The 55,537-nt window shown below is 43.1% G+C and carries 57 protein-coding genes and 2 tRNA genes; 58 read left to right on the forward strand and 1 reads right to left on the reverse strand.

Annotated elements, in window-relative coordinates; all coding sequences use genetic code 11:
• The first annotated feature begins 1,174 nt into the window (after positions 1-1,174).
• The 11 genes from GJU40_RS12480 (at position 1,175) to rsmI (ending at position 8,605) form a co-directional block, all read left to right on the forward strand.
• Complete coding sequence (locus GJU40_RS12480) at positions 1,175-1,375, forward strand: sigma factor G inhibitor Gin (RefSeq protein WP_425481224.1); 201 nt, start codon at positions 1,175-1,177, stop codon at positions 1,373-1,375.
• A gap of 91 nt (positions 1,376-1,466) precedes the next feature.
• A complete protein-coding gene (locus tag GJU40_RS12485) occupies positions 1,467-2,897 on the forward strand; it encodes an aminotransferase class I/II-fold pyridoxal phosphate-dependent enzyme (protein WP_154308103.1) in 1,431 nt (476 codons plus the stop codon).
• Between the two features lie 4 nt (positions 2,898-2,901).
• Positions 2,902-3,522 (forward strand): dTMP kinase, encoded by a 621-nt coding sequence (tmk, locus tag GJU40_RS12490; RefSeq protein ID WP_154308105.1) that lies wholly within the window; start codon positions 2,902-2,904, stop codon positions 3,520-3,522.
• A 99-nt stretch (positions 3,523-3,621) separates the two neighbouring features.
• Complete coding sequence (locus GJU40_RS12495; RefSeq protein ID WP_154308107.1) at positions 3,622-3,951, forward strand: cyclic-di-AMP receptor; 330 nt, start codon at positions 3,622-3,624, stop codon at positions 3,949-3,951.
• A gap of 15 nt (positions 3,952-3,966) precedes the next feature.
• Positions 3,967-4,407 (forward strand): YaaR family protein, encoded by a 441-nt coding sequence (locus tag GJU40_RS12500; protein ID WP_154308109.1) that lies wholly within the window; start codon positions 3,967-3,969, stop codon positions 4,405-4,407.
• Between the two features lie 13 nt (positions 4,408-4,420).
• On the forward strand, positions 4,421-5,422 hold the full coding sequence (holB, locus tag GJU40_RS12505) for a DNA polymerase III subunit delta' (RefSeq protein WP_154308111.1): 1,002 nt from the start codon (positions 4,421-4,423) through the stop codon (positions 5,420-5,422).
• Positions 5,423-5,424: 2 nt separating this feature from the next.
• Positions 5,425-6,252, forward strand: a complete 828-nt coding sequence (gene ricT / locus GJU40_RS12510; protein WP_154308113.1) for a competence/sporulation regulator complex protein RicT — start codon at positions 5,425-5,427, stop codon at positions 6,250-6,252.
• Between the two features lie 10 nt (positions 6,253-6,262).
• On the forward strand, positions 6,263-6,628 hold the full coding sequence (gene yabA / locus GJU40_RS12515) for a DNA replication initiation control protein YabA (RefSeq protein WP_154308115.1): 366 nt from the start codon (positions 6,263-6,265) through the stop codon (positions 6,626-6,628).
• Between the two features lie 106 nt (positions 6,629-6,734).
• Positions 6,735-7,475 carry a tRNA1(Val) (adenine(37)-N6)-methyltransferase gene (locus GJU40_RS12520; protein ID WP_154308200.1) on the forward strand — a complete coding sequence of 247 codons (741 nt, stop codon included), beginning with the start codon at positions 6,735-6,737 and terminating at the stop codon, positions 7,473-7,475.
• A complete protein-coding gene (locus GJU40_RS12525) occupies positions 7,465-7,737 on the forward strand; it encodes a GIY-YIG nuclease family protein (RefSeq protein WP_154308116.1) in 273 nt (90 codons plus the stop codon). Before GJU40_RS12520 ends, GJU40_RS12525 begins: the two co-directional genes overlap by 11 nt.
• Positions 7,730-8,605 (forward strand): 16S rRNA (cytidine(1402)-2'-O)-methyltransferase, encoded by an 876-nt coding sequence (gene rsmI, locus GJU40_RS12530; protein ID WP_154308118.1) that lies wholly within the window; start codon positions 7,730-7,732, stop codon positions 8,603-8,605. The genes GJU40_RS12525 and rsmI overlap by 8 nt, the downstream gene beginning before the upstream one ends.
• A gap of 66 nt (positions 8,606-8,671) precedes the next feature.
• Here rsmI and abrB read toward each other — a convergent pair whose 3' ends face one another.
• Positions 8,672-8,953, reverse strand: coding sequence for a transition state genes transcriptional regulator AbrB (abrB, locus tag GJU40_RS12535; RefSeq protein WP_154308120.1), 282 nt, complete (start codon positions 8,951-8,953; stop codon positions 8,672-8,674).
• A gap of 519 nt (positions 8,954-9,472) precedes the next feature.
• On the opposite strand from abrB, the gene metG reads away from it, so the two are divergent.
• From metG to lysS, 47 genes are all read left to right on the forward strand, one after another.
• Positions 9,473-11,455 (forward strand): methionine--tRNA ligase, encoded by a 1,983-nt coding sequence (metG, locus tag GJU40_RS12540; protein WP_154308122.1) that lies wholly within the window; start codon positions 9,473-9,475, stop codon positions 11,453-11,455.
• Positions 11,456-11,603: 148 nt separating this feature from the next.
• Positions 11,604-12,374: a TatD family hydrolase gene (locus GJU40_RS12545; RefSeq protein ID WP_154308123.1), complete on the forward strand. Its 771-nt coding sequence runs from the start codon at positions 11,604-11,606 to the stop codon at positions 12,372-12,374.
• 238 nt (positions 12,375-12,612) lie between these two features.
• A complete protein-coding gene (locus GJU40_RS12550) occupies positions 12,613-13,827 on the forward strand; it encodes a G5 and 3D domain-containing protein (RefSeq protein WP_154308202.1) in 1,215 nt (404 codons plus the stop codon).
• A 110-nt stretch (positions 13,828-13,937) separates the two neighbouring features.
• Positions 13,938-14,504, forward strand: coding sequence for a ribonuclease M5 (gene rnmV, locus GJU40_RS12555; RefSeq protein WP_154308125.1), 567 nt, complete (start codon positions 13,938-13,940; stop codon positions 14,502-14,504).
• The gene (gene rsmA / locus GJU40_RS12560; RefSeq protein WP_154308204.1) at positions 14,497-15,381 is read left to right on the forward strand and encodes a 16S rRNA (adenine(1518)-N(6)/adenine(1519)-N(6))-dimethyltransferase RsmA; all 885 of its coding nucleotides are present in this window, start codon (positions 14,497-14,499) and stop codon (positions 15,379-15,381) included. Before rnmV ends, rsmA begins: the two co-directional genes overlap by 8 nt.
• A gap of 161 nt (positions 15,382-15,542) precedes the next feature.
• Positions 15,543-16,418 carry a sporulation peptidase YabG gene (gene yabG, locus GJU40_RS12565; protein WP_154308127.1) on the forward strand — a complete coding sequence of 292 codons (876 nt, stop codon included), beginning with the start codon at positions 15,543-15,545 and terminating at the stop codon, positions 16,416-16,418.
• 426 nt (positions 16,419-16,844) lie between these two features.
• On the forward strand, positions 16,845-17,105 hold the full coding sequence (gene veg / locus GJU40_RS12570) for a biofilm formation stimulator Veg (protein WP_154308128.1): 261 nt from the start codon (positions 16,845-16,847) through the stop codon (positions 17,103-17,105).
• Positions 17,106-17,307: 202 nt separating this feature from the next.
• Positions 17,308-17,499: a small, acid-soluble spore protein, alpha/beta type gene (locus GJU40_RS12575; protein WP_154308130.1), complete on the forward strand. Its 192-nt coding sequence runs from the start codon at positions 17,308-17,310 to the stop codon at positions 17,497-17,499.
• A 373-nt stretch (positions 17,500-17,872) separates the two neighbouring features.
• Entirely contained in the window at positions 17,873-18,742 is an 870-nt protein-coding gene (gene ispE / locus GJU40_RS12580) for a 4-(cytidine 5'-diphospho)-2-C-methyl-D-erythritol kinase (RefSeq protein ID WP_154308132.1), read from the forward strand.
• A gap of 55 nt (positions 18,743-18,797) precedes the next feature.
• A complete protein-coding gene (gene purR / locus GJU40_RS12585; protein WP_154308134.1) occupies positions 18,798-19,637 on the forward strand; it encodes a pur operon repressor in 840 nt (279 codons plus the stop codon).
• Positions 19,634-20,014: a RidA family protein gene (locus tag GJU40_RS12590; protein ID WP_154308136.1), complete on the forward strand. Its 381-nt coding sequence runs from the start codon at positions 19,634-19,636 to the stop codon at positions 20,012-20,014. The genes purR and GJU40_RS12590 overlap by 4 nt, the downstream gene beginning before the upstream one ends.
• Before the next feature lie 113 nt (positions 20,015-20,127).
• Complete coding sequence (gene spoVG / locus GJU40_RS12595) at positions 20,128-20,424, forward strand: septation regulator SpoVG (RefSeq protein ID WP_154308139.1); 297 nt, start codon at positions 20,128-20,130, stop codon at positions 20,422-20,424.
• 264 nt (positions 20,425-20,688) lie between these two features.
• Positions 20,689-22,065 (forward strand): bifunctional UDP-N-acetylglucosamine diphosphorylase/glucosamine-1-phosphate N-acetyltransferase GlmU, encoded by a 1,377-nt coding sequence (gene glmU, locus GJU40_RS12600; protein ID WP_154308140.1) that lies wholly within the window; start codon positions 20,689-20,691, stop codon positions 22,063-22,065.
• A 22-nt stretch (positions 22,066-22,087) separates the two neighbouring features.
• Entirely contained in the window at positions 22,088-23,041 is a 954-nt protein-coding gene (locus GJU40_RS12605; RefSeq protein WP_154308142.1) for a ribose-phosphate diphosphokinase, read from the forward strand.
• 103 nt (positions 23,042-23,144) lie between these two features.
• On the forward strand, positions 23,145-23,768 hold the full coding sequence (locus GJU40_RS12610; RefSeq protein WP_154308143.1) for a 50S ribosomal protein L25/general stress protein Ctc: 624 nt from the start codon (positions 23,145-23,147) through the stop codon (positions 23,766-23,768).
• A gap of 109 nt (positions 23,769-23,877) precedes the next feature.
• The gene (gene pth, locus GJU40_RS12615; RefSeq protein WP_154308145.1) at positions 23,878-24,435 is read left to right on the forward strand and encodes an aminoacyl-tRNA hydrolase; all 558 of its coding nucleotides are present in this window, start codon (positions 23,878-23,880) and stop codon (positions 24,433-24,435) included.
• A gap of 66 nt (positions 24,436-24,501) precedes the next feature.
• On the forward strand, positions 24,502-24,732 hold the full coding sequence (gene fin / locus GJU40_RS12620; protein WP_154308147.1) for an anti-sigma-F factor Fin: 231 nt from the start codon (positions 24,502-24,504) through the stop codon (positions 24,730-24,732).
• Positions 24,733-24,832: 100 nt separating this feature from the next.
• Complete coding sequence (gene mfd / locus GJU40_RS12625) at positions 24,833-28,360, forward strand: transcription-repair coupling factor (protein ID WP_154308149.1); 3,528 nt, start codon at positions 24,833-24,835, stop codon at positions 28,358-28,360.
• 195 nt (positions 28,361-28,555) lie between these two features.
• Positions 28,556-29,092, forward strand: coding sequence for a stage V sporulation protein T (spoVT, locus tag GJU40_RS12630; protein ID WP_154308151.1), 537 nt, complete (start codon positions 28,556-28,558; stop codon positions 29,090-29,092).
• A gap of 131 nt (positions 29,093-29,223) precedes the next feature.
• Positions 29,224-30,816 (forward strand): putative polysaccharide biosynthesis protein, encoded by a 1,593-nt coding sequence (locus GJU40_RS12635; RefSeq protein WP_154308153.1) that lies wholly within the window; start codon positions 29,224-29,226, stop codon positions 30,814-30,816.
• Positions 30,817-30,822: 6 nt separating this feature from the next.
• The gene (gene yabN, locus GJU40_RS12640) at positions 30,823-32,289 is read left to right on the forward strand and encodes a bifunctional methyltransferase/pyrophosphohydrolase YabN (RefSeq protein ID WP_154308155.1); all 1,467 of its coding nucleotides are present in this window, start codon (positions 30,823-30,825) and stop codon (positions 32,287-32,289) included.
• 11 nt (positions 32,290-32,300) lie between these two features.
• On the forward strand, positions 32,301-32,564 hold the full coding sequence (locus tag GJU40_RS12645; RefSeq protein WP_154308157.1) for an RNA-binding S4 domain-containing protein: 264 nt from the start codon (positions 32,301-32,303) through the stop codon (positions 32,562-32,564).
• 74 nt (positions 32,565-32,638) lie between these two features.
• A complete protein-coding gene (gene yabP / locus GJU40_RS12650) occupies positions 32,639-32,944 on the forward strand; it encodes a sporulation protein YabP (protein ID WP_154308206.1) in 306 nt (101 codons plus the stop codon).
• Positions 32,941-33,576 (forward strand): spore cortex biosynthesis protein YabQ, encoded by a 636-nt coding sequence (gene yabQ, locus GJU40_RS12655; protein WP_154308159.1) that lies wholly within the window; start codon positions 32,941-32,943, stop codon positions 33,574-33,576. The genes yabP and yabQ overlap by 4 nt, the downstream gene beginning before the upstream one ends.
• A 16-nt stretch (positions 33,577-33,592) precedes the next feature.
• Positions 33,593-33,964 carry an FtsB family cell division protein gene (locus tag GJU40_RS12660; RefSeq protein ID WP_154308161.1) on the forward strand — a complete coding sequence of 124 codons (372 nt, stop codon included), beginning with the start codon at positions 33,593-33,595 and terminating at the stop codon, positions 33,962-33,964.
• An 88-nt stretch (positions 33,965-34,052) separates the two neighbouring features.
• Entirely contained in the window at positions 34,053-34,505 is a 453-nt protein-coding gene (locus GJU40_RS12665; RefSeq protein WP_154308163.1) for a S1 domain-containing RNA-binding protein, read from the forward strand.
• A gap of 251 nt (positions 34,506-34,756) precedes the next feature.
• Positions 34,757-34,833, forward strand: a tRNA-Met gene (locus tag GJU40_RS12670).
• Positions 34,834-34,841: 8 nt separating this feature from the next.
• Positions 34,842-34,913 (forward strand) — tRNA-Glu (locus GJU40_RS12675).
• A 325-nt stretch (positions 34,914-35,238) separates the two neighbouring features.
• Positions 35,239-37,722 (forward strand): stage II sporulation protein E, encoded by a 2,484-nt coding sequence (gene spoIIE, locus GJU40_RS12680; protein ID WP_154308164.1) that lies wholly within the window; start codon positions 35,239-35,241, stop codon positions 37,720-37,722.
• Between the two features lie 158 nt (positions 37,723-37,880).
• Positions 37,881-38,621, forward strand: a complete 741-nt coding sequence (locus GJU40_RS12685; RefSeq protein WP_154308166.1) for a VWA domain-containing protein — start codon at positions 37,881-37,883, stop codon at positions 38,619-38,621.
• On the forward strand, positions 38,602-39,573 hold the full coding sequence (locus GJU40_RS12690; RefSeq protein WP_154308168.1) for a protein kinase domain-containing protein: 972 nt from the start codon (positions 38,602-38,604) through the stop codon (positions 39,571-39,573). Before GJU40_RS12685 ends, GJU40_RS12690 begins: the two co-directional genes overlap by 20 nt.
• Positions 39,574-39,649: 76 nt before the next feature.
• Positions 39,650-41,026 (forward strand): tRNA lysidine(34) synthetase TilS, encoded by a 1,377-nt coding sequence (tilS, locus tag GJU40_RS12695; RefSeq protein WP_154308170.1) that lies wholly within the window; start codon positions 39,650-39,652, stop codon positions 41,024-41,026.
• A 23-nt stretch (positions 41,027-41,049) separates the two neighbouring features.
• Positions 41,050-41,592 carry a hypoxanthine phosphoribosyltransferase gene (gene hpt / locus GJU40_RS12700; RefSeq protein ID WP_154308172.1) on the forward strand — a complete coding sequence of 181 codons (543 nt, stop codon included), beginning with the start codon at positions 41,050-41,052 and terminating at the stop codon, positions 41,590-41,592.
• A 99-nt stretch (positions 41,593-41,691) separates the two neighbouring features.
• Positions 41,692-43,629, forward strand: a complete 1,938-nt coding sequence (ftsH, locus tag GJU40_RS12705) for an ATP-dependent zinc metalloprotease FtsH (protein WP_154308174.1) — start codon at positions 41,692-41,694, stop codon at positions 43,627-43,629.
• A 170-nt stretch (positions 43,630-43,799) separates the two neighbouring features.
• Entirely contained in the window at positions 43,800-44,567 is a 768-nt protein-coding gene (locus GJU40_RS12710; RefSeq protein WP_154308176.1) for a type III pantothenate kinase, read from the forward strand.
• Between the two features lie 22 nt (positions 44,568-44,589).
• A complete protein-coding gene (gene hslO, locus GJU40_RS12715; protein ID WP_154308177.1) occupies positions 44,590-45,468 on the forward strand; it encodes an Hsp33 family molecular chaperone HslO in 879 nt (292 codons plus the stop codon).
• A 78-nt stretch (positions 45,469-45,546) separates the two neighbouring features.
• Positions 45,547-46,431, forward strand: coding sequence for a peptidylprolyl isomerase (locus tag GJU40_RS12720; protein WP_154308179.1), 885 nt, complete (start codon positions 45,547-45,549; stop codon positions 46,429-46,431).
• Between the two features lie 75 nt (positions 46,432-46,506).
• Complete coding sequence (gene cysK, locus GJU40_RS12725) at positions 46,507-47,433, forward strand: cysteine synthase A (RefSeq protein WP_154308182.1); 927 nt, start codon at positions 46,507-46,509, stop codon at positions 47,431-47,433.
• A 206-nt stretch (positions 47,434-47,639) separates the two neighbouring features.
• Positions 47,640-49,061: an anthranilate synthase component I family protein gene (locus tag GJU40_RS12730; protein ID WP_154308184.1), complete on the forward strand. Its 1,422-nt coding sequence runs from the start codon at positions 47,640-47,642 to the stop codon at positions 49,059-49,061.
• A 5-nt stretch (positions 49,062-49,066) separates the two neighbouring features.
• Positions 49,067-49,654: an aminodeoxychorismate/anthranilate synthase component II gene (gene pabA / locus GJU40_RS12735; protein WP_343031542.1), complete on the forward strand. Its 588-nt coding sequence runs from the start codon at positions 49,067-49,069 to the stop codon at positions 49,652-49,654.
• A 3-nt stretch (positions 49,655-49,657) separates the two neighbouring features.
• The gene (gene pabC / locus GJU40_RS12740) at positions 49,658-50,530 is read left to right on the forward strand and encodes an aminodeoxychorismate lyase (protein ID WP_154308185.1); all 873 of its coding nucleotides are present in this window, start codon (positions 49,658-49,660) and stop codon (positions 50,528-50,530) included.
• 6 nt (positions 50,531-50,536) lie between these two features.
• Positions 50,537-51,394 (forward strand): dihydropteroate synthase, encoded by an 858-nt coding sequence (gene folP / locus GJU40_RS12745; protein WP_154308188.1) that lies wholly within the window; start codon positions 50,537-50,539, stop codon positions 51,392-51,394.
• A complete protein-coding gene (folB, locus tag GJU40_RS12750) occupies positions 51,387-51,749 on the forward strand; it encodes a dihydroneopterin aldolase (RefSeq protein ID WP_343031543.1) in 363 nt (120 codons plus the stop codon). Before folP ends, folB begins: the two co-directional genes overlap by 8 nt.
• The gene (folK, locus tag GJU40_RS12755) at positions 51,746-52,273 is read left to right on the forward strand and encodes a 2-amino-4-hydroxy-6-hydroxymethyldihydropteridine diphosphokinase (RefSeq protein ID WP_154308192.1); all 528 of its coding nucleotides are present in this window, start codon (positions 51,746-51,748) and stop codon (positions 52,271-52,273) included. Before folB ends, folK begins: the two co-directional genes overlap by 4 nt.
• Positions 52,225-52,434: a helix-turn-helix domain-containing protein gene (locus GJU40_RS12760; protein ID WP_154308194.1), complete on the forward strand. Its 210-nt coding sequence runs from the start codon at positions 52,225-52,227 to the stop codon at positions 52,432-52,434. The genes folK and GJU40_RS12760 overlap by 49 nt, the downstream gene beginning before the upstream one ends.
• Positions 52,435-52,451: 17 nt before the next feature.
• Entirely contained in the window at positions 52,452-53,453 is a 1,002-nt protein-coding gene (gene dusB, locus GJU40_RS12765; protein WP_154308196.1) for a tRNA dihydrouridine synthase DusB, read from the forward strand.
• 107 nt (positions 53,454-53,560) lie between these two features.
• Entirely contained in the window at positions 53,561-55,066 is a 1,506-nt protein-coding gene (gene lysS / locus GJU40_RS12770) for a lysine--tRNA ligase (RefSeq protein WP_154308197.1), read from the forward strand.
• The last annotated feature ends 471 nt before the right edge of the window (positions 55,067-55,537 follow it).

A 55,537-nucleotide genomic window follows, 5' to 3' on the forward strand; every position in this document is an offset into this window, starting at 1 on the left:
AAAGAAAATAATATCCAATTTTTGGATAACTGGGTTCAATTACAACCCCCTAGACTTTTTGGCTCTGAACGAATAAGCTTGGATGGTAAAATTATACTTAAATTACATATAGAGTAAACTCAGTATACCCTTGTGGATATTTTTACAATGCTAGTGGAGATATTCCGGTTAAATAAAAAATGAGGCAAATTTCAGGCAATATAAGGGAAGCTTTTCCGGTTATGTTGCTAATAGTCGTCTATTTTCAGCGCTTATAGCCGATTAGGCGGAATTCCTACTTCTATTTCAGCCGATTTTCACTGTTTTTTTCCGAATAAGCGGAATCTCTACGCCTATTTTATTTCACTCGGTACAAGAAAGGCGAAAGAACGACTGGACGAAGAGATTAAAAGCTCATCGGAAGCCGGATACCGAACAAGGAAGTTAAGCTCAGCGGCGCCGATGGTAGTTAGGAGTTATTTTAAAAATGATCTTACTCTAACTGTTCTTTCCTGACTTGCTATACGATTTCCAAGAAGCTATAACAAAACCCCCGCTTTGTTATACTATCGGGCCAAATTCCCAAGATACTATAACAAAACGCCCCACTTTGTTCTACTATCTCAAAGATACTATAACAAAACGGCCTACTTTGTTATACTATCAGGCCAAATTTTCAAGATACTATAACAAAACGCCCTACTTTGTTATACTATCGGGCGAAATTCCCAAGTTACTATAACAAAACCCCCCGCTATGTTCTACGATCTCAAAGTTACTATAACAACCCCCCCCTCTTTGTAATACGTTCTAAAAGTCACTATAACAACCCCCCCTCTTTGTTGTACGATCTTCCAAATACTATCCCAAACCCCTCCTTCTGTGGTTAAACAAAATCCTATAACCCCCCATCTAAATAATACAATCCACTCACAACCCCAATCAAAAGCCACACACCTTTCCAGCTAAGTCCCGCCATCCGTTCAACAACCCGAAACAAATTCCAAACCCAGCCCCCAGTTCTCCACCCCACCGCCTCAGCATGCCAAAAGGAATTTATTTTGTTTTGATGAAGACATACACCCATGTTGAAGGGGTTTCATACAATAGGTATAAACATTTGCATAGTCTATTCTAAATTTTGTATACAAATGAAGTCTTTGGGCAGAATAAGGGTATGGAGGTGGAGCAAGCAGTGGAAAATGAGAATAAAAGCTCAGCTGGGGAAGTGTGTGTAGTTTGTGATGCCCGGAAAGAGGATGGAATTCATCTCTATACAAGTTTTGTTTGTACCGAGTGTGAGCAAGAAATGGTGCAGACACAGACATTTGATCCCAAGTATCAATTTTTTATAAAAAAACTTAAGAGGGTTAATACCCCGCCTTTGTATTCTTAAAGCCTTTAGGGCTTTTTTCTTTTGGGATAAAGGTGAAGATGCATGGTTGTCTGTTATAATGGGATATAAAGTGATTCAAGGATGATTAATAATGAAAACACCTATATATACGTCTTTAGTGGAGCATGCGAAAAAGGGGATAGTGTCGCTGCATGTGCCGGGGCATCATCAGGGGATTGTGTTTCCTGCTGATGCGTTTGTGACGTTTAAGGATATTTTAAAAATAGATGTTACTGAGCTTTCGGGGCTTGATGATTTGCATGAGCCGGAGGGCATTATTCAGGAGGCACAGCAATTGGCTTCCGAGTTTTTTGGCGTACAACAAACGTATTTTCTTGTGAATGGTTCGACGGTAGGAAATATAGCGGGTATTCTGTCCCTAAGCCAGGCGGGAGAGCAGGTTCTCGTTCAGAGAAATTGCCATAAGTCGATTTTAAATGGGCTCGAATTGGCAGGGGCGCAGCCGATTTTTTTGGAGCCTTGCTTAGATGAGGAGCTGAAGGTGGCTTCTCATGTTCCTTTAACTACTATTGAGAAGGCGCTTGAGCAATATCCAGAGGCAAAGGCTCTGATCCTGACTAATCCGACCTATTATGGTACATCTGCTGATTTAACTGCGGTTGTAGAAGCAGCACATAAGAAAGAAATACCGGTGCTTGTGGATGAAGCGCATGGTGCACATTTTGCAGTGGGGGCACCGTTTCCGAGATCAGCTGTTGAGAGCGGAGCGGACATTGTGGTACAGTCAGCGCATAAAACCCTGCCTGCTATGACAATGGGGTCGTATTTGCATTATAACAGCGTGCTGGCGGATCAGAACAAGCTTACACGTACCCTGGCCATGCTGCAGAGCAGCAGCCCGTCCTATCCAATTATGGCTTCTTTGGATATAGCCAGGGCTTATCTTCAGGAGCTGAGGAATGAAGACAGGGGAAGAGCTATCGAGGATGCAGTAAAAGCTTTTCATGAAGAGTTAAACAGGATCCCAGGGATTAAGACTGTTATTTCGAATAATAAAGAAATGTCTCATGATCCTCTCAAAGTTTCTGTTCAGTCGACAGAAGGTTTGACTGGATATGAGCTTCAGGCGTTATTTGAACAAGCAGGCATCTACGGAGAACTGTCCGATTATGCTAATTTTCTGATGGTGCTTCCGCTTGCCGTGCAGAACCCCCCTTACAAGGAGCTTCTGCTTCTGGAGCAGCTGCTGAAGCAATACACTCATAAACAGGCTGTCGAACAGAAGGTTGAAGGGAATGCAGATGCAATAAAGAGCCTGCCTTATTCCTATGATCAGTTGAAAAAATGGAGCATAGAGGTGGTACCGGCAGCTGAATCCATTGGAAGAATCAATGCACAGCAAATCACTCCGTATCCCCCGGGTATTCCTTTGTTAATGACAGGGGAGCCCATCAGTTTATCTCATATTCAGCAAATGGAAAAACTGCTGGCGGCAGGAGCAAAGCTGCAGGGATCAGCGCACATTAAAAAAGGGCAGATTGCAGTCTATCAGGAGAGGTGACATCATGAGCGGAAAATTTATTACTTTGGAAGGACCTGAAGGAGCGGGAAAAACAACAGCTCTTACTACTCTTGCAGAAGCATTGAAAGCGGATGGGCATGAGGTCTTGACAACACGTGAACCAGGCGGCATCAAAATTTCTGAAGAAATCAGGGAAGTGATCCTGAATAAAGAGCATGTGATGATGGATGCGAGGACAGAGGCGCTGCTTTATGCAGCTGCAAGGAGACAGCATCTGGCTGAAAAAGTCATTCCTGCTCTTCAAGAGGGAAAGATCGTCCTATGTGACAGATTTATTGACAGCTCTCTTGCTTACCAGGGACATGCGAGAGGGATCGGGATTGAAGAAGTATTATCAATCAACATGTTTGCCATTGATGGATTGCTGCCTCATCTTACCATTTATTTTGATATAGATCCGGTGAAAGGTCTGGAGAGAATTTCACAGGGAAACCGTGAACAGAACAGGCTTGATTTGGAAAAGCTGGAGTTTCACCTTAAAGTAAAAGAGGGCTATGATATTCTCAGGGAGCGATTTTCAGAGCGCTTTCAAGCGGTAAATGCAGATCAGCCGGCGGAAGCAGTAGTCTCTGATATCCAGAAAATTTTAAAGGCATATCTGTAGCAGCTTATTCTTTAGGCAAAAAGGGGTATGTATCTTTTACCATATATCGTTCAATGAAGCGTTGTATATTACATGTTACACTCATAGGAGGAAGAAAGAATGAAATTAATTATTGCAGTGGTTCAGGATCAGGACAGCAACAGGCTGTTAAAGACATTAACAGATCACAACTTTCGTGTGACAAAGCTTGCATCTTCCGGAGGATTTCTTAAGTCGGGCAATACAACGTTTATGATTGGAACAGAGGATATAAGGGTTGATAAGGCTCTGCAGCTTATTAAAGAAAATGGAGAGTCAAGAGACCAGCTGGTCGCACCGGTATCTCCTATGGGAGGAAATGCAGATTCTTACGTTCCCTATCCCGTTCAGGTGAAGGTTGGCGGAGCAACTGTTTTTGTTGTACCAGTAGAACAATTCCATCATTTTTAATGGGGCGGCTGAATCATGAAAATTAATCAGGATATTAGAAGCAGCCTGGAGAAAAGGGGACAGGATTCACGTGTTGCCGGACCAGGAACCAAAAACTTTCACTCGATGATTCAAAAGCAGGAAACACAGCTTGGGCTTGCACAATTAACCAGACTGATTGCTGACATTGAAACGGCAGGCAGCAGGGTCGCCAAATCCAGAAATTTTCAGGATCTTGCAAAGTTTAAAGGTCTTGTGAAAAGATTTGTGCATGAAGCGGTTGAGTTTGGAATGGATACGAAACAAACTTCCAGCTGGGATTACAACGGGCATACACGATCGCTGACGATTGTCCAGCAGATAGACCGGGAGCTCATCAGTCTGACTGAGTCTATCCTTGGTAAAGAAAGCGATTCAGTAGATATACTTGCAAAAATAGGCGAGATTAAAGGTCTTCTTATCAATCTATATACTTAGAGAGTGATGATATATGAGCATGACACAAAAAAGTTGGGAAGAGCTGGAGCAGTATCAGCCAAGAGTAAAAAAATTGCTTTCAAATTCCCTGATTAAACAGCGCCTGGCCCATGCTTATTTATTTGAGGGGCCAAAAGGCACAGGCAAGAAACAGACAAGCTTTCTGCTTGCCAAAAGTTTTTTTTGTGAAAACAGGGTGAGCTATCAGCCGTGCGGCAGCTGCAGAAACTGCAAGCGAATCGATTCGGGCAATCATCCTGATCTGCACGTTGTCGAGCCTGATGGTTTATCCATTAAAAAGGGGCAGATTCAGGCGCTGCAGGAAGAGTTTTCTAAAACAGGAGTAGAATCCAACCATAAACTTTACATCATAGAGCATGCGGACAAAATGACAGTGAATGCTGCAAACAGCCTGCTGAAGTTTCTGGAAGAGCCGCATGCTGATACAGTAGCAGTACTGCTAACGGAACAGCATCACCAAATAATCAGCACCATCCTTTCACGCTGCCAGGTTCTCTCTTTTCAGCCGCTGCCTCCTGAAGCCATTCAAAATGAACTGGCAAAACAGAATATTCCAGTTCATATTTCCGCCCTGGCTGCCCATATTACCAACGATATGGAGGAAGCGCTCGAATTAAGTCGAAATGATTGGTTTGCACAAGCCAGAGCTAAAGTGATAAAATTGTATGAAGTGTTAAAAAGCAGAAAGGGACAGGCACTTCTTTTTATCCAAAGTGAATGGCTTCCGGTTTTCACAGATAAAGATCAGCAAGGTTTAGGATTGGATTTGCTTATGTATATATATCGGGACTGTCTTTCAGTCCAAGTTGGTCATGAAAATAAAGTGATCTATCAAGATTTAATGGCTCAGTTAAAACAGCATGCACTTCAAATGACTCAAAAAAATGCGGCTGAAAAGATCACTTCTATAATTGAAGCCAAAAAAAGGCTTCATTCGAATGTCAATCCGCAACTTTTGATGGAGCAGCTTGTTTTAACGTTGCAGGAGGGATAAGCTTGTACAATGTAGTTGGTGTACGCTTCAAGAAAGCAGGAAAAATTTATTACTTTGATCCAAATGGATTTCATATAGAGAACGGGGATTTTGTGATTGTGGAAACAGTACGGGGTGTGGAGTTTGGTAAGATCGTGCTCGCCGATAAGATTGTCGGGGAACATGATATTGTCCTGCCTCTGAAAAAGGTACTGAGAGTGGCAGATGACAGGGATAAACTGATTGTCGAAGAAAATTCAAACGCAGCCAGTGAAGCCTATCATGTGTGCACCCAGAAGGTGTCTGAACATGGGCTGGATATGAAGCTTGTGGACGTGGAGTTTACCTTTGACCGGAATAAAGTGATTTTTTACTTTACAGCAGACGGCAGGGTGGATTTCAGAGAACTGGTGAAGGATCTAGCCTCTATTTTCAAAACGCGGATTGAGCTCAGGCAGATTGGTGTCCGCGATGAGGCAAAAATGCTCGGCGGAATCGGACCTTGCGGACGGATGCTGTGCTGCTCCACATTCCTAGGAGATTTTGAACCGGTGTCCATTAAAATGGCAAAGGATCAGAATCTTTCCTTGAATCCTACAAAAATTTCCGGGCTGTGCGGTCGTCTCATGTGCTGCCTCAAGTACGAAAATGATGAGTACGAGTCAGCTAAAGAACAGCTCCCTGATTTGGGAGAGATGATTGCCACGCCGAACGGGCCTGGAAAGGTAGTCGGCCTCAATATTCTTGAACGTTTGATTCAGGTAGATTTGCTTAACAAGGAACGTGTGGTAGAGTTTTCGTGGGAAGAACTTACGCAAGAGGGCGCTGTTCCAATGCAATCCACAGAATGAGGTGGAAAATTTGGATAAAAAAGAGATTTTTGAGTCTGTAAGCAGTCTGGAAGAACAAATTGGCTCGCTTTATCGCCAGTTAGGTGATCTGAAGGAACATATTGCCGAGACGATAGAAGAAAATCAGCATTTAAAGCTTGAAAATGAAAACCTGCGGCGCCGGCTTGAAGCAACAGCTGCTGCTGTCAGCCCCGTAAAGGATAAAAGGCAGAAGCGGCAGAGCAAAAAAGCTGCTGCTATTGCTGATATTGGGGAAGGCTATGATAACCTGGCCCGTTTGTATCAAGAAGGCTTCCATATTTGCAATGTTCATTATGGGAGTGTCCGTAAAGAAGGAGATTGCCTGTTCTGTCTTTCTTTTCTCAATAAAAAGTGAAGCTTCCGCATTGGAAGCTTTTTTTATAGGTAAAAGTGATGCCGAAGCATTCTCATAGTTCACTTATACTAAACTGTATGCTCGTAAACGAAAGGACTTCAATATGATGTTGAAATTACTTGGAGATGAAAGACTGGATTATTTACTGGGAGAAGATTTAAGAATTATACAAAGTCCATCGGTGTTTTCATTTTCGCTCGATGCTGTTCTTCTTTCCAGGTTTGTTTATATGCCGATTCAAAAAGGAGCCATTGTTGACTTGTGTTCCGGGAATGGTGTGATCCCGCTCTTCCTGAGCCGGAGAACAAAAGGATCCATCATTGGAGTGGAAATACAGGAGCGCCTCTATTCTATGGCTTGCAGAAGTGTTGAATATAATGGGTTGTCAGATCAAATCTCTATGGTGCATGGAGATTTGAAGAAAATGCCTGCAGTCCTGGGGCGCAGCAAATTTGATGTTGTCACATGCAATCCTCCTTACTTTAAAACACCAGGAGCGGAAGAGAAAAATCTAAATGAACACTATGCAATAGCAAGACACGAAATCCACTGCACGTTGGAGGATGTAATACAGGCAAGCAGCCAGCTTCTTAAACAGGGCGGCAAAGCTGCTTTTGTTCACAGGCCGGGCAGGTTTCTGGAAATTGTGGAGCTCATGAGGAAATACGATTTGGAGCCGAAAAGAATTCAGTTTGTCTATCCAAAGAAGGGAAAAGAGGCGAATACACTTTTAATAGAAGGTATCAAATCAGGAAAACCTGACCTCAAAGTGCTGCCCCCCTTGTTTGTGTATGAAAATCAAAATGAATATACGGAAGAGACAAGGAAAATTCTTTATGGAGAGTAATCATTTTTTTTATGTGCTGAAATGCAGTGATGGCTCTTACTATGCAGGCTATTCTAATAATGTAGAAAAACGCGTTCAAACCCATAACGATGGAAAGGGTGCAAAATACACCAGATCCAGAAGGCCTGTATCCCTTCTGTATCAGGAGCATCATTCAACGAAGGGTGATGCCCTGAAAGCGGAACAAGCTTTTAAAAAGAAAAGCAGGAAGGCAAAAGAGCGGTACCTGCTTGAAAACCAAGGGAGGCAGAAAGATGAATAGGCAGAAGAGCTACACAGAAGAGAGTGATCTAGGGCATTTATACCTAGTTCCTACTCCAATCGGAAATTTGGAGGATATGACATACAGAGCGGTATCGATATTGCAAAGTGCTGATATGATTGCGGCAGAGGATACAAGGCAAACGAAAAAACTTTGCAATCATTTCGAGATTAGAACACCGCTTATCAGCTATCACGAGCATAACAAAGAGAGCGGAGGCTACAAAATCCTTCAGCTGCTGAAGGAAGGCAGGAATGTGGCGCTTGTCAGTGATGCAGGCATGCCAATCATCTCTGATCCGGGTGATGAGCTTGTCAAAGAGGTAATTGCAGCCGGTGGTTATGTGATTCCTCTTCCAGGCGCAAATGCTGCGCTGCCATCGTTGATTGCTTCAGGCATTGCCCCCCAGCCGTTTTACTTTTTCGGTTTTCTTGACAGGCAAAAGAAAGAAAAGAAAAAGCAGCTGGAGGCTCTAAGTGTGAGGATGGAAACGATGATTTTCTATGAGTCACCGCACAGGCTGAAAGAAACGCTGCAGCTGATGAAAGAGTACTTTGGAGATAGGAATATCTCTGTTACAAGAGAATTATCGAAAAAGTTTGAGGAGTTTATCCGCGGTACCCTGACAGAAGTGCTGAGCTGGGCAGAAACAGAAGAAATTCGGGGAGAATTTTGTCTGGTGGTAGAAGGCAGCAGCATTCAGCATGAACTAACGCAGGATAAATGGTGGGAATCATACTCTCTTGAAGAGCATGTTGCCTATTATATAGAAGAAAATCATTCTGCAAAGGAAGCAATTAAACTAACAGCAGTTGACCGGAAACTGCCAAAAAGAGAAGTGTATCAGGCATATCACGGCTTGGAATAAAAAAAGGGCACTCCCGAGAGGAGTGCCCTGAAAGGGGAACAACAAAATGTCAAAATGTTGTTCTTATTATTTTTGAACCATAGAATTTTGGATTTCGCTAAGAATTTGCTCTGCACCTTCACGGCTAAGAATAAGCTTGCCGTTTGCAAGTGTCATATTATCATCTGATACTTCTCCTGTTACGTGGCAAGTCATATTTGGCTTATATTTTTTAAGGATGATTCTTTCATCATCTACATAAATTTCAAGAGCATCTTTTTCTGCGATTCCAAGTGTACGACGAAGCTCGATAGGTATAACGACTCTGCCCAGCTCATCAACTTTACGTACAATACCTGTAGATTTCATTATTGTCTACTCCTCCTGATTATAATATCTTATTGACTATATAAAACTAGTATATATAGTTCGTCATTATTCGACAAAATTCTACTTACCTTATAAGAATATCAAGGTTTCCAATAAACGTCAATCATTAAATCTTGAATAATATGTGTACAAACATTGTCATAGCAAGAACTCTGCCATGGCTGAATTCCTCTTTACCAATACCCCTTTTTTTCCTGAATAAACATTTTTAAGTAAATAGTAATAGTATACATTATCTAACAAATTGACAAATGATACAAATGAATTATTTTTTCTCATTCGACAATAAACCAATCAAAATTCGACACAGCTTTTCCAGTTTACTAGTAACATTATATATATTCTGTCGCTTATTCCATTTTTTGTCCATCGATATGTATATTTTCTTGATATTAGGGGCTAAGATGGTATCATATGATTAGAACTTGTATTATTTGCGGTATACAAAGCGCTCTCGTCCATTAGGGCGGGAGCTTTTTCTACTAATATACTGGAGGAATGAAAATGGAGCAGAAAACTTTTTACATAACCACTCCAATTTACTATCCAAGCGGAAAACTGCATATTGGACATGCATATACGACTGTGGCAGGGGATGCAATGGCCAGATATAAAAGGCTTCGCGGGTATGATGTTATGTATTTAACAGGAACAGATGAACATGGTCAAAAGATTCAAAGAAACGCTGAGAAGCTCGGTGTAAGCCCGCAGAAGTATGTAGATGACATTGTTACAGGAATTAAAGAGCTGTGGGAGAAGATGGACATCTCATATGATGACTTTATCCGTACAACGGAAAAACGTCATACAGAAGTGGTTGAAAAGATTTTTCAAAAGCTGGTGAATCAGGGAGATATCTACCTGGATACATATGAAGGCTGGTATTCAGTACCGGATGAAACCTATTACACTGAACTTCAGCTGGTTGATCCTGTTAAAGAAAACGGCAAAATTGTCGGCGGGAAAAGCCCTGACAGCGGGCATCCGGTTGAACTTGTGAAAGAAGAGTCCTATTTTTTCAGGATGGGGAAATATGCGGACCGTCTGTTGGAGTATTATCAGGAAAAACCAGGTTTTATACAGCCTGAGTCTCGTAAAAATGAAATGATTAATAACTTTATTAAGCCCGGTCTTGAGGACCTGGCTGTATCAAGAACCTCTTTTGATTGGGGAGTAAAGGTGCCCGGGGATCCAAAGCACGTAGTCTATGTGTGGATCGATGCCTTATCCAACTATATTACGGCGTTGGGCTATGGTACAGATCAAGAAGAAAAATATAAGAAATACTGGCCTGCTGACGTTCATTTGGTTGGAAAGGAAATTGTCCGTTTTCATACTATTTACTGGCCGATTATGCTGATGGCATTGGACCTTCCGCTGCCTAAAAAGGTTTTTGCACATGGCTGGCTTCTTATGAAAGATGGCAAAATGTCAAAATCTAAAGGCAATGTCGTGGATCCTGTCACACTGATTGACCGCTATGGACTGGATGCACTCCGTTATTACTTGCTGCGTGAAGTTCCTTTTGGATCAGATGGAGTATTTACACCGGAAGGCTTTGTAGACAGAATCAACTATGACCTTGCCAACGATTTAGGAAACCTTTTGAATCGGACAGTTGCCATGATTGATAAATATTTTGAGGGATCTCTTCCTGAATATGCCGGTGCAGTCACTCAGTTCGATAAGCCTTTAACTGAGTTTGTTCAGCAGACTATCTCTGAATATGAGCAGGCAATGGAGAATATGGAATTTTCGGTTGCTTTAAATCAGCTTTGGCAGATGATCAGCAGAAGTAACAAATATATAGATGAAACACAGCCGTGGGTGCTTGCAAAGGACGATGAAAGAAGGAACGAGCTGGCCTCTGTGATGTATCATTTGGCTGAATCTCTCAGAGTATCAGCGGTGCTTTTAAAGCCGTTTATGGTTCATGCACCAAAGGAAATACTCAGTCAGCTGGGCATTGACAGCTCTGATTTGGAAAACTGGGACAGCATCGAAACATTTGGAGAGCTCCGAGGTGTGAAAGTAAAGAAAGCAGATCCAATCTTTCCTCGCTTAGAAAAGGAAGATGAAATTCAGTATATCAAAGAGCAAATGCAGGGAACACAGCCTCAAAAGGAGGAAGAACAGCTTCCTCAACAAGCAGAGGCAGAAGAAATTACCATTGATGATTTTATGAAAGTAGATTTGCGGGTAGCAGAGGTAGTTGCTGCTGAACCAGTGAAAAAAGCTGACAAGCTGTTGAAAATACAGCTGGATTTAGGCTATGAAAAAAGACAGGTTGTTTCTGGCATAGCAAAATTTTACTCGCCTGATGACCTAATTGGCAGAAAAGTCATTTGTGTCACAAATTTAAAACCAGTCAAATTAAGAGGAGAACTTTCTCAGGGAATGATTCTGGCCGGTGAAGAGAATGGCATTTTATCGCTCGCAACTGTAGACCAAACGCTTCCAAATGGAGCAAAAGTTAAATAGTTTTGTCGAAAGAAGTGTTTCACGTGTAACATTATGTCAAACACTTCTTTCTTTTTCATTAAAAAGAGAAAATGATTCAGAATTTGAAAGAGAAAAATACAAAAAAAGGTTTCATTACTTTAAAAAAGGGTAAGAAAGGATGAGCACGATGCTTTTTGATACTCATGCACATTTAAATGCCATTCAGTATAAAGAGGATATAGCAGAAGTGATTGACCGGGCTCTACAGGAGGGCGTTGAAACAATAGTTGTAGTCGGATTTGATCATGAAACAATTGAAAAAGCCATCCAGCTTGCTGATGAGTACGAGTTTATCTATGCAGCTGTTGGCTGGCACCCTGTCGATGCAATTGACATGACTGAAGAGGATTTAAATTGGATTCGTGAACTTGCAGCTCACCCAAAAGTGGTAGCTATAGGTGAAATGGGGCTGGACTATCACTGGGATAAATCACCTAAAGATGTACAGGCTGAAGTTTTCCGCAAGCAGATTGCGTTGGCAAAAGAAGTTAAGCTTCCAATTATCATACATAACCGGGATGCCACAGGAGATGTGGTACAAATCCTAAAAGAAGAAGGCGCCGAAGAAGTAGGCGGCATCATGCACTGCTTCACAGGTAGCCTGGAAGTAGCTCAAGAGTGCATTGAAATGAATTTTTACATATCTTTTGGCGGACCTGTCACATTTAAAAATGCCAAAAAACCTAAAGAGGTAGCAGCAGAAATTCCGATTGAAAAGCTTTTGATTGAAACAGACTGCCCGTACCTGACACCTCATCCTTATCGCGGGAAGAGAAATGAGCCCGGCTACGTGAAGTTTGTTGCAGAAGAAATCGCAGAATTAAGAGGAGTTAGCTTTGAAGAAATTGCAAAACAAACTTCCGACAATGCAAGAAAACTATTCGGCATATCCCGATAGGGAATGTTGTCGCATGTTTGGTAAGTATGTCCAAATTCCTTGTGAAAATGGGGAGTTCTACAAGTCTCCTCATTCGCATAGGATAGGTTTGTCGACAAGTCTTCCTTCACAAGCTGACAGTTTCGAAGCATAATAGGGATTACGTTGCGCAATTCCAGTGAGGGTTGACAGACAAATTTATACTCTATATAATCACTCGGAGGAGAAGGAGGCGTTTTTCATAGTGAGTTTTAACAACTTGAAAAAGCTGTTTTCCGAAAAGATGAGCAAGACCAAACTTATTCTTTTTGCCGGCAGTTTGCTAGTAGTAGGATCGGGAACAGCTTATGGTGCTCATGAGGCGACGAAGTCAAATGTGACATTGTCTCTTAATGGGGAAGAACAGGAAATAAGAACGCATGCAAGTACAGTAAATGACTTACTGGAGGACTTGAATATAGAAGTAAAGAAGGAGGATGCTCTTACACCTTCTGAACATGAACAAATCCAGAACGATATGGAGATTGTGTATGAGGCTGCCAGGCCGGTTGCCCTTTCTGTGAATCATGAGAAGGAGACAATCTGGACCACGGCGGAAACGGTAGAAGCCCTTCTGGAAGAGCAGCAGCTTGCTGTTACAGAACACGATAAAATTCATCCCTCAGTGGATACTCCGTTAGAGGAGAAAATGACCATTGAAATTGAAAAAGCTTTTCAGCTTACATTGAATGTTGGCGGAAAAGAACAGCAGGTTTGGGCAACTTCGACTACTGTCGCTGACTTTTTGAAAGAACATGAGGTTGAACTTGGAGATCTAGACAAGATTACACCGAATTTGGAGCATCATGTTACAAAAGATGATGTTATCGCAATAACAAGGGTAGAAAAAGTCACCGATGTAGTGGAAGAACCTGTTTCCTTTGCGGTTGTAACGAAGAATGACAATACACTCAGCAAAGGAAAGCAAGAAGTGATTGAACAAGGGAAAAAAGGCAAGCTTGCGAGCCATTATGAAGTCATTCTTGAGAATGGAAAAGAGGTCTCAAGAACGCTTGTTAAAAAAGAGACCTTATCAGAAAGTGTGAATCGTGTAGTGGCAGTCGGTACAAAGCAGGAAGCTCCTGCTCTCGTTAAAACTGCAGCTGCCGCACCAAAAACGGTATCGAGAAGCAATGATTCAGTATCAAAAGAATTTTATGTAACGTCAACTGCATATACGGCATTTTGTAACGGGTGCTCAGGGATTACTGCCACAGGAGTGAACCTGAGAGCGAATCCGGGTGCAAAAGTCATTGCAGTAGATCCAAGGGTGATTCCGCTTGGGACAAAAGTCCATGTAGAGGGATACGGCTATGCCATCGCAGCAGATACAGGGTCAGCCATTAAAGGCAATAAAATTGATGTATTCTTCCCTGATAAATCAACAGCATATCGCTGGGGCAATAAAAAGGTTAAAATAAAGATATTGAATTAATCGGCAGAGGGTTTTTATCCCTCTGTTTTTTTCGTTATAATGGTTCAATAAAGACTTATACTGATTAGACGCAGAACCTGCTGATAAAGTTTCAGGCTTTGGAGGATAAAATGAAGATTAAAGAAATTATCGTAGTTGAGGGCAGAGATGATACGGCAGCTATCAAAAGGGCTGTTCATGCCGATACAATAGAAACAAATGGATCTGCGGTGGGGGATCAAGTGATTGAAAAAATCAAGCTTGCCCAGCAAACAAGAGGTGTAATTATTTTTACGGATCCTGACTTTCCCGGTGAAAAAATCAGGAAGACAGTCGCAGAATCCGTGCCGGGCTGCAAGCATGCTTTTTTGGAGAAAAAAGACGCCCGCCCGAGAAAGGGAGGGCGCGGGCTTGGAGTGGAGCATGCTAGTAATGAGGCAATTAGAGAGGCGCTTGCTGCTGTTAAAGAAGAAATGATTGAAGTTCCTTCCGAAATACATAAAGAGGATCTGCTTCACTTTGGCTTGCTGGGCGGAACAATGGCCAAGCGAAGAAGGGAACGTCTGGGGAGCTTATTGAAAATTGGCTATGCGAACGGAAAGCAGCTGCAAAAAAGGCTTCATATGTTCCAAATAAGCAAGGCAGCTTTTGAACAGGCTATACATGAAGTCATTCGGGAGGAAAAAGATGATGCATAAAGATATAGCAACACCAGTGCGTACTAAAGAGATATTGGAGAAATACGGCTTTTCATTTAAAAAAAGCCTGGGACAAAACTTTTTAATTGATACGAATGTGTTAAACAGAATAGTGGATCATGCTGAAGTCGGTGAAAACACAGGCGTAATAGAAGTTGGTCCTGGAATCGGTGCCCTGACAGAACAACTGGCTAAGCGGGCCAAAAAGGTTGTTGCTTTTGAAATAGATCAGCGCTTGCTGCCGATTTTAAAAGAAACCCTGGAGCCCTATCCAAATACAAAAGTGATTCATCAGGATGTGCTGAAGGCAGATGTAAAAGAAGTCATCCAAACTGAATTGGCAGACTGCGAAGAAATCATGGTTGTCGCCAATCTGCCCTATTATGTCACTACACCTATTATTATGAAGCTTCTTGAGGACCAGCTGCCTTTGAAGGGTATTGTCGTTATGCTGCAAAAAGAAGTAGCTGACCGCATGTCCGCAGCCCCTTCCTCGAAAGATTATGGATCACTGACAATAGCGGTCCAGTATTTTACGGAAGCTAAAACCGTTATGAATGTACCGAGAACAGTCTTTGTTCCCCAGCCTAATGTAGATTCAGCTATCATTAAGTTAATGAGAAGAAGCGAGCCTGCAGTGAACATTGTTTCCGAAGATTTTTTCTTTAGCATAGTTAAAGCAAGTTTTGCTCAGAGAAGAAAGACATTATTAAATAATCTGGTTCATTTTTTAACAGAGGGAAAAGAGAAAAAGCACCTGATTGAGCAGGCGCTGCTTTCAGCGGATATCGATGGAAGGCGCAGAGGGGAGTCCTTATCCATTGAGGAGTTCGCAAGGCTCAGTGACGAGTTGTATGCACACTTTAAAGAGGCCTGAGATAACGGCCTCTTTTTTATGCTCTTTTTTCATGTTAGCACCCGCCTGATGATAGTTGGTTTTCGCTTTTACTGCTTTTCACACTTTTTTAATCTCCACATAGGCTAGAAAAGGACTAATGAAGGTCAGCGATTAAGCCAGTTTCTTTTTGGAGTGAGAAAATGAAAATTAACATTGGAGATGTTGTTGCCAGGAAGTCATATCAATGTGACATATTGTTTCGCGTCATCCAAATACTACCCAGTCAAGCGGGCACTCTCGTGGCCGGCCTGTATGGAGAAGAAGTCAGGCTTATTGCTGATGCGGACTGCAGTGACTTGGTCATCATGGATGAACAGGAGAGAAGCAGCAGAAAAGTGAAGCAAGATGAGCTGCTTGAGCAGTCATTGTACCTGCTTCATCAGGATTACCAGCTGCTCAGAGAAAAGCAGGAATACTATGCAACAGGAAGCTACAGCCATAATGAGTCTTTTTTTCATATTCCCGGAAGGGTCCTTCATCTGGATGGAGATCCGGCCTATTTAGAAAAGTGTTTAACAATGTATGAAAAGATTGGTGTACCCGTTTATGGTGTGCATTGCCATGAAAAGGAAATGGCAGACCGGATTGACAATTTGCTTGATAAATACCGTCCTGACATTCTAGTCATTACAGGGCACGATGCCTACTCAAAGCATAAAGGTGATATCAACGATCTGAATGCATATAGACACTCGCGGCATTTTGTTCAGACTGTTCGAAATGCACGAAGAAAAATACCAAGCCTGGATCAGCTGGTGATCTTTGCAGGTGCCTGTCAGTCTCATTTTGAATCACTGATCAGGGCAGGAGCGAATTTTGCAAGCTCGCCTTCGAGGGTGAATATTCATGCCTTAGATCCGGTTTATATTGTTGCGAAAATCAGTTTTACGCCATTTGTTGAACGGATTAATGTATGGGATGTAATTAGAAATACACTCACAAGAGAAAGAGGGCTTGGAGGGATTGAAACAAGGGGAGTTCTCCGGACAGGGATGCCTTATAATCGAAAAGAATAACCCCAAACCACTTTAAAGGTGGTTTCTTTTTTTATATTTTTTGGTGAAATTCAACAAAATCTGCTTTCTTGCGCCGGGACTTTTGTTTACCGCAGCGAGGAAGGTGCGCCTCGGCAGTTCGTTTCTGCTGAAAATTATCCCGGAGCTTCAGTTTCCCTCTCTCAGTATTCTCAGCTGCGCCATAAGGTGAGGCCGGGGGACACCTTGTGAAGAGTTACGAATGCATTTGAGTTTTCCTGCCTTTTCAAAATTTTTTTGAATTTCATACATATTATTATTTTATATGTTCACAATATGAAAGGAGGAAAAAGAAGAATTTTGTTGAAAACATTTTATTGACAATATAGTTTTTACACTGTTATAATTTAAATTTTATTTGACTTCTCTGGGCTGTGGATGTATACTATACATAGTGAGGTGGACGCAATGGCTAAAACATTAACCGATATTAAAAGATCTCTAGACGGCAATCTCGGTAAGCGGCTAACACTTAAAGCTAACGGCGGTCGCAGAAAAACGGTGGAACGTTCGGGTGTTCTTGCAGAGACGTATCCAGCTGTTTTTGTAATTGAACTTGATCAGCAAGAAAATTCTTTTGAAAGAGTATCATACAGCTATGCCGACATATTAACTGAAACAGTAGAACTTACCTTCGAAGAATCTAACATAGCGATAGGCGGGCAGTAACCAACAGGTTTACTGCTTTATTTTTTTCTGATGATATAGAGTATACAGCAAAAGGGAGAGAGTATGACTTCTTCTCCCGCCAATGCTGCTGCAGTAATTTACATAAATTTCAGGCGATAAATGGACTCCTTTCTAATCACACTATAAATGCCGCTTTGTTATGCGGCTTTGCATGCGGGATTCTGAAAGGAGCTGGATAACGATGGGCAGACGCCGTGGAGTTATGTCAGAAAGCTTCAAATATGAGCTGGCGAAAGACCTTGGTTTCTATGAAACGGTAAAGAATGAGGGCTGGGGAGCAATTCGGGCCCGCGATGCCGGGAACATGGTGAAAAGGGCAATTGAGCTGGCGGAACAGCAGCTCGCACAGCAAAGTGAACATCGCTCAGAATAAAGAGGCAGGCCGGGCAAATTATGCCCGGTTTTTTTTATTTCGACATGTTTCCGTCAGCGGCTCAGAAGGCAGTGTTGTAAAGGAAGACAGCCATTTTTTGAAGTGAAACAAGGTTTTTACTGCCTGAAAAACAAGTTTCTTGTCGATAATTGCGGCAGTATTCCTTATAATGTAGATAATTGCATTGAAACATGATTATACTTGAGCGCAGAAATCCCGGCACCTTTTACATTTGCTGTCAGCAGCAATGAGCAGGAGATGCTGCGGCTGGTATTCCGGGCAGCTTATAGGACCGGTCCTTGAGCTGATTATAGTTTCTGCCCGCGTTGTGGTACAATGTGGATAAATTTGTTCGTTAGAGTAGGTGAAATCTTTGCGCATTCTAGAAAAGGCACCGGCCAAAATTAATCTTTCCCTGGATGTACTATATAAAAGACCAGATAACTTTCATGAAGTAGAAATGATTATGACGACAATTGATCTTGCTGATCATATAGAGCTGACTGAACTGTCAGCTGATACGATAAAAATTATTTCTCATAACCGCTTCGTGCCTGATGATTACCGAAATTTAGCCTATCAGGCTGCAAAGCTGCTGAAAGAGAAATATCATATTAAAAAAGGTGTTTCCATCTCCATTAGCAAAACCATCCCCGTAGCTGCAGGGCTGGCGGGCGGCAGCAGTGATGCAGCAGCTGCGTTAAGAGGCCTGAATAAACTATGGAAACTTGGCCTTACACTTGACGAGCTGGCTGACATAGGCTCGGAAATCGGCTCTGATGTATCGTTTTGTGTGTATGGAGGAACGGCTTTAGCTACAGGCAGAGGCGAGAAAATACAGCATATCAGTCCACCGCCCCATTGCTGGGTAATCCTTGCGAAACCTACTATTGGTGTATCAACAGCGGATGTTTATCAAAATCTATCTTTAGAGAATGTGAAGCACCCTGATGTAAAAGGTATGGTTCGGGCTGTTGAGAGCCAGAATTATGAAGAGATATGCAGCTTGCTTGGCAATGTGCTTGAAAGTGTAACCCTGGAGATGTATCCAGAGGTAGCCATGATTAAAGATCAGATGAAGCGGTTTGGTGCTGATGCTGTTCTCATGAGCGGAAGCGGTCCGACCGTCTTTGGCCTGGTTCAATATGAGTCTAAAGTACAGAGAGTCTATAACGGGTTAAGGGGCTTTTGCGGCCAGGTCTTTGCCGTAAGAATGCTCGGGGACCAACATCAGCTTGATTAAAGACGTATATTAAGTTATATTATCTTTAAAACATTCGGATTTTGGAGGTTATTCCATGAAGTTTAGGCGAAGCGGCAGGTTAGTGGATATGACAAACTATCTATTACAGCACCCGCATGAGCTCGTCCCCTTAACATACTTTTCAGAAAGATATCAGTCGGCAAAGTCATCAATCAGCGAGGATCTAGGGATCATTAAGCAAACCTTTGAATCTCAGGGTATTGGATCATTGAATACGGTGGCTGGAGCCGCAGGCGGAGTAAGATTTGCTCCCGGTGTGAACAAGCAGGATGCTATGGAGGAAATCGGCAGGCTGTGCAGTATCATGGCTAATCCGGACAGGCTTCTCCCCGGAGGCTATCTTTACCTGACGGACATCCTGGGTGATCCTGTACTCGTTAATAGGATTGGCAGACTTTTTGCTGCTGTATTCTCAGATAGAAAAATAGATGTGATTGCCACAGTGGCTACAAAAGGAATTCCGCTTGCATATGCTGCAGCAAATTATTTAAGTGTGCCAGTGGTGATTGTGAGAAGAGACAGCAAAGTGACAGAAGGCTCCACTGTCAGCATTAACTATGTGTCCGGTTCTTCCAAACGGATTCAGACAATGGTGCTGGCGAAGCGAAGCTTAAAAGAAGGCTCAAATGTTCTGATTATAGATGACTTCATGAAAGCAGGCGGAACAATCAACGGTGTTATCAGCCTGCTGGAAGAATTTCAGGCCAACGTGGCTGGAATCGGGGTTCTCGTAGAGTCTGAAGGAGCGGAAGAGCGCCTTGTTGATGAATACATTTCTATGGTAAAACTTACAGATGTGGATACAAAGGAAAAACAAATTCATGTGATTGAAGGAAATTACTTTCAGTTTCTAAAAGAGCAGGGGGAGAAATGATGAAAAAGGTAGAAACAAAAGAGGCACCTCAAGCAATAGGGCCATATTCACAGGGTGTGATAGCGAACAACCTTTTCTACAGTTCCGGCCAGATTCCGTTAACACCCCAGGGCGAAATGGTAACAGGAAGCATCTCTGATCAGACACATCAAGTATTTTCAAACCTTAAGGCTGTATTATCAGCAGCAGGGTCATCATTTGAAGGTGTTATAAAAACAACTGTTTTCCTAAAAGATATGAACGATTTTCAGGAATTCAACGAAGTGTACCAGCAGTACTTTACAACTCATCAGCCTGCCCGTTCATGTGTTGAAGTTGCGCGGCTGCCCAAGGATGCGCTTGTTGAAATTGAATTAATAGCAATCGCTGGTAAATAAATCGGCCTTTTCCCTAATATTTGAAAAAAGTTTTCCGCAATTGCAGGAAAATAAAAACATTAGTTGAATATTTAAACTAAAGTTTTTTCATTTGGGAAAAGGTGGTGAACATAATGGAAGTAACAGACGTAAGATTACGCCGCGTAAACACCGAAGGACGCATGAGAGCAATTGCTTCAATCACGCTGGATCATGAATTTGTCGTTCATGATATCCGTGTTATTGACGGAAATAATGGCTTATTTGTAGCAATGCCAAGCAAAAGAACTCCTGATGGAGAATTCCGCGATATTGCACACCCGATTAATTCGAATACCCGCGGAAAAATTCAAGATGCTGTTTTAGCAGAATATCACCGTTTAGGTGAACTTGAAGAAGTGATGGAATTTGAAGAAGCGGGAGCTTCATAATAATAGAAAAAGAGCTCTGCGGGGGTTACTCTGCAGGGCTTTTTTTTTTGATACATAAGATTCATCAATTAAAAAATAAAATATGATAGGATAAAGCAGAAGCTGTTGTGCTGAAAGGTGCAGAGCTGCAGGAAAAATTTATAAATAGCATTACATTTTAAAGAGGAGATAAATGAAAATCAAGTACTTTTAAGTGTTTCCTTGAAAAAAAACTGATTTTGAGATATATTTTACATGGATAAATAGGGATATGGAGGCCTGTACATGAACAATCGCTATGCAGTCATTTTAGCCGCTGGACAAGGTACCAGAATGAAATCTAAATTATATAAAGTTCTTCATCCTGTTTGTGGAAAACCAATGGTTCAGCACGTAGTAGATGAAGTTTCAAAGCTTGATCTTGAAAAAATCGTGACAGTTGTAGGCCATGGAGCAGAGATTGTAAAGGAACAGCTGGGCAGTGCAAGCGAGTACGCTCTTCAAAGCGAGCAGTTAGGCACAGCACACGCCGTCATGCAGGCTGCGGATTTTCTTGAAGGGCAAGAGGGCACGACGATCGTCATTTGCGGCGACACGCCTCTGATTACTTCAGACACGATGAAAGAACTGCTAAGCCATCATGCTGAGACAGGGGCTATGGCAACGATTCTGACAGCCAAAGCTGAAGATCCTGCTGGATACGGCAGGGTAGTGAGAAACAGCGAAGGCCATGTCGAAAAAATTGTTGAGCATAAAGACGCAAGTACAGAAGAGCATAAGATTGATGAAATTAATACAGGTACATATTGCTTTGACAATAAACAGTTATTTGATGCCTTAAAAAATGTATCCAATGAGAATGTTCAGGGTGAGTACTACCTTCCGGATGTAATTGAAATCCTGAAAAATGGCGGAGAAATCGTATCTGCTTATCAGACGCCTCTTTTTGAGGAAACACTCGGTGTAAATGACCGTTTAGCACTGTCTCAGGCAGAAAAAACGATGAGAAAGAGAATTAATGCAGGGCACATGAAAAATGGCGTAACCCTCATTGATCCCGAGCAGACTTACATTTCATCTGACGCGGTTATTGGAAGGGATACTGTCATCTATCCGGGGACTGTTCTGGAAGGAAAGGTTTCCATTGGGGAAGACTGTATCATTGGATCAGGCACAGAAATAAAAGACAGCAGTATCGGCAGCATGACAGCCGTCAAACAATCTGTTGTACACGACAGTGAAATTGGAAATAATGTAGCTATCGGACCATTTGCACATATCCGCCCGCTTTCCAGCATTTCTGATGATGTGAAAATCGGCAATTTTGTGGAAGTGAAAAAATCGACTATGGGTACAGGCAGCAAAGCATCCCACTTGAGCTACATCGGCGATGCAGAAATTGGTTCAGACGTAAACCTGGGCTGCGGATCTATCACGGTTAATTATGATGGAAAAAACAAACATCTTACCAAAGTAGGAGACGGAGCTTTCATAGGATGCAACTCAAATCTTGTGGCACCTGTCACAATTGGCGAGGGTGCATACGTTGCTGCAGGTTCCACAATTGTGGAAGATGTTCCAGGCAAAGCTTTGTCTATTGCCAGAGCAAGGCAAGTAACAAAAGAAGATTATGTAGACCGGTTAAACTTAAATAAAAAATAGTTATGTGGAGGGCCCTTACAAAATGGCTAATCGTTATGGTGATTCAAATCTGAAAATCTTTTCTCTAAATTCCAATCCCGGCCTCGCTAAAGAAATTGCTGATGTGGTGGGAGTGGACCTCGGGAAATGCTCTGTCACAAGGTTCAGTGACGGTGAGATCCAAATTAATATAGAGGAAAGCATCCGCGGCTGCGATGTGTTTATTATTCAGTCTACAAGCGGCCCGGTAAATGAGCATCTGATGGAACTGTTGATCATGATCGATGCTTTAAAGAGAGCCTCTGCCAAAACCATCAATATCGTGATGCCTTATTACGGATATGCCCGCCAGGACAGGAAAGCAAGAGCGCGCGAACCGATTACAGCAAAACTGGTTGCAAATCTTCTTGAGACAGCCGGAGCACAGCGTGTCATCACTCTTGATCTGCATGCCCCTCAAATACAGGGCTTCTTTGATATCCTGATTGACCATCTAATGGGTGTGCCAATCCTTGCAGACTACTTTGGAGAAAAAAATCTGGATGACATCGTAATTGTTTCTCCAGATCACGGTGGAGTAACAAGAGCGCGAAAGCTGGCAGACAGGCTGAAAGCGCCTATTGCTATTATTGATAAGCGCAGACCGCGCCCGAATGTAGCAGAGGTAATGAACATCGTCGGTAATATTGAAGGAAAAACTGCTATTTTGATTGATGATATTATTGACACTGCCGGAACAATTTCTCTTGCTGCAAATGCATTGATTGATAACGGGGCACGTGAAGTTTATGCCTGCTGTTCTCATCCTGTTCTCTCAGGGCCGGCAATTGACCGAATTCAAAACTCTATGATCAAGGAACTGGTTGTAACCAATTCAATCATTCTTGCAGAGGAAAAGAAAATTGATAAAATCAAGCAGCTTTCTGTTGCACCGTTAATTGGGGAAGCGATTATTCGTGTGCACGAAGAGCAGTCTGTCAGCACCCTGTTCGATTAATAAAAGTTTACAGCCTGCCTCTGCTTTTGTGCTGTGACGTTTAGATCACCTATGATATGGGGAATTATGAGAGAGAGTAACTTTAACATAGGATGGTGTTATTATGGCAGTTACAATTAAAGCTAAAGGCAGAAATGAATTTACCAGCTCAGCTAAACGTGAGATTAGAGAACAGGGTCTGGTGCCGGCTGTGATCTACGGTAAAAAAGTTGACAGTCAATCTATTGCTGTAGATAGTATCGAGCTTCTTAAAACGTTGAGAGACGAAGGCAGAAATGCAATACTTCATATCGAGGTAGACGGGAAAACACATCCTGTCATGATGACTGATATGCAGAGAGATCCTTTAAAAAATGAATTGGTCCACGCAGACTTTCTAGTGGTTGACATGGGAGCCGAAACTGAGGTAACAGTACCAGTTAACCTGACAGGAGACGCTCAAGGTGTCAAAGATGGAGGTGTTCTGCAGCAGGCCATTCATGAACTTTCTGTGAAAGCAAAGCCTGCTGATATCCCGCAAACCATTGATGTTGACATCACTTCTCTTGATGTAAATGAAACAATTACTGTAAAAGATGTAAAAGTTACAGGGAATTACTCCATTACACAGGAAGAAGATGAGGTAATTGCATCCATTCTTCCTCCAAGACAGGAAGAGGAGATCGATTCAGGTGAAGAACAGGAACCAGGCCAGCCTGAAAATGAGGAAGGCCGGGAAGAAGCATAAATAGATACAGGGCGTAACCGTCAGCGGTTACGTCTTTTCTGCTAAATAAAAGTTTCAGCTTCTGCTCAGCAGGACGGGGGAAGCATATTTGCTATTGGAGGACTATTGAATGAAATTAATTGTAGGGCTTGGCAACCCTGGCAAACAATATGAATCAACAAGACATAATGTAGGCTTTTTGGTCATTGACGAGCTGTCAAAGCAGCTCCATATTCCACTTGATAAATCCAAGTTTAATGGTATCTACGGCATTGGCAATATTGCTGGAGAAAAGGTCATTCTGGCAAAGCCATTAACCTATATGAATCTGTCGGGAGAGTGTGTACGCCCCCTTATGGATTATTACCAAATCAGCACAGAAGACCTGGCAGTCATTTATGATGATTTGGATTTGCCTGCAGGCAGGCTCCGCCTCCGTACAAAAGGGAGCGCAGGAGGCCACAATGGAATTAAGTCGCTGATTCAGCATTTGCAGACGCAGGAGTTTAAGCGGATTCGAATCGGCATAGACAGGCCGCCTGCAGGAATGAAGGTGCCTGATTACGTTCTCGGAAGGTTTCAAGGCGAGGATATCGAATCTATAGAGGAAGTAATTAAAAAGTCAGCCTCTGCATGCGAGGAATGGATTCAAAAACCGTTTCTGACAGTGATGAATGAGTATAATTGACTCAGATAAAGTATAAAAATGCCTGCAAGGGGCCATACTGTAAAAAAACCTTGCAGGAGGACTTTTATGGCACTGCATTATCACTGCCGCCACTGCGGTGTAAAGGTAGGCACACTACAGCAGTCTGCGGTTCACAGCGAAGAACTGGGCTTGCACCAGCTCTCTCCACAGGAACGGCAGGAAATGGTCTCTTATTCTGATGACGGGCACATTCATATTCAAACAATATGTGAGGACTGCCAGGAGGCATTAGAAAGAAATCCGGATTTGCACCAACATGAAAAATTCATACATTAAACTGCTTTGGCCGGTGAACCAAAGCATTTTTCAATGTGCTGCTTTTTAACATGATAGAAAACAGAGAAAAAGTGTTTTTATAGAGAAGGGAGGGTTCAGCTTGAGAAGTTTGAAAAACTATTTTCATTCAAATGATGATTTTCAGACGGTGGTAACCGGCATTAAAGAAGGTCTTTCAGAACAGCTTGTAGCCGGACTGTCCGGTTCAGCAAGAACTGTTTTTGCGGGAGCCCTGTACAAAGATATTAACAAACCGATACTGGTCGTCACTCATAACCTTTATCAGGCGCAAAAGGTATACGAAGACCTGAGCAGCCTGCTTGGTGAAAAGGTTTATCTTTATCCTGTGAATGAGCTGATATCTTCTGAGATCGCAATTGCCAGCCCTGAATTGAAGGCTCAGCGAGTTGAAGTGCTGAATGCACTGATCGGCAATGAAAACCTGGTGGTAGTTACACCTATTGCTGCATTGAGAAGAATACTTCCTCCAAAGGAGCTTTGGCAAAGCAGCAAGCGGAGAATACAAACAGGAGACGACCTGGATCATGAGGAGTTTGCCCTCTGGCTGATTTCCACAGGCTATGTTCGGACAGATATGGTTGCTTCTCCTGGCGAATTCAGTATTAGAGGCGGTATTATCGATATTTATCCTCTCACTGAGGAATATCCCATAAGAATTGAACTGTTTGATGTTGAAATTGATTCTATCAGGCAATTCGACAGCGAGGATCAGCGATCAATACAAATGCTGAAAGAGATAGAAATCGGACCTGCCGAAGAGCTTCTTGTCCAGCCTTCACATGTGGAAAGGGGTATTGAAGAACTGGAAAAGGGCCTCTCAAGGTCACTGAAGAAATTAAAGGATGAAAAACAAAAAGAGATTCTCCTTGAAAATATAAAAGAAGAAATAGACCTTCTTGAAAATGGCCAAATCACCCAAAGCATGTTTAAATATCTTTCGTTTTTCTATGAGAGCTCTGCTAGTTTGCTAGATTATTTCCCTCGGGAAACGCTTGTGCTGATTGACGAAGTAAGCCGGGTGCTCGAGGTGAATGAACAGCTTGAAAGGGAAGAAGCTGACTGGTATGTAAGCTTGCTGGAGGATGGAAAAATTGTACACGATGTAAAGCTTTCAAACAAGTATTCAGATGTGATCTCCAGAAAGAAGCATTCAATTCTCTACCTGTCTTTATTTTTAAGGCATGTACCGCACACCAGTCCGGAAAACATTTTGAATATATCCTGTAAGCAGATGCAGAATTTTCATGGGCAGATGCATGTGCTGAAAGGAGAAGCAGAACGCTGGAAAAAGGCCAAAACTGCTGTCGTTTTCCTCGGAGCCAATAAAGACAGGGTAAAAAAGCTGGAACAGGTACTGAACGACTATGAAATCACCGCAAGCTATATCAAGCCTGGAGAACAGCTTACTCCGGGTAAGCTTCACATTATGGAAGGTGACCTTCAGACAGGATTTGAGCTGCCGCTGCAGCACCTTGCTGTGATCACCGAAGAAGAACTGTTCAGAAAGCGTGTAAAAAAACAGCCGCGAAAGCAAAAGCTTACAAATGCTGAAAGAATAAAAAGCTATTCAGAGCTTGAAGTAGGGGATTATGTTGTCCATATTAACCATGGAATCGGGAAATATCTCGGAATTGAAACCCTTGAAATAAACGGCATTCATAAGGATTACCTTAACATCCGTTATCATGGAGACGACAAGCTGTACGTTCCTGTCGAACAAATTGACCAGGTTCAGAAATACGTAGGCTCAGAAGGAAAAGAGCCGAAAATCTACAAGCTGGGCGGAAGTGACTGGAAAAGGGTTAAGAAGAAGGTTGAATCTTCTGTACAGGATATTGCCGATGACCTGATCAAGCTGTACGCAGAGCGCGAGGCGAGCGTGGGTTATGGCTTTTCTCCTGATGGTGAAATGCAGAGAGAATTTGAATCAGCGTTTCCATATCAGGAAACAGAAGATCAGCTTCGATCCATTCATGAAATTAAAAAGGATATGGAAAGAGGCCGCCCTATGGACAGGCTTCTGTGCGGTGATGTAGGCTATGGTAAAACAGAAGTAGCAATCAGGGCCGCCTTTAAGGCAATCGCCGATGGAAAACAAGCGGCTCTCCTGGTTCCGACCACCATTCTGGCACAGCAGCATTTTGAAACGATCAGGGAAAGATATCAGGAGTATCCAATCAATATTGGCCTGCTCAGCCGATTTCGTTCCCGAAAAGAAATCAATGAAACAGTTAAAGGTCTGAAAGAAGGCACGGTGGACATTGTAATCGGTACCCACAGGCTTTTGTCAAAAGACATCATTTACAAGGATCTGGGCCTGCTGATCATCGATGAAGAACAAAGATTCGGAGTGACCCATAAGGAAAAAATTAAACAAATGAAAGCGAATGTAGACGTGCTTACACTGACTGCAACACCTATTCCGCGGACACTGCATATGTCCATGCTGGGGGTAAGAGATTTGTCAGTCATCGAAACGCCGCCAGAAAACAGGTTCCCTGTTCAGACATATGTTGCTGAATATAATGGCGGACTGGTAAAAGAAGCAATTGAGCGTGAGCTGTCCAGAGGCGGGCAAATCTACTTCCTGTACAACCGGGTAGAAGATATTGACCGGAAAGCACAGGAGATTTCTTCGTTGGTTCCTGATGCCAGGGTAACGTATGCACATGGGAAGATGACGGAGAATGAGCTTGAATCTGTTATGCTGAATTTCCTGGAGGGCCAGTCTGATGTTTTGGTCAGCACCACCATTATAGAAACGGGCGTCGATATTCCCAATGTAAATACTCTGATTGTCCATGATGCGGATAAAATGGGACTTTCCCAGCTGTACCAGCTCAGAGGGCGTGTCGGGCGTTCCAACCGTGTCGCATATGCTTATTTTACTTACCGGAAAGACAAAGTCTTAACAGAAGTAGCAGAAAGGCGCCTTCAAGCCATTAAAGAATTCACAGAGCTTGGTTCAGGCTTTAAGATTGCAATGAGAGATTTGTCTATCAGGGGAGCAGGAAACCTGCTCGGTGCACAGCAGCATGGATTTATTGATTCTGTCGGGTTTGATCTTTACTCTCAGATGCTGAAAGAAGCGATTGAAGAGAGAAAGCCGGATGCTCCTAAGGAAAAGCCGTTTGAAGTGGAGCTTGACTTGGAGATTGATGCATACCTGCCTGAATCCTACATTTCTGACGGCAGGCAGAAAATTGATATGTACAAACGCTTTAAACATATATCTTCCTTAAAGGAAATTGAAGAGCTTCAGGAAGAAATGGTCGACCGTTTCGGTGATTATCCGGCAGAGGCAGGCGCATTGTTTAAGGCAGCTGAAATGAAAGTGTATGCCGTTCAGGAACGGATTGAAACGATCAAGCAGGAAAAAGAGCAGGTGAACCTGCTGGTATCAGAAGAATACAGCAATCGTATCGACGGACATAAACTCTTCCAATTCTCAACTAAATATGGCAGAAAAGTAGGTCTTGGAATGGACGGGAAGAGACTTAAGATTACTGTGCAAATCAAGAAGAGCCAGCAAGATGAATGGGTAGGAACCGTATTGGATCTGCTTCAAAATTTATATAAAGTAAAAAAAGAAGAATTTGCCCATTAAGGGTTTGCTGCAAGGCCTCATTGGCTATGCTGTTAAGGGATATTTACTCTTCATCGGAAAAATTCACAAACACTGCGTATAGAAACAGTGTTGTGTTAGATACTAGGTTTAACATTGGTGATTGTTGCAAGTTTATGGCAATGTCTGCAGCAAACATCAACAACAAATCATCCGATGAAAGAGAGGCACCACTAGATGAAAGCAACTGGAATAGTTCGTCGCATTGATGATTTAGGGCGTGTGGTCATCCCAAAAGAAATCAGGAGGACACTGCGCATCCGTGAAGGAGATCCTTTAGAAATATTCGTAGATCGCGACGGTGAAGTAATCCTGAAAAAATACTCGCCAATCAGTGAACTGGGCGATTTTGCAAAAGAATACGCAGATGCTTTGTATGACAGCCTGGGCCATCCAGTACTGATCTGTGACAGAGATACATTTATAGCTGTTTCAGGAGGCTCGAAAAAAGAGTACATGAATAAGAGCATCAGTGATGTGATTGAAAAAGCCATGGAAGAACGTTCCTCCGTTCTTGAAACGACCGGCGGAGATGTTCAGCTGGCTGAAGGATTGACAGAGGAGCTGAAATCTTATACTGTAGGGCCGATTGTTGCCAACGGCGATCCGATTGGTGCAGTAGTGATTTCTTCCAAAGAGTCAGTGCTTAGCGAAGTGGAACACAAAGCAGTAGAAACAGCTGCGGGCTTTCTTGCCAGACAAATGGAACATTAAGACTGGTTTTCATACTTTTATACTCTGCAAAAGGGGCAGCACTCGCTGTCCTTTTTCATTTTTACAAATGCAGCGGAAGCAGTGTGATATAATTAGGTGCGTTATGTTCAATGATGGAGGGAGAAAGTAAGATGTGCAGCCAAACGGCCAAGAAAAGAAGCCTCGTGTGGCAGGGGGCCTTTGTTCTAACATTAGCAGGTCTGATTACAAAAGTATTAAGTGCTGCTTATCGCGTTCCCTATCAGAATATAGTAGGAGACATAGGTTTTTATATTTATCAGCAGGTATATCCGTTCTACGGTATAGCGATTATGCTCGCTACGTCAGGGTTTCCTGTAATTGTTTCTAAATTGATTGCAGAACACGGACAGGAAGAAAACCGTGTAAATATGGCCAAAATTATGAAAATCTGCTGGCTTTATTTCGGTAGTATTGGACTGTTCTTTTTTGTTTGCCTGAATATAGGAGCCTCCTATATTGCAGATTTTATGGGAGACAGCCAGCTGGCTCCGTTGATCAGGGTTGTGTCATTTTCATTTTTACTGCTTCCGTTTATTTCCATGCTGAGAGGCTACTTTCAAGGAATACATAATATGATGCCTACAGCTGTTTCACAGGTAACAGAACAAAGCATCAGAGTGATTACCATCATCTTTCTTTCCTATCTGATGCTGTCGCTCGGCTATGATTTATATCAGGCTGGTTCAGGTGCCTTGATCGGTTCATTGACAGGCGGTGTTGCAGCGGCAGGTGTTCTTTTGGTTTACTGGGTGAGAAACCGCAGAATCCAAGATGATCTTCAGGGACAGGCAACCGTCGGAGGCAGACAGATACTAAAGGAATTATTCATATACAGCTTCACCATTTGTTTAAGCAGCCTTCTTCTTATTCTATTTCAGCTGGTCGATGCGATGAATTTGTACTCTCTTCTCGTATCAAACGGTATGGAAGAAACAGCAGCTAAACAGCTTAAAGGGGTCTATGACAGGGGGCAGCCCCTGATACAGCTTGGAACAGTAGCAGCGACATCCATTTCATTGTCACTGGTTCCGCTGATTTCCACAGCAAAAAAGAGAAACGACCATAAATGGCTGGAAGATAAAATCAACCTTGCCCTAAAAGCGTGCCTCGTGGTTGGAGCAGGAGCTACAGTGGGCCTGCTGGCCATCGTGAAGCAAACCAATATCATGCTGTTTAGAAATGAGCTTGGATCTGACATACTGGCTATTTTAAGCGTATCAATTCTGTTCACGTCCCTCGCAGTTACAATTGCGGCTGTTTTACAGGGTCTGAATCAAACAATTTATCCCGCACTTGCAGTCCTGGCGGGTGCGATTGTGAAAATTGTCCTGAATATCCTGCTGATTCCTGCCTATCAGACTACAGGTGCGGCCGTATCATCCGTTGCAGCTTTTGCTGTTGTTGCAGTCCTCAATATTGTTTTTTTGAGAAAACAGCAGTTCAGGTTTAAAGATTACAGAGGATTATCGAAAATTATTCTCTCAGCGGGAATATTGTATGGAGCACTTCAGCTTTATATAATTGTTTTTGACATGATAACAGGAGAGTTTTCACGGACACTGACAACGATTGAAGCACTGAGCGCTGTATGTGTCGGAGGGATTGTATACGTGGCGGCTGTATTAAAAACAAATGTCTTCACCCGTGAGGAACTGGATGTAGTCCCTATGGGAAGCAGATTAAAATCCTTAGGAAAGGGGTAAAAAGCAATGGGTAAAATAACTGTCATTGGCTTGGGTGCAGGTGATCTTGATCAGCTGCCGTACGGCATCTATAACACCTTGCTTTCAGCTGAGCATCTTTATTTGAGAACAGAAAAACACCCAGTCGTTGAAGAGCTGAAGCAGCAAATGGGAAAATTTCAGACATTTGATGCTGTATATGAAAAGCACAGCGGCTTTCCGGAAGTATATCAAGAAATAAAAGAGATCCTTCTACTTGCTGCAGAAGAAAACAATGTAGTATATGCAGTGCCGGGACATCCTCTTATTGCAGAGCAGAGTGTACAGCTTCTGCTGCACGAGGAAAACCCTTCTATTGAAGTGGAAATTGCCGGAGGGCAGAGCTTTCTTGATGCAAGCTTTACAGCCTTGAAAATCGATCCGGTGGAAGGATTTCAACTGCTGGATGCCATGTCATTTTCTTCTGGAGAACTTAATCTGCGCAGCCATATTCTGATTTGCCAGGTATACGATCAGATGGTCGCTTCCGAAGTAAAGCTGACACTGATGGAACAGCTGCCTGATGAATACGAGGTTGTGATTGTAACTGCTGCAGGCAGCAGCGGAGAAGTGCTTCAAAGAGTGCCGCTCTATGAGCTGGACCGAGCTGCCGGCGTCAATAATTTAACTAGTGTGTATGTGCCCCCTGTAAAGGACGAAAGCCTTCTATATCATAAGTTTGACTCATTCAGGGAGATTGTTGCCGAGCTAAGGGGACCTGACGGCTGTCCATGGGATAAAGAACAGACTCATGAAAGCCTGAAAAAATATATGATTGAGGAATGCTATGAGGTGCTTGAGGCCATTGATGAGGAAGACGAGGAGCACCTCGCTGAAGAGCTTGGCGACGTTTTGCTTCAGGTGGTTCTGCATGCACAAATAGGCGAGGACAACGGCATGTTCTCCATAGAAGATGTGATCAGGACTGTCTCGGAGAAGATGATCAGGCGGCATCCCCATGTTTTTCATGGAACAGAGGTGGAGAGCAGCGAAGAAGCTCTGAGCAACTGGGATGAAATAAAAAAACAAGAGAAGCGGGATAAAGGTCAGACAGAATCCCTTCTTTCCAGTGTAGCAGCGTCGCTTCCTGCCCTTTCCAAGGCATATCATCTGCAGAAAAAGGCTGCTAAAGCAGGCTTTGACTGGCCTGAAGCGGCTCCCATCTGGAGTAAGGTAGAGGAAGAGCTGAATGAATTCCGGGAAGAGATCGAAAAGCCTGATGGCAGTCCCCGCCGTGCAAAGAAAGAGTTTGGGGACATTCTGTTTTCTTTGGTTAACATGGCGAGATACTATAAAATTGAACCCGAAGAAGCACTGCTTTCTGCAAACCAGATATTTTCCAAAAGATTCTCTTATATAGAAGAACAGGCAGCTGTAACCCGCAGGAAGCTGGAAGATATGACACTTCAGGAAATGGACGAATTATGGGAGAAAGCGAAAACATTTGAGCAATAGGAGAGACTGACATGAGACTGGATAAATTTCTTAAGGTGTCACGTTTAATCAAAAGGCGGACGCTGGCAAAAGAGGTAGCCGAACAGGGAAGAATCTCCATTAATGGTGTGGAGGCAAAAGCAAGTACAAATGTAAAGGAAGGCGACGAACTGGCAGTGAGATTCGGCCAGAAAATCGTTCGCGTGAAAGTGGATCAGCTGAAAGAAACAACCAGAAAAGAAGAAGCCGGGGAAATGTATACCCTTTTAGGCGAAGAAAGAATTCCGGAGAACTAGGGCTTGTTCTAAATGCCCTCCGCAAATCATAGAGTGATAATAGAAATCTCTATAATGAATGCGGGGGATCAATGTTGAGCCAATACTACGATCAGCAATCAGGCAGCAAGGTGAGCGGGCCGGAACATGACATTATCATGAGGAGCAGAAAGCTTCTGGAGATTACCGGAGTGAAGCAGGTGGAAAGCTTTGATAATGAAGAGTTTCTGCTTGATACAGTAATGGGAGGCCTTGCCATTAGGGGCCAGAATCTTCAGATGAAAAATTTGGATGTTGAAAAAGGCATTGTCTCTATTAAAGGCCGGATTTTTGATATGGTGTACCTAGATGAACAATCCGGGGAGAAAGCTAAAGGACTCTTTGGCAAGCTCTTCAAATGACGCTGACAACACAGTTTTACACCATGCTCGCCATGATCGGGATGGGCAGCTGGCTAGGGGCGGCCCTGGATATGTACGGCCGCTTTTTACAGCGGCCCAAACGTGCGAGATGGTTTGTTTTTCTGAATGATATTATGTTCTGGGTCCTGCAGGGCCTCGCCTTTTTCTATGTGCTGCTTCTGGTAAATGAAGGAGAATTGCGTATTTATCTGTTTCTTGCTATCCTTTGTGGGTATGCAGCTTACAGAAGCTTAATTCAAACGCTGTTCCTGAAAATTCTTGATTTTGCCATAAGAGTGTTTGTCTTGCTATACAGAGGTGTCATCAATCTGGGGCAGCTTGTGATATTAAAGCCGGTCCTTGGTCTTTTTCAGCTTGCTTTAGCCATCGTAACAGGCATAGCGGGAATGCTGCTGAAACTTGCAAGAGGCCTGCTGCTTTTTATATATTCTATAGTGAAGATCTTATTGCTTCCGTTCAAATGGATGATGATGCTCTTATGGAACTTTGTTCCAGGGTTTCTAAAAAAATATATTTTGCGAACCCTTTCATTTTGTGCAGGATTTCTTAAGCGGAGAAAGAATATGTTTGTTAGATTATGGTCGTGGACAAAACAGTTCTTGAAGAAATGAGGAGGACCGTTTAGACATGCAGGAAAAGGAAAAAAAAGTAACCCAGCTACAGTCTCAGTACATCCAGCAGCAGGAGAGAAGAGACCAGATATTGAAGAAACGGAAAAAAGGCCTGATCAGAAGGCTGACAGTTTTTGGGATATTTGTTATACTGACAACTGGTGTAATGGCTTCCACACTCTTTTCCCAGTCAAGTGCTATTGACAAAAAGGTGAAAGAGAAGGAAAATTTAGAGCAGCAGCTTGCTGAGCTTGAACGGGAGCAAAAGCTCCTGGAAGAGGAAGTTGTGAAATTAAATGATGATGAGTATATTGCAAAAATTGCTCGTCGGGATTATTTTTTGTCGGACAAGAATGAAATTATCTTTAAAGTTTCCGATGAAGAGTAGGGTTTATTGACACTCGATTTTTCGATTATGTATAATTGAGTAAATGAGTTAACTTTTGTTTTTAAGTTTAAGGAGGAGCATTTTTTTTATGTCGATAGAAGTTGGCAGCAAGTTAAAGGGTAAGGTTACTGGGATTACAAATTTCGGGGCATTCGTGGAACTTCCCGGTGGCTCAACAGGCCTTGTTCACATTAGTGAGGTAGCCGATAATTATGTTAAGGATATTAACGATCACTTAACAGTTGGTGACGAAGTAGAAGTAAAAGTAATTAATGTAGAAAAGGATGGAAAAATAGGCCTTTCTATTAAGAAAGCTATTGACCGCCCGGATCGTCCACAGCGCCCAGACAGACCTTCCCGCCCTGACCGCCGTACTGACAGGCCTCAGCGTGGAGGAGGAGGCGGAAGAAACGAAGTACGCCCGAAAGAGAGCTTTGAGCAAAAAATGAATAAATTTTTGAAAGACAGCGAAGATCGTTTATCTTCCCTAAAGCGCAACACTGAGTCCAAGCGCGGAGGCAGAGGAGCAAAAAGAGGGTAATTTGCTGCTGAATCATAATATGAAAGCACTTGTGCAAGCAGGTGCTTTTTTTATTATATGGATCAATAAAAGAAATTGAGATGAAAGTTCAGCGTCTGCATGATGATCGTGTATATTCCATACTATGTAAATAGCAGTCTCCGCTCTTCACTGGGGCTTTTTTAAAAACAGATATTTTTTTAAAAAGATATTGACGAATGTTGAAGTTCTTTGTATTATATAACTTGTGCTTATAAAAGTATTGTATAGATGGCGGTGTAGCTCAGCTGGCTAGAGCGTACGGTTCATACCCGTGAGGTCGGGGGTTCGATCCCCTCCGCCGCTACCATCTTTTACGGCCCGTTGGTCAAGCGGTTAAGACACCGCCCTTTCACGGCGGTAACACGGGTTCGAATCCCGTACGGGTCATCCAGGAAAAAACCAGTCATCATTTGGCTGGTTTTTTTATTATACATTTCAGCAAGTCCTCACCCATCAGCCCCGCCAATTGACGGGGCTTTTCTTTATAGAGATATCCTGATATGCACCATGGCAGCTCTTAAAAACAGCCTCCAGTAGAGACTTTTACAGTTTTCGTCATTTCCTCCTGAAAAGAGATATTCCGTCCTCTCATTTGCCGGTTTGGTAGAAACCAGTCGAACTCTTTTTGAGAACTGCAACTTGTTTTGACAAATTCTCCTTCAGCCCTTCTTTATAATAACAAACAACTAAAAGTTTTTGAGGGGGAAGCAGAATGGAAAAAGTAGAGAGAGAGTTAATGGAGCCGGGGTTGAGTATGGAGAAAACAAAGGAATATATGAACCGGGGGTACCAGAGAATGTTGGGCCGGCTTCAGCTGCTGTTCTTTCATAAAGGCTTGATCTACCTTATTATCGGTTTTTTACTGGGACGAGCCCTTATTTTGACGGAAATCATTCCTTTTGCTGTTCCTTTTTTCAGTGCAGTCCTCTTGATGAAGAAGGATAAAGCTCCTCTTGCCGCACTATCACTCATTGCAGGAAGCCTGACAATTTCTCCTCAACTCGCACTTCTAACATTCTCTTCAGTTGTATTCTTTTTAATGTTTAATAAAGTCTGCAGCTACTTTATAAAAGACAAGGTGAAGACTCTTCCCTTTGTGGTTCTGGCTACCATGGCAGTTTCACGGCTGGGCTATACATTTTTATATGCGGGAGAGCTGATGACTTATGATTATATGATGGCTGGAGTGGAGGCGGGCCTTGCCTTTATCCTGACCCTTATCTTTCTGCAAAGTATTCCGCTTATTTCTGCACGTAAATTTAGAAGCAGTTTAAAAGTTGAAGAAATTATCTGCATTATGATCCTCATGGCATCCGTCTTAACAGGCTTGGTAGGTGTATCCTATCAAGGTCTTCAAGCGGAACATGTTTTTTCCCGCTATATCATTCTTCTATTTGCTTTCATAGGAGGCTCCAGCATCGGCTGTACCGTAGGTGTTGTGACCGGCCTTATCCTCGGCCTCGCCAATGTGGGGAATCTTTATCAAATGAGCCTGCTTGCCTTTTCCGGACTGCTGGGAGGCCTTTTAAAAGAAGGAAGAAAGATTGGTGCGGCAGCCGGCCTTCTAATTGGATCGCTCCTGATCTCTCTCTATGGAGAAGGATCAGCCGATATGATGAAAAATCTGATGGAATCATTAATTGCCATCACGCTGTTTTTGCTCACGCCTAAGAGTATTACAGCCAAGCTTGCCAAGCACATTCCCGGAACCGCTGAACATTCTCAGGAACAGCAGCAGTACGTTCGGAAAATCAGGGATGTAACCTCTCAGCGGGTTGATCAATTTTCAAAAGTGTTTTATGCGCTTTCAGAAAGCTTTGCAACCTTTTATGAGAAAAATGAGGACAAGGAAAATCTGCACATAGAAACTGATACGTTCTTGAGTGCTGTGACAGAACGATCCTGTCAAAATTGTTATAAAAAAGAGAAGTGCTGGGTGCAGAACTTTGATACAACCTATGATCTCATGAAGCAGATTATGCATGAATCTGAGGAAAACACCTATTTTTCCAACAGAAGGCTGAGATCAGATCTGCAGAAGCACTGTTCAAAGGCCAAGCAGGTTGAGGAAGTTTTTGAACAGGAAATGAACCTGTTTCAATCCAATATAAAGCTGAAGCAGCAAGTGGAGGACAGCAGAAAGCTTGTTGCCGAGCAGCTGCTGGGAGTCTCTCAGGTAATGGAGGACTTTTCAAAGGAAATCAAAAAGGAGCGGGAAAATCATTTTGTGCAAGAAGAACAAATTATTGATGCTCTGCAGAATTTCGGTATAGAAATCGGGCATGTAGAAGTCTACAGCCTGGATCCGGGCAGCGTTGATATTGAAATGAGCATTCCGTTTTGCAATGGGCACGGTGAGTGCGAAAAGATTATCGCGCCTATGCTGTCTGATATATTGGAAGAATCAATCATTGTAAAGCAGGAGGAATGCGGCTGCTACCCTAATGGTTACTGCCACGTGTCGTTTGGTTCGACCAGGAGATATAAGGTGGAAACAGGCGTCGCCCATGCTGCTAAAGGGGGAGGACTTGTCTCCGGAGACAGCTACTCAACAATTGATCTTGGTGTAGGAAAATACGCTGTGGCGATCAGCGATGGAATGGGCAATGGTGTACGGGCTCATTTTGAAAGCAATGAAACCATTAAGCTGCTTGAAAAAATACTTCAGTCCGGCATTGATGAGAAGGTTGCCATTAAAACAGTCAACTCTATTCTGTCATTGCGGACAACGGATGAAATGTACTCTACGCTGGATCTTGCCATCATAGACTTGCAGGATGCCAACTGCAAGTTTCTCAAGATAGGCTCCACCCCGAGCTTTGTTAAGAGGGGAGATAAAATCTATAAAATTCAAGCCAGCAATCTTCCGATAGGAATCCTGGACGAGGTTGATGTGGAGGTTGTCGGAGAGCAGCTGAAGCCTGGAGATCTGCTGATCATGATGAGCGACGGCATCTTTGAAGGGCCGAAGCATATTGAAAACCATGATTTGTGGATGAAGAGAAAAATAAAAGAGCTTGAAACGAGCGAGCCGCAGGAAATAGCAGATTTGATTATGGAGGAAGTAATCAGAACTAGATCAGGCAAAATTGAGGATGACATGACGATTGTTGTATCAAGTATCCAGCATAATACGCCTAAATGGGCATCTATACCCGTCGATTCCTACTATAAAAGCGGAAAGGTCGTTTCATAATCGGAAAGCCGGGGGGATAGTCTCCCTCCCCGGGGCAGCAGCGTCTTAGTTACAATCAGCATAGCTTGAAAATGGGCATGATGAAAATAAGAGTCTTAGTATAAAAATTGCTCTATCTGGTGAGGATGGTAATACCTTAAGCGGATGGAGGGAGAAGCATGAGAAGAGGAAATGTAAAGCAAATTTTACTGATTACTGATGGCTGTTCCAATCATGGAGAAGATCCAGTTGCGATGGCAGCGCTCGCTGCAGCACAAAATATCACTGTGAATGTCATTGGGGTGATGGATGAAACTGTTATGGATCAGGAAGCGATGAATGAAATCGAAAATATAGCAAGTTCAGGAAACGGGGTAAGCCAGGTTGTTTATGCACAGCAGCTGTCTCATACAGTGCAGATGGTCACAAGAAAAGCGATGACTCAAACACTTCAGGGAGTAGTAAACAAGGAGCTTCAGCAGATACTTGGGAAGAAGGTATCTATGGAAGAGCTGCCGCCTGAACAGCGGGGAGAGGTTATGGAGGTAGTTGACGAGCTTGGAGAGACAGTTGCACTTGAAATCCTCATACTGGTCGACCTGAGTGCAAGCATGAAACCTAAGCTCCCCACTGTAAAAGAGGCTTTGCTGGACTTATCAATCAGCCTGAATTCCAGAATTGGAGATAACGAGTTTTCTGTATCAATATTTCCTGGGAAAAAAGACGAAACAGAATGCATTCTGGATTGGACGCCGAGACTGCAGTCATTGTCGTCTATCTTTCCCAAGCTGACTACAGGAGGGCTTACACCGACAGGACCTGCCATTAGAGCAGCATTGCAATCTTTTAAGACTGGAAGCAGCAGGCTGAGAGAGTCTTATAGAGATGAGGAAGGCTTTTATGATGAAACAGGAGTTTAACATTACTCCTGGAACTGTTATAAGTGGAAAGTGGCACGGAGAAACCTACCGGGTAATCACACTTTTAGGGAAAGGAGCAAACGGAACCGTCTATCTTGCAGAAGGAAGGAGAGGCTTGTCAGCTCTGAAAATCAGCAGCAACAGCATGTCCATCACTTCAGAAGTGAACGTTCTAAAGCATTTTTCCAAGGTCCGGGGGTCTTCTCTTGGACCTTCTTTGTTTGATACGGATGACTGGGTGCCCCGGCAGGGTGTGAAAGCAATCCCTTTTTATGCGATGGAATACATCAGGGGCGAGCTGTTTTTAGATTTTTTACAGAAAAAAGGGCAGGAGTGGACAATTGTCCTTGCTATACAGCTGTTGTTCAGTCTGGAAACTCTTCATAAAGCCGGCTGGATATTCGGTGACCTGAAGCCTGAGAATCTCATTGTGACGGATAAGCCGACGAAAATCAGATGTATAGATGTGGGAGGAACGACTCAGGCAGGCAGAGCAGTAAAAGAGTTTACGGAATTTTTTGATAGAGGGTACTGGGGCCTCGGTGACAGAAAAGCAGAGCCTTCCTATGATTTATTTGCCGTAGCGATGGTTGTGATTAACGCAGCCTATCCCAGGAGGTTTACTAAAAAAGAAGGAACAGGCGGAAAGGAACAGCTTTACGAAGCGATTCGCCAGAACAGCTTCTTAAAACAGTATAAAGTGGTTTTGTCCAAAGCAATAATGGGCAAATATATAAGTGCTGAAGAGATGAGGCTGGATTTCATTGCAGCTTCACAGCTGCACCAAAGCAATACTGAGCCTGCTTCTGAGAAAATGAGCAAGCACCCCGGCAGACAGAAGACAAGGAAAAGGAAAAGAAGAAGTGTTCTGCTTGGACTTGTCGAGACTGCGATTATTGTAATTGGAATTTTTATTTTATATTCCCTTTATGTATATCACTATCTGCTTTAGCTTCTCAGTAGGCATAACCTATAAAAAGTGTTAGGATGATGTTTATAGTTTTGGTTGTTATAAGGACGGATAAAACATGGACAGTTTTTATGAATTTATAAACCGCAATTCGCTGATACTTCCCTTCTCCACCATTACAGTCGGCGTTTCAGGAGGGCCTGATTCACTTGCTCTGCTGCATCTGCTTGCAGAAATGAGAACCCGGAAGAATTTGAAGCTGGCAGCGGTTCATCTCGATCACATGTTCCGGGGAGAAGAATCTGAAAGGGAGATGAATTTTGTTATCTCTTTTTGCAAGAAACTTCAAATTCCCTGTGAAGCAAAACAAGTTGATGTAAAAGCATATCAGGAGGCCCGCGGACTGAGTTCCCAGGTTGCAGCGAGAGAGTGCAGATATGCTTTTTATAAGGAAGCGATGGAAAAGCATGGAGCCGGCTTTCTGGCACTGGGCCACCATGCGGATGATCAGGTGGAAACCATTTTGATGAGATTGGCGAGAGGGAGTACAGGAGAGGGAACTGCAGGTATTCCGGTATCCCGTTCCTTTCATAATGGAGTGCTGATCCGGCCGCTGCTTGGAACGCCGAAGAGTGACATTCTCTCTTACTGTGAAGAGCATGGTCTTCAGCCGCGGTTTGATCCCAGCAATGATTCTGACACTTATACAAGAAACAGATTCAGGCAGATCGTTTTGCCATTTTTAAAGCAGGAAAATCCCCGTGTACATGAAAGATTTCAGCACTTCAGTGAAAATCTCAGAGAAGATGAAGCTTATTTGGAGGCATTAACAGAAAAAGAGCTACATAAAGTATTCAAAAGAAAAGGGAAGCATGAAGCTGAGCTGGATAGCACAGGTTTTAATAACATGGCTTCGCCTTTACAAAGAAGAGCGATTCAACTAATATTAAACTATCTTTATAAACAGGTTCCGCCATCTATATCTTCTATACATATTGAGAAATTGCGCGCGCTGATTTCTCAAAAACATCCTTCCGGTTCTCTGGATTACCCAAAAGGTTTAAAGGTGATAAAATCATACCAGAAATGTTTGTTTACATTTGAGCAAGAAAAGCACACTCCCTTTATGAAAGAGCTTTCTGTCCCAGGAATAATGGATCTGGAAAATGGGTATCAGATAATAGCTGAATTGAAGTCCAATTATTTGGAAAGAAGCAATTTTTCTATTACAATGAACCCTGAGTCCATTAGCTTGCCGCTTGTAATCAGATCCAGGAAACAGGGAGACAAAATGAAATTAATGGGCATGAATGGATCAAAGAAAGTGAAAGATATATTTATTAATGAAAAGATTCCCATTCACAAAAGAGAAAGCTGGCCTATTGTTGAAGATGCGGAAGGCAATATAGTCTGGATTCCTGGTTTGAAAAAATCAGCCTTTGCAGTGAGTGATCCAAAGGGTGAAAATATCGTATTACACTATCAAATGCAATGATCTTCTAGGGGGCTAATAAGCAAATGAGGCAAGATATCGAAAAGGTTTTAATTTCTGATGAAGAAATTCAGCGAAAAGTGAAAGAGCTCGGCGGAGTTCTGACTGCTGAGTACAAAGAGAAATTCCCGCTTGTGATAGGCGTCCTGAAAGGTGCCATGCCGTTCATGGGCGACCTGATCAAACATATTGATACATATCTGGAAATGGACTTTATGGATGTATCAAGTTACGGAACAGCCATGGTCTCTTCTGGAGAAGTAAAGATTCTGAAAGATCTGGATACCTCCGTTGAAGGCAGGGACATCCTGATCATTGAGGATATCATCGACAGCGGATTGACTCTCAGCTACCTGGTTGAATTGTTCCGCTACAGAAAGGCTAAATCCATTAAGATCGTAACACTTCTTGATAAGCCTTCCGGCCGGAAAGCGGATATTAAAGCAGATTATGTCGGCTTTGAGGTTCCGGATGCTTTTGTAGTAGGTTACGGACTGGATTATATTGAAAAGTACCGCAATCTTCCATATATCGGTGTACTGAAGCCTGAAGTGTATCAAAATAACTAATGTGGACAATCTGTGAGCAAACTGCTAATTTCTTGTATTGGAATGATTTACTATGATACTATTTAATATAGTTGTGTTGACAGTGGGAGGAGGTAAGGAATGAATAAGGTCTTCCGTAATACAATATTTTATTTACTTATTTTTCTAGTGGTTATTGGTATTTTCAGCTTTTTTAACGGTAACAATCCTAAAACTGAACCAATGACTTACAGCCAATTCATTTCCCATTTGGAAAATGGAGACGTTGAAACGATAGATGTCCAGCCTGTCGGCGGTGTTTACGAAGTAAGAGGCCAGCTGCAGGGTTACGACAACGACCAGTACTTTTTGACGCATATTCCTGACCAGCAGGGTATGGCCAGGGTGGATGCAGCGGCTCAGAATACAAACGTTATTTTCGAACCCGCTGAAGAAACCAGTGGATGGGTGACATTCTTTACGTCAATCATTCCATTTGTTATCATCTTTATCTTGTTCTTCTTCTTGCTGAATCAGGCTCAGGGCGGCGGAAGCCGTGTCATGAACTTTGGAAAAAGCAAAGCGAAGCTCTACAGTGAAGAAAAGAAGAAAGTGAAATTTAAAGATGTTGCAGGTGCGGACGAAGAGAAGCAGGAGCTTGTGGAAGTGGTTGATTTCCTTAAAGATCCTCGAAAGTTCTCTGAACTTGGTGCGAGAATTCCAAAAGGCGTTCTGCTTGTTGGACCTCCTGGTACCGGTAAAACATTGCTTGCAAGGGCAGTAGCAGGGGAAGCGGGAGTACCGTTTTTCTCCATCAGTGGTTCTGACTTTGTAGAAATGTTTGTGGGTGTCGGTGCATCCCGTGTTCGTGACCTTTTTGAGAATGCAAAAAAGAATGCTCCTTGTATTATCTTTATAGATGAAATTGATGCTGTCGGCCGCCAGCGTGGTGCAGGCCTTGGAGGCGGACACGATGAGCGCGAGCAGACTCTTAACCAGCTTTTGGTTGAAATGGACGGCTTTAGTGCCAATGAAGGAATTATCATTGTCGCTGCGACAAACCGCCCTGACATTTTGGACCCTGCTTTGCTGCGTCCCGGACGTTTTGACAGACAAATCACTGTTGACCGCCCTGATGTTAACGGACGTGAGGCAGTTCTGAGAGTTCATGCCAGAAATAAGCCGCTTGAAGATACGGTCGATCTGAAAGCAATCGCTGCAAGAACACCTGGTTTTTCCGGTGCAGACCTTGAAAACCTTTTGAATGAGGCAGCGCTCGTCGCGGCCCGCCGCAACAAGAAGATGGTTGATATGCTTGACATTGACGAAGCGACAGACCGTGTCATCGCTGGTCCTGCCAAGAAAAGCCGTGTTGTTTCCAAAAAGGAAAGAAACATTGTTGCTTATCATGAGGCAGGGCATACAGTGATTGGACTGATACTTGATGAAGCAGAGATGGTGCACAAGGTAACAATTGTTCCAAGGGGCCAGGCAGGCGGATATGCTGTTATGCTTCCTAAGGAAGACCGCTACTTTATGACCAAGCCGGAGCTTCTTGATAAAATTGTAGGATTGCTTGGAGGCCGTGTGGCTGAAGAGATTGTTTTCGGTGAAGTCAGTACGGGAGCGCATAATGACTTTCAGCGCGCGACCGGCATTGCACGCCGTATGGTAACTGAGTTTGGGATGTCTGACAAACTTGGACCTCTTCAATTCGGCCAGTCTCAAGGAGGGCAGGTTTTCCTTGGACGTGATATTCACAATGAGCAAAACTACAGTGATGCAATTGCTTATGAAATTGATCTTGAAATTCAACGCTTTATTAAAGACAGCTATGAGCGTGCCAAACAGATTCTTACTGATAACCGCGACAAGCTGGAACTGATTGCTACTACCCTGCTGGAAGTTGAGACGTTGGATGCGCACCAAATTAAGCATTTATCAGACCACGGAAAGCTGCCGGAACGGCCGGTAACTGCAGCTCCCAAAGAGGGAGACAAGGATGATGTGAAAGTGAACATCCAGCCTAAAAAGGATGATTCTGCTGTCAGCACGTCTGATTCTGAAGAAAATAAATAAGCGAAAACGCCGAAGTCTCTTCGGCGTTTTTTTTATAGGTGAAAAAGAACAGCTTATAAGTTCAGGACATAGTGTGTTCCCCTCTTGCCAGAGGTTAATTTCTTTCAATTACTGATAGAAATTGTGTTATGATGGGTGCAGAATAAATGACAAGCTAAAAGGTGATAAGAATGATACTAGTATTGGATGTAGGGAATACAAACACAGTATTAGGAGTATACAAAGATACAGAACTAAAACATCATTGGCGAATGGAAACAAGCCGAAATAAAACAGAAGATGAATTTGGCATGTTCATTAAATCCCTCTTTGAACATGTGAATATTCGTTTTACAGATATCACTGGCATTATTATTTCTACTGTTGTACCACCCATCATGTATGCATTGGAAAGAATGTGCCATAAGTATTTTCATCAAAAGCCGCTTATAGTAGGTCCTGGAATCAAGACTGGACTGGATATTAAATACGAAAACCCGAAGGAAGTGGGTGCAGACCGCATCGTCAATGCAGTTGCGGGCATTCATCAATACGGGGGATCTTTAATTATCGTTGATTTCGGCACAGCCACAACATATTGCTATATTAATGAACATTCACAATATATGGGCGGAGCCATCGCCCCTGGAATCAATATTTCAACTGAAGCGCTCTATACAAAAGCCGCAAAGCTTCCGAGAATTGAAATCAACAGGCCTGACCATGTGATTGGAAAGAATACTGTCAGTGCGATGCAGGCAGGTATTCTCTTCGGTTATGTTGGCCAAGTTGAGGGAATTGTAAGAAGGATGAAAGAGCATGCAAAAGAAACCCCTAAGGTTATCGCTACAGGAGGACTCGCGCCCTTGATTGCAGACGAATCAAGCGTGATTGATGCTGTTGAGCCGTTCTTGACCTTAAAGGGACTTCAATTAATTTATGAAAGAAACAACAGCTAAAGATACGGAGGAGACTTCATACATGGATTATTTAATCAAAGCGCTGGCTTTTGACGGACAAGTTAGAGCTTACGCTGCACTTACAACAGAAACAGTTGGCGAAGCCCAAAGAAGACATCAGACCTGGCCGACTGCATCAGCTGCGCTGGGAAGAACAATGACAGCAGGCGTCATAATGGGGGCAATGCTGAAAGGTGAAAACAAGCTGACGATTAAAGTTGATGGAGGAGGCCCTATTGGCGCTATTCTCGTAGACAGCAATGCAAAAGGCGAAGTAAGAGGGTATGTCACAAATCCGCAAACCCATTTTGAGTTAAATCAGCACGGCAAGCTTGATGTAGCAAGGGCAGTAGGAACGGGCGGAATGCTGTCGGTTGTAAAGGATCTGGGCATGCGTGACCACTTTACTGGACAGGTGCCGATTGAGTCTGGCGAGCTTGGAGAGGATTTTACTTATTACCTTGTTTCTTCAGAACAGGTACCATCTTCAGTAGGAGTAGGCGTTCTGGTGAACCCTGATAACACCATACTGGCTGCAGGCGGATTTATTATCCAGCTTATGCCGGGAACTGAGGATAGGGTCATTGATGAGATTGAAAAAAGGCTGGGTTCTATTGAGCCAATCTCGAAAATGATTGAAAAGGGATTGTCTCCCGAGGAAATTCTTCACGAGGTGCTGGGAAAAGAGAATGTAAAAATTCTTGAGAGCATGCCTGTCAGCTTTCAGTGTCAATGTTCAAAAGAGAGATTTTCAACTGCCGTCATCAGCCTAGGCAGCCAGGAAATAAAAGAGATGATTGAGGAAGACGGTAAAGCTGAAGCGAATTGCCACTTCTGTAATGAGACCTATACCTTTTCTAAGGAAGAACTGGAAGGTTTACTTCAAGAGGCGAAGCGCTAAGCTGCCTCTTCTTTTCATTTTTGAGAGCTGCTAAAAAAGATACTCGCGAAACGAGCTTTCTTTAAAAGGAGATGCGCAATGAAAGCAAAGCATTTATGGTTGATTATTTTCGGCTTGGCTGCGGCTAATGTCCTGTTCATCAGCCTGCTAATCTCAGAAAAATCTGTTCCGGCGTCGGCTCAATTTTCGGATCAGGAAATTGTTGCCTCTATGGACAATGACAGTATTTCAAGAGGAGCATGGCTGCAGGAACTTGAAGATATGTATGGGAAAGAAACGCTTGAAGAAATGATCTCAATAAGGGTGGTCCGATCTCTTGCCAAAAAATACAGCATTGAAGTGCCGGAGGAAGAAATAGAAAGAGAATACAATGTGATTTATGATTTCTATAGAGATACAGACTCTTCCCTTCAGCTCGATAACTTAAGGGAGCAAATAGAGTACAGCATCCTGCTTGAGGAACTTTTGACGAAAGATGTTGAAATACCCGAAGCTGAGCTGAAAGAATTCTATGAGAACCATCGTTCCTCATATGAGGACAGGCATTTCTATCATCTTTCCCACATAGTGTTACATACAAAGGAAGAAGCTGAAACAGCGATCTCAGAATTAAAAAGGGGCTCTGGCTTTTCAGTCCTTGCCAAGGAAAAATCTACAGATGGTTCTACAGCCGGCAAAGGCGGGGATATGGGCTATGCAGCGGCCGAAAAGCTGCCTGAGGAATACTTGCGGGCAATAAAGAGCTTAGAGGACGGAGAGTTTACAGTCACACCCGTCGAAACTTCGGAAGGATTTGCCGTTGTTATGCTGAATGAAGAAAGAAAGGCCGGCAGTACAACTTTTCAAGAAGCACGCAGCAGGATTAGAAGAGAAATTGCCCTGCAGCAAATGGATGGGAATATGGATGCAAAAAAGCTGTGGGAAGAATCCGGGGTTTCCTGGCTGTATGGAGAGAGTAAATAAATTGACAATTCTAAATACGTTTTGGTACATTTGGACTAATACCAATAAAAATACTCGGAAATAGAGGTGGATGGAATGAGTCGTGTAGCTAATTCTATTACAGACCTGATAGGTGAAACTCCTGTCGTCAAATTGAACCGCATTCCTGATGAAAATAGTGCTGACATTTATCTTAAGCTTGAATTTATGAATCCGGGAAGCAGTGTAAAGGATCGGATTGCCTTATCTATGATTGAAGATGCATTCCATAAAGGACACTTGCAGCCAGGAGATACGATTATTGAACCTACCAGCGGCAATACCGGCATCGGCCTGGCAATGGTAGCCGCCGCAAAAGGATTGAAGGCTCTGCTTGTCATGCCTGAAACAATGAGCATGGAGCGCAGAAACCTCCTGCGCGCATATGGTGCTGAACTGATCTTGACGCCAGGAGCCGAAGGAATGAAAGGCGCCATCAAAAAGGCAGAAGAACTTGCAGAGGAAAAAGGTCTTTTTATGCCTCAGCAGTTTAAAAACGAAGCCAACCCGGAAATTCATAAAAACACAACAGGTCCTGAGATTGTGAAACAATTCGAGGAAATCGGGCTCGACGCATTTGTTTCCGGCATTGGAACCGGAGGAACCATTACAGGTGCAGGACAAGTGCTGAAGGAAGCTTTTCCATCTATAAAAATATATGCTGTGGAGCCTTCCGATTCACCTGTATTATCCGGCGGCACCCCGGGACCGCATAAAATTCAGGGAATTGGAGCCGGCTTTGTCCCAAGCATCCTGAAAACTGACATTTATGATGAAGTAATTACAGTAAAAAATGAAGAAGCTTTTGAATATGCGAGAAGAGCAGCGCGGGAGGAAGGCATTCTCGGCGGCATTTCATCCGGAGCGGCTATCTATGCAGCTCTTGAAGTTGCGAAAAAACTTGGGAAAGGCAAAAAAGTTCTTGCTGTTATTCCGAGCAATGGAGAAAGATACTTAAGCACACCACTGTATCAATTTGAGTAAAAAACAACCGGCTGGTTGTTTTTTTTTTGCCTATTTATGGTTGTGAAAAAGCGCCTGCATCAGGTGGGACCGCACACCGCGTTCCTTTCAAGGTTCTGCAGCCGGCTAATATGATAGCCACTTTGTGAAACATCCTGTAGAATATAGACAGGTATTTTGCCTGAAGTAAAGCAGGCAATCAGCATTTCATGACAGGGGTGATATATATGCCTTTCAATCGAGTTCCCATAGGGAAATCAATATCATATAAAAGAGACTTTTTTAAGCAGTATCAGCATTTGAGTCAGCATTCAGATCAGCACGTACTTCTTGAGAGCGGACGAGGCGGAAGATATACAATTGCAGGAATACAGCCTGATTATATTGTAAAAGGCAAAGGCACGGTTCTGGATATTCAGGAAAAAGGGAAAACCTCCACGTTGAACGGTGACATCATCCCCCTTTTCAAAAACTGGTTTTCATCTTTGCGAACCGTTGAGGACAGCAGCCTGCCTGATTTTCAAGGAGGGGCAATCGGTTTCTTCAGCTATGATTGTGTCAGGCACTTTGAAAATCTTCCAGAAATATCCGTCGATGATTTGGACACGCCTGATTTATATTTTTTGATTTTTGACACTGTTGCCGTTTTCGATAAAGAAAAGGAAGAGCTTTGGCTGATTACCCACACTGGAGCAAATATGAATGAAGATGAAGCAAAATCGGTGCTAGAGCTTCATGAGCAGATGTGGACAGAGGAAATCTCTGAGCCTTACGAGCTGCAATGGGAGAGCCCTCAGTCTTCTTTTGCTCCGCAAGCTTTCTCGCCGGAAGACTTTGAGAGGGCTGTAGCCAAAATCCAGAATTATATTGCGGACGGTGATGTGTTTCAGGTGAATTTATCGGTCAGGCAAGCATCTCCACTGACTGTGCATCCACTAAAAGTGTATGAAAAAGTGAGGGAAATCAATCCTTCACCTTATATGGCATATTTTCATGTTCCGGAATATCAGATCGTCAGCGGATCGCCGGAGCTTTTGGTAAAAAGGCAGGGCAGCGTTGTTAGTACGCGGCCGATTGCTGGAACAAGATCGCGCGGTACGGACGAAGCTGAGGACATCCGGCTGTCGAAGGAATTAATTGATAATGAAAAAGAGCGTGCAGAACATGTGATGCTCGTAGATCTGGAGCGCAATGACCTTGGCAGAGTCTGTGAATATGGATCTGTCGAAGTAAATGAATTTATGGTAATTGAAAAATATTCCCATGTGATGCACATTGTTTCCAATGTACAGGGCAGGCTGAAGGAAAACACCGACGAATTTGATGTGATTCAGGCTGTTTTTCCGGGCGGTACTATCACGGGCGCGCCAAAGGTAAGGACCATGGAAATAATTGAGGAATTAGAGCCGACAAGAAGAGGAATTTATACAGGCTCAATCGGCTGGATAGGTTATAATGGAAATATGGAGTTAAACATTGTCATTCGAACAATGTTTGTAAAAGATGGGATGGCATATGTTCAGTCAGGGGCAGGAATCGTAATTGACTCGAACCCCAAGCATGAGCATAAAGAATCTCTGAAGAAAGCAAAGGCAATACTAAAAGCAAAAGAGCTGAGCGAAGCAGAGAAAAATATGAGTATGAGGTGAGCAGAGTGATATTAATGATCGATAACTACGATTCATTTACCTATAACCTGGTTCAACACCTGGGAGAGCTTGGCGAGGAATTGACGGTAAGGAGAAATGATCAAATAGATACTGATGAAATAAAAGAGATGAATCCGGACTATTTAATGATTTCACCAGGTCCCTGCACGCCTAATGAAGCAGGCATCAGCTTAAAAGCGATAGAAGAGTTTGCAGGAAAAATACCCATCTTTGGAGTATGCCTTGGCCATCAGTCTATAGCTCAAGTATTCGGAGGAGATGTCATCAGAGCTGAAAGGCTGATGCACGGCAAAACATCTTCTATCTTTCACGATGGTAAAAGTGTATTCGAAGGACTGCAGCAGCCTTTTACTGCCACCCGCTACCACTCCCTCATTGTAAAGAAAGAAACTCTTCCAGACTGTCTGGAAGTAACGGCGTGGACAGAGGAAGGGGAAATCATGGGGATCAGGCATAAAACACTAGCTGTAGAGGGAGTTCAATTTCACCCGGAGTCTATTATGACTTCCAGCGGCAGGGAGCTGCTCCGAAATTTTATTAGCCGGTACAAGCCTGTGAAAGAAAGTGTGTAGCGGTTGATAATCTACTGTAACGGGGAGTTTGTAGAAGAAAACAAAGCCGTCATTTCGCCTTTTGACCATGGTTACTTATATGGACTCGGTGTATTTGAAACCTTTCGTGTCTACAAAGGCTTCCCTTTTTTAATTGATGACCATGTCAGGCGGCTGAACGACTCAATGGGAATAATCGGAATAGACGCGGCTGTAAACAGACAGGATGTCATGGAAATGATCAAAGAGCTGCTCATTCAAAACGATCTTCTTGAAAAAGATGCGTATGTCCGCTTGAATGTTTCGGCAGGAACACACCCTGTAGGCCTGACTGCCGAAACATATACGGATCCTGTTATTTTGTGTTTTATAAAAGAGATTCCAGAAAACGCTGGTGTTCCTGAAAAAGAGATCAAAATCCTGAATCTGAAAAGAAACACACCTGAAGGACATCAGCGTTTGAAGTCTCATCACTATATGAACAATGTCCTTGCCAAAAGAGAACTCGGCAGCAGAGCCGATCTGGAAGGGGTTTTTCTGACAGAGAATTTCTTTGTTGCGGAGGGCATTGTGTCTAATATTTTCTGGGTAAAAAATGGAGTTGTGTTTACGCCTTCTGTAGAGACGGGCATTTTAAACGGAATTACGAGGCAGTTTATCATAGACGGCCTTGCCTCTGTGAATATCCCGGTTTTTGAAGGCCTTTACCGAAAGGAAGACCTATTGTCAGCGGATGAAATCTTTCTTACAAATTCCATTCAGGAAGTTGTTCCTGTCAGCAAGGCGGAGGGAGCAGTCTTCCCCGGCAGAAATGGGGAGACTGCGAAAGTGTGCCTATCCCTTTATCAAAGATCGAGATTTACCCTCCATTCAAGATTAGAATTCATAAAGGAATGATGCAGCATGATTATCGCGCCGGCCAGCAGCGGCTTTTTGGTCAATTGCGGAGAATACACGCTGAATTTACACAGTAAAACAGCGGTTATGGGTATTTTAAATATCACGCCTGACTCCTTCTCCGATGGCGGACAGTATATGGATCCTAAGCATGCATTAATACATGCAGAAGAGATGGTGAAAAACGGAGCAGATATCATAGATATCGGGGGAGAGTCAACAAGGCCGGGCGCCCTGCCTGTTTCGGAAGAAGAAGAGCTGAAAAGGGTGGTTCCCATTGTATCTCTTCTTTCAGAGCATCTGAAGGTTCCTATCTCTATAGACACATACAAAGCAGAGGTTGCCCGCCAGGCTGTTAATGCGGGTGCCAGCATGATTAATGATGTATGGGGAGGGAAAGCTGATCCCCAGATGCTGACAGTGGCAGCAGCGGCAAAAGTTCCGATTGTTCTCATGCACAACAGGCAGGAAAGGGATTATCATGATCTGATTGAGGATATGGTAACAGATTTGAATGAAAGTGTGAAACTGGCCAAGTCTGCTGGAGTGATGGATGAACATATCATTTTAGATCCCGGTATCGGATTTGCCAAAAATTTTGAAGACAATCTTATAGTGATGAGAAATCTTGAGGTATTCTCTTCTCTCGGCTATCCGGTTCTGCTTGGAACTTCGCGCAAAAGGTTTATCGGCACTGTGTTAGGAACAGAGCCGGATGAACGGATGGAAGGTACAGGAGCTACTGTATGCATGGGCATTCAGAAAGGCTGCAGTATTGTCAGAGTTCATGATGTTCTGGAGATCGCAAGAATGGCAAAAATGATGGATGCTATGTTAGGGAAAGGGGATGTTTCCAATCGATAAAATAGTAGTGGATGGAATGGAGTTTTACGGCTACCACGGTGTATATAAAGAAGAAAATAAACTTGGCCAGCGGTTTAGAGCTGATGTGACGGTAGAGACAGATTTGAAAAAAGCAGGTGAAACAGATGACCTCGCTTTTACAGTCAATTATGCCGACATCTATAAAATTTGCAGAGACATTATCGAAGGTAAGCCGTACAAGCTTGTTGAAGCTGCGGCGGAAGCAATTTCCCGAAAAATTCTGGACTCTTTTCCATCCGTTCAGTACTGTACCATCAAACTGATTAAGCCGGATCCGCCGATTCCCGGTTATTATAAAGAGGTAGCGGTGGTCATAAGGAGAGGGAGAGAATGAACCACTCCGTATTCCTGGCGCTGGGCTCTAATATTGAAGACAGAGAACAGCATTTAGCCTCAGCTGTAAAAAAACTCGCGAACCATGAGAGTATAAGAGTAACAAAAATTTCTTCAATCTATGAAACTGATCCTGTAGGCTATACGGATCAAGGGAAGTTTCTCAACCAGGTCATACAAATTAAGACTGATTTGTCAGCGTTAGAATTGCTTTCAGAAACTCAGGAGATTGAAGCATCACTTGGAAGAAAAAGAGAAATAAAATGGGGCCCTCGAACGTTAGACCTTGACATTTTGCTCTATAATCATGAAAATATTGAAACAGAGACATTAAAAGTTCCGCATCCAAGAATGCTGGAACGTTCTTTTGTGCTTATTCCTCTGGCTGAGGTGGCACCAGAGCTTCAGTTGCCTCAAAATCATGTTAAGATAACAGATACTTTAGATAAATTAATAGATAAAAAAGGGGTACGCATATGGAAGCAGAAAAATGGGGAAGACGGATCCGTGCTTACAGAAAGCTGAAAGGCTATACACAAGAATCATTTGCTAAGGATTTGGGTGTATCCGTTTCTGTGCTGGGAGAAGTTGAAAGGGGAAATAGGCTTCCGAGTGATGATTTCTTATTGGAAGTAGCCAGTGCACTGAATGTATCCGTTAAAGAGCTGGCTCCGCCTGATAACTGAAAAAAGGAGGTGCTGCATTGTTTCATATAGGTGATATAGAAATAAAAAACAAAGTTGTCCTTGCTCCTATGGCTGGAGTCTGCAATTCTGCATTCCGCCTGACTGTGAAGGAATTTGGCGCAGGCCTGGTGTGCGCCGAAATGGTAAGCGATAAAGCCATTCTTTTTAAAAATGCCAAAACAATGAATATGCTGTATATTGATGAACGCGAAAAACCGTTAAGCCTGCAGATCTTTGGCGGCGAAAAAGAAACGCTCGTAGAGGCTGCTAAATTCGTAGATAAACATACAACAGCGGATATTATTGATATCAATATGGGCTGCCCGGTTCCCAAGATTACCAAATGTGATGCTGGGGCAAAGTGGCTGCTGGATCCCAATAAAATTTATGACATGGTTTCAGCCGTTGCTTCCGAAGTCGATAAACCAGTGACTGTGAAAATGCGTATTGGCTGGGATGACGAACATATTTTCGCAGTGGATAATGCCCGTGCTGTAGAAGCTGCCGGCGGCAAAGCAATTGCTCTTCACGGCCGTACCCGTGTTCAAATGTATGAAGGGACAGCCAACTGGGATATTATTAAAGAAGTAAAGCAATCCGTTGGAATACCTGTCATGGGTAACGGTGACGTACAGACTCCTCAGGATGCAAAGCGCATGCTGGATGAAACGGGTGTTGATGGCGTCATGATCGGACGTGCAGCTCTCGGAAATCCCTGGATGATCTACCGTACTGTGCAATACCTGGAACACGGCAAATTGATTGATGAACCGTCAGTTCGTGATAAGATGGATGTTTGCAAGCTTCACCTTGACCGGCTGATTGCCCTCAAAGGAGAGAATGTTGCCGTCCGCGAGATGAGAAAGCATGCTGCATGGTACCTTAAGGGAACGCGGGGAAATGCGACAGTCCGAAACTCGGTAAATGATTGCAATACTAGAAATGACATGGTTTCTTTACTAGACGAATTCGTTCTTGAAATAGAAGCAAAGCAGCAGAGCAATGCTCAAGCAGGATAAGAGAGCTGTGCAATCTCCTTAGATAAACCCCCATTGTTCCTGCTGCCAGCTAAGCTGGCAGTTTTTCTGCATTTTTTTTGATAATAACCTAAAACGGAGTGATATACATGAGCCAAGAAGAGTTGAATAGCGGCCAGGAAGAGTTAAATGATCAGCTGAAAGTAAGAAGAGAAAAACTATATACTTTGCGCGAACAGGGATTGGATCCATTCGGAAAACGCTTTGAAAGATCAGCCCAAACAGCTGATTTGCTGAAAGAATACGGCGAGGTAAGCAAAGAAGAGCTTGAAGAAAAAGCCATTTCCGTTACAATTGCGGGAAGAATTATGACGAAGCGCGGAAAAGGAAAAGCCGGCTTTGCACATGTGCAGGATCTCTCAGGCCAGGTTCAGATTTATGTTCGCAAGGATTCAGTCGGGGAAGAGCAATATGAAATCTTCAACTCCGCAGATCTGGGAGACATTGTTGGCATAAATGGTGAAGTGTTTAAAACAAAAGTAGGAGAGCTTTCCGTGAAGGCAACCTCTTTTGAGCTTCTAACAAAAGCGCTCCGCCCGCTTCCTGACAAATATCATGGTTTGAAAGACATCGAACAGCGCTATCGTCAGCGGTACCTTGATTTGATCATGAACCAGGACAGCAAGGATACGTTTATTATGCGAAGCAAAATCATTCAGTCCATGAGACGCTACCTCGATGATCAAGGCTACCTGGAAGTAGAAACTCCGACTATGCACACCATCCCTGGGGGAGCATCAGCCCGTCCCTTCGTGACCCATCATAATGCACTGGACATGTCCCTTTATATGAGGATTGCAATTGAACTTCATTTAAAGCGGCTGATCGTCGGCGGTATGGAAAAAGTATATGAAATTGGCCGCGTATTCCGTAACGAGGGAATTTCCACAAGGCATAACCCTGAGTTCACGATGATTGAGCTTTATGAAGCTTATGCTGACTATGAAGATATCATGAAGCTGACAGAAAACGTTATTGCCCACATTGCCAAAGAAGTGACAGGCTCATCTGTCGTTCAGTATGGAGACTACGAAGTAAACCTTGAACCTCAATGGACAAGACTTCATATGGTAGATGCTATTAAGGAAGAAACAGGAGCCGACTTCTGGAAAGAACTGAGCGTGGAAGAGGCGAGGGAACTTGCTGCCGAGCACGGTGTTGAAGTTGGAAAGAACATGGAGGTTGGCCATATTATCAATGAATTCTTTGAGCAAAAAGTCGAAGAAAAACTGATACAGCCTACTTTCATTTACGGCCACCCGGTTGAAATCTCTCCGCTTGCCAAAAAGAATGACAGCGATCCAAGATTCACGGACCGTTTTGAATTGTTTATCGTAGCAAGGGAGCATGCAAATGCGTTCACTGAGCTTAACGATCCTATTGATCAGAAGGAACGCTTTGAAGCTCAGCTAAAAGAGCGAGAGCAGGGCAATGACGAAGCCCATATGATGGATGAAGACTTTATTGAAGCATTAGAGTACGGAATGCCTCCAACAGGCGGACTTGGAATCGGAATAGACCGTCTGGTGATGCTTTTGACGAACTCGCCATCCATTAGAGATGTACTGCTTTTCCCTCATATGAGACACCGTTAAATGAAACGAATAACATCCTTTCACAGCGAAGGGATGTTTTTATTTTTTAATAAACTTCAGTAAGCATCGCTGTATTTATGAACCGTGCCGTGAACTGGCTTGGCTCCAGTGCTGTGTTTTGCACAAAAGCGCTATGACTGAAGCACACCTTCTGGAAGCTTCCATTCCTTGAAAATAAATATTTCAGAAAAACATCTTGCTCTTTGTACCGCAGGGTGGTATATTAATATTCGTTGCTGAAAAAACAGCACAGCAATATCAAAACAGCTTATCAATAACAGTTAAAAAAGTTGTTGACATCGTCAATAACAATATGTTATGATAATAAAGTTGCTATAAATGATCTTTGAAAACTAAACAAAGCAGAACGTCAACGTTAAATCTAGTTTTAAAATTTTTACTATGAGCAAGTCAAACAATCTTATTGGAGAGTTTGATCCTGGCTCAGGACGAACGCTGGCGGCGTGCCTA

Origin of the sequence: Metabacillus lacus (assembly GCF_009674805.1) — a bacterium.
Taxonomy (GTDB): Bacteria; Bacillota; Bacilli; order Bacillales; family Bacillaceae; genus Metabacillus_C; species Metabacillus_C lacus.

Coding starts and splice junctions, on each gene's coding strand:
- GJU40_RS12485 (WP_154308103.1), top strand. CDS start 1,467: ATGAAAACACCTATATATACGTCTTTAGTGGAGCATGCGAAAAAGGGG.
- tmk (WP_154308105.1), top strand. CDS start 2,902: ATGAGCGGAAAATTTATTACTTTGGAAGGACCTGAAGGAGCGGGAAAA.
- GJU40_RS12495 (WP_154308107.1), top strand. CDS start 3,622: ATGAAATTAATTATTGCAGTGGTTCAGGATCAGGACAGCAACAGGCTG.
- GJU40_RS12500 (WP_154308109.1), top strand. CDS start 3,967: ATGAAAATTAATCAGGATATTAGAAGCAGCCTGGAGAAAAGGGGACAG.
- holB (WP_154308111.1), top strand. CDS start 4,421: ATGAGCATGACACAAAAAAGTTGGGAAGAGCTGGAGCAGTATCAGCCA.
- GJU40_RS12520 (WP_154308200.1), top strand. CDS start 6,735: ATGTTGAAATTACTTGGAGATGAAAGACTGGATTATTTACTGGGAGAA.
- GJU40_RS12525 (WP_154308116.1), top strand. CDS start 7,465: ATGGAGAGTAATCATTTTTTTTATGTGCTGAAATGCAGTGATGGCTCT.
- rsmI (WP_154308118.1), top strand. CDS start 7,730: ATGAATAGGCAGAAGAGCTACACAGAAGAGAGTGATCTAGGGCATTTA.
- abrB (WP_154308120.1), bottom strand. CDS start 8,953: ATGAAATCTACAGGTATTGTACGTAAAGTTGATGAGCTGGGCAGAGTC.
- metG (WP_154308122.1), top strand. CDS start 9,473: ATGAAAATGGAGCAGAAAACTTTTTACATAACCACTCCAATTTACTAT.
- GJU40_RS12545 (WP_154308123.1), top strand. CDS start 11,604: ATGCTTTTTGATACTCATGCACATTTAAATGCCATTCAGTATAAAGAG.
- rnmV (WP_154308125.1), top strand. CDS start 13,938: ATGAAGATTAAAGAAATTATCGTAGTTGAGGGCAGAGATGATACGGCA.
- rsmA (WP_154308204.1), top strand. CDS start 14,497: ATGCATAAAGATATAGCAACACCAGTGCGTACTAAAGAGATATTGGAG.
- yabG (WP_154308127.1), top strand. CDS start 15,543: ATGAAAATTAACATTGGAGATGTTGTTGCCAGGAAGTCATATCAATGT.
- veg (WP_154308128.1), top strand. CDS start 16,845: ATGGCTAAAACATTAACCGATATTAAAAGATCTCTAGACGGCAATCTC.
- GJU40_RS12575 (WP_154308130.1), top strand. CDS start 17,308: ATGGGCAGACGCCGTGGAGTTATGTCAGAAAGCTTCAAATATGAGCTG.
- purR (WP_154308134.1), top strand. CDS start 18,798: ATGAAGTTTAGGCGAAGCGGCAGGTTAGTGGATATGACAAACTATCTA.
- GJU40_RS12590 (WP_154308136.1), top strand. CDS start 19,634: ATGATGAAAAAGGTAGAAACAAAAGAGGCACCTCAAGCAATAGGGCCA.
- spoVG (WP_154308139.1), top strand. CDS start 20,128: ATGGAAGTAACAGACGTAAGATTACGCCGCGTAAACACCGAAGGACGC.
- glmU (WP_154308140.1), top strand. CDS start 20,689: ATGAACAATCGCTATGCAGTCATTTTAGCCGCTGGACAAGGTACCAGA.
- GJU40_RS12605 (WP_154308142.1), top strand. CDS start 22,088: ATGGCTAATCGTTATGGTGATTCAAATCTGAAAATCTTTTCTCTAAAT.
- GJU40_RS12610 (WP_154308143.1), top strand. CDS start 23,145: ATGGCAGTTACAATTAAAGCTAAAGGCAGAAATGAATTTACCAGCTCA.
- pth (WP_154308145.1), top strand. CDS start 23,878: ATGAAATTAATTGTAGGGCTTGGCAACCCTGGCAAACAATATGAATCA.
- fin (WP_154308147.1), top strand. CDS start 24,502: ATGGCACTGCATTATCACTGCCGCCACTGCGGTGTAAAGGTAGGCACA.
- spoVT (WP_154308151.1), top strand. CDS start 28,556: ATGAAAGCAACTGGAATAGTTCGTCGCATTGATGATTTAGGGCGTGTG.
- GJU40_RS12635 (WP_154308153.1), top strand. CDS start 29,224: ATGTGCAGCCAAACGGCCAAGAAAAGAAGCCTCGTGTGGCAGGGGGCC.
- yabN (WP_154308155.1), top strand. CDS start 30,823: ATGGGTAAAATAACTGTCATTGGCTTGGGTGCAGGTGATCTTGATCAG.
- GJU40_RS12645 (WP_154308157.1), top strand. CDS start 32,301: ATGAGACTGGATAAATTTCTTAAGGTGTCACGTTTAATCAAAAGGCGG.
- yabQ (WP_154308159.1), top strand. CDS start 32,941: ATGACGCTGACAACACAGTTTTACACCATGCTCGCCATGATCGGGATG.
- GJU40_RS12660 (WP_154308161.1), top strand. CDS start 33,593: ATGCAGGAAAAGGAAAAAAAAGTAACCCAGCTACAGTCTCAGTACATC.
- GJU40_RS12665 (WP_154308163.1), top strand. CDS start 34,053: ATGTCGATAGAAGTTGGCAGCAAGTTAAAGGGTAAGGTTACTGGGATT.
- spoIIE (WP_154308164.1), top strand. CDS start 35,239: ATGGAAAAAGTAGAGAGAGAGTTAATGGAGCCGGGGTTGAGTATGGAG.
- GJU40_RS12685 (WP_154308166.1), top strand. CDS start 37,881: ATGAGAAGAGGAAATGTAAAGCAAATTTTACTGATTACTGATGGCTGT.
- GJU40_RS12690 (WP_154308168.1), top strand. CDS start 38,602: ATGATGAAACAGGAGTTTAACATTACTCCTGGAACTGTTATAAGTGGA.
- tilS (WP_154308170.1), top strand. CDS start 39,650: ATGGACAGTTTTTATGAATTTATAAACCGCAATTCGCTGATACTTCCC.
- hpt (WP_154308172.1), top strand. CDS start 41,050: ATGAGGCAAGATATCGAAAAGGTTTTAATTTCTGATGAAGAAATTCAG.
- ftsH (WP_154308174.1), top strand. CDS start 41,692: ATGAATAAGGTCTTCCGTAATACAATATTTTATTTACTTATTTTTCTA.
- GJU40_RS12710 (WP_154308176.1), top strand. CDS start 43,800: ATGATACTAGTATTGGATGTAGGGAATACAAACACAGTATTAGGAGTA.
- hslO (WP_154308177.1), top strand. CDS start 44,590: ATGGATTATTTAATCAAAGCGCTGGCTTTTGACGGACAAGTTAGAGCT.
- GJU40_RS12720 (WP_154308179.1), top strand. CDS start 45,547: ATGAAAGCAAAGCATTTATGGTTGATTATTTTCGGCTTGGCTGCGGCT.
- cysK (WP_154308182.1), top strand. CDS start 46,507: ATGAGTCGTGTAGCTAATTCTATTACAGACCTGATAGGTGAAACTCCT.
- GJU40_RS12730 (WP_154308184.1), top strand. CDS start 47,640: ATGCCTTTCAATCGAGTTCCCATAGGGAAATCAATATCATATAAAAGA.
- folP (WP_154308188.1), top strand. CDS start 50,537: ATGATTATCGCGCCGGCCAGCAGCGGCTTTTTGGTCAATTGCGGAGAA.
- folK (WP_154308192.1), top strand. CDS start 51,746: ATGAACCACTCCGTATTCCTGGCGCTGGGCTCTAATATTGAAGACAGA.
- GJU40_RS12760 (WP_154308194.1), top strand. CDS start 52,225: ATGGAAGCAGAAAAATGGGGAAGACGGATCCGTGCTTACAGAAAGCTG.
- lysS (WP_154308197.1), top strand. CDS start 53,561: ATGAGCCAAGAAGAGTTGAATAGCGGCCAGGAAGAGTTAAATGATCAG.